The sequence below is a fragment of the Nakamurella flava genome (assembly GCF_005298075.1).
GTDB lineage: Bacteria > Actinomycetota > Actinomycetes > Mycobacteriales > Nakamurellaceae > Nakamurella > Nakamurella flava.
In genome coordinates this window covers 284,382-342,052 of record NZ_SZZH01000003.1, presented here as the reverse complement: position 1 = coordinate 342,052, position 57,671 = coordinate 284,382, and the positions used below count along the sequence as shown (strand labels likewise).

General features: G+C 71.8%; 47 protein-coding genes, 3 tRNA genes, 1 pseudogene and 1 riboswitch (2 of these 52 cut by a window edge). Of the genes and pseudogenes, 21 read left to right on the top strand and 30 right to left on the bottom strand.

What is annotated here, in order from left to right:
* Together FDO65_RS13305 and FDO65_RS13300 are read left to right on the top strand one after the other, a co-directional pair.
* On the top strand, positions 1–758 hold the 3' portion of the coding sequence (locus FDO65_RS13305; protein ID WP_137450186.1) for an LLM class flavin-dependent oxidoreductase. It extends 241 nt beyond the left edge of the window; 758 of the gene's 999 nt are visible here — the last part of the coding sequence; its start codon lies beyond the left edge, outside the window; it ends in the stop codon at positions 756–758.
* A gap of 174 nt (positions 759–932) precedes the next feature.
* Positions 933–2,018, top strand: a complete 1,086-nt coding sequence (locus FDO65_RS13300) for an alpha/beta fold hydrolase (protein WP_205850022.1) — start codon at positions 933–935, stop codon at positions 2,016–2,018.
* Here the strand turns inward: FDO65_RS13300 and FDO65_RS13295 are convergent.
* A complete protein-coding gene (locus FDO65_RS13295) occupies positions 1,946–3,076 on the bottom strand; it encodes an acyltransferase family protein (protein WP_166442186.1) in 1,131 nt (376 codons plus the stop codon). The two genes, FDO65_RS13300 and FDO65_RS13295, sit on opposite strands and share 73 nt — an antisense overlap.
* Positions 3,077–3,286: 210 nt before the next feature.
* On the opposite strand from FDO65_RS13295, the gene FDO65_RS13290 reads away from it, so the two are divergent.
* Entirely contained in the window at positions 3,287–4,360 is a 1,074-nt protein-coding gene (locus FDO65_RS13290; RefSeq protein WP_137450183.1) for an ATP-dependent DNA ligase, read from the top strand.
* 9 nt (positions 4,361–4,369) lie between these two features.
* A complete protein-coding gene (locus FDO65_RS13285; protein ID WP_137450182.1) occupies positions 4,370–5,071 on the top strand; it encodes a M23 family metallopeptidase in 702 nt (233 codons plus the stop codon).
* A gap of 184 nt (positions 5,072–5,255) precedes the next feature.
* Here the strand turns inward: FDO65_RS13285 and FDO65_RS13280 are convergent, their stop codons facing one another.
* Together FDO65_RS13280 and FDO65_RS13275 are read right to left on the bottom strand one after the other, a co-directional pair.
* Positions 5,256–5,879, bottom strand: coding sequence for a maleylpyruvate isomerase N-terminal domain-containing protein (locus tag FDO65_RS13280; protein WP_166442185.1), 624 nt, complete (start codon positions 5,877–5,879; stop codon positions 5,256–5,258).
* Between the two features lie 51 nt (positions 5,880–5,930).
* The gene (locus FDO65_RS13275) at positions 5,931–7,007 is read right to left on the bottom strand and encodes a DNA polymerase domain-containing protein (protein ID WP_137450180.1); all 1,077 of its coding nucleotides are present in this window, start codon (positions 7,005–7,007) and stop codon (positions 5,931–5,933) included.
* Positions 7,008–7,097: 90 nt separating this feature from the next.
* On the opposite strand from FDO65_RS13275, the gene msrB reads away from it, so the two are divergent.
* Positions 7,098–7,514: a peptide-methionine (R)-S-oxide reductase MsrB gene (msrB, locus tag FDO65_RS13270; protein WP_137450179.1), complete on the top strand. Its 417-nt coding sequence runs from the start codon at positions 7,098–7,100 to the stop codon at positions 7,512–7,514.
* Here msrB and FDO65_RS13265 read toward each other — a convergent pair.
* From FDO65_RS13265 to FDO65_RS13235, 7 genes are all read right to left on the bottom strand, one after another.
* Entirely contained in the window at positions 7,503–8,510 is a 1,008-nt protein-coding gene (locus tag FDO65_RS13265) for a glycoside hydrolase family protein (RefSeq protein ID WP_137450178.1), read from the bottom strand. The genes msrB and FDO65_RS13265 overlap by 12 nt on opposite strands.
* A gap of 33 nt (positions 8,511–8,543) precedes the next feature.
* Positions 8,544–9,176 (bottom strand): nucleoside/nucleotide kinase family protein, encoded by a 633-nt coding sequence (locus tag FDO65_RS13260; protein WP_137450177.1) that lies wholly within the window; start codon positions 9,174–9,176, stop codon positions 8,544–8,546.
* Positions 9,177–9,309: 133 nt separating this feature from the next.
* Positions 9,310–10,500 carry an OmpA family protein gene (locus FDO65_RS13255; protein ID WP_137450176.1) on the bottom strand — a complete coding sequence of 397 codons (1,191 nt, stop codon included), beginning with the start codon at positions 10,498–10,500 and terminating at the stop codon, positions 9,310–9,312.
* Positions 10,501–10,618: 118 nt separating this feature from the next.
* Positions 10,619–11,572 (bottom strand): DNA-formamidopyrimidine glycosylase family protein, encoded by a 954-nt coding sequence (locus tag FDO65_RS13250; protein WP_137450175.1) that lies wholly within the window; start codon positions 11,570–11,572, stop codon positions 10,619–10,621.
* 90 nt (positions 11,573–11,662) lie between these two features.
* Positions 11,663–17,032 carry an Lhr family ATP-dependent helicase gene (locus FDO65_RS13245; protein ID WP_137450174.1) on the bottom strand — a complete coding sequence of 1,790 codons (5,370 nt, stop codon included), beginning with the start codon at positions 17,030–17,032 and terminating at the stop codon, positions 11,663–11,665.
* Between the two features lie 76 nt (positions 17,033–17,108).
* Positions 17,109–18,239, bottom strand: coding sequence for a ScyD/ScyE family protein (locus FDO65_RS13240; protein ID WP_137450173.1), 1,131 nt, complete (start codon positions 18,237–18,239; stop codon positions 17,109–17,111).
* An 87-nt stretch (positions 18,240–18,326) separates the two neighbouring features.
* Entirely contained in the window at positions 18,327–19,937 is a 1,611-nt protein-coding gene (locus tag FDO65_RS13235) for a chloride channel protein (protein WP_420847543.1), read from the bottom strand.
* A 71-nt stretch (positions 19,938–20,008) separates the two neighbouring features.
* Between FDO65_RS13235 and FDO65_RS13230 the strand changes: the two genes are divergently transcribed.
* On the top strand, positions 20,009–20,473 hold the full coding sequence (locus FDO65_RS13230) for a MarR family winged helix-turn-helix transcriptional regulator (protein ID WP_137450171.1): 465 nt from the start codon (positions 20,009–20,011) through the stop codon (positions 20,471–20,473).
* Positions 20,474–20,528: 55 nt separating this feature from the next.
* Entirely contained in the window at positions 20,529–22,235 is a 1,707-nt protein-coding gene (locus tag FDO65_RS13225; protein ID WP_420847542.1) for an alpha-keto acid decarboxylase family protein, read from the top strand.
* A 63-nt stretch (positions 22,236–22,298) separates the two neighbouring features.
* On the opposite strand, the gene FDO65_RS13220 is transcribed toward FDO65_RS13225, so the two are convergent.
* The 8 genes from FDO65_RS13220 to FDO65_RS13185 all read right to left on the bottom strand — a co-directional run bounded on the left by FDO65_RS13220 (position 22,299) and on the right by FDO65_RS13185 (position 31,364).
* Positions 22,299–23,306 carry a hypothetical protein gene (locus FDO65_RS13220; RefSeq protein ID WP_137450169.1) on the bottom strand — a complete coding sequence of 336 codons (1,008 nt, stop codon included), beginning with the start codon at positions 23,304–23,306 and terminating at the stop codon, positions 22,299–22,301.
* Between the two features lie 203 nt (positions 23,307–23,509).
* A complete protein-coding gene (locus tag FDO65_RS13215) occupies positions 23,510–24,439 on the bottom strand; it encodes an amidohydrolase family protein (RefSeq protein WP_137450168.1) in 930 nt (309 codons plus the stop codon).
* Positions 24,439–25,335, bottom strand: coding sequence for an NAD(P)-dependent oxidoreductase (locus FDO65_RS13210; RefSeq protein WP_137450167.1), 897 nt, complete (start codon positions 25,333–25,335; stop codon positions 24,439–24,441). The genes FDO65_RS13215 and FDO65_RS13210 overlap by 1 nt, the downstream gene beginning before the upstream one ends.
* Complete coding sequence (locus tag FDO65_RS13205; protein ID WP_166442184.1) at positions 25,332–26,273, bottom strand: NAD-dependent epimerase/dehydratase family protein; 942 nt, start codon at positions 26,271–26,273, stop codon at positions 25,332–25,334. The genes FDO65_RS13210 and FDO65_RS13205 overlap by 4 nt, the downstream gene beginning before the upstream one ends.
* Entirely contained in the window at positions 26,270–27,343 is a 1,074-nt protein-coding gene (locus tag FDO65_RS13200; RefSeq protein WP_166442183.1) for an ABC transporter permease, read from the bottom strand. The genes FDO65_RS13205 and FDO65_RS13200 overlap by 4 nt, the downstream gene beginning before the upstream one ends.
* Positions 27,340–28,842: a sugar ABC transporter ATP-binding protein gene (locus tag FDO65_RS13195; protein WP_137450164.1), complete on the bottom strand. Its 1,503-nt coding sequence runs from the start codon at positions 28,840–28,842 to the stop codon at positions 27,340–27,342. The genes FDO65_RS13200 and FDO65_RS13195 overlap by 4 nt, the downstream gene beginning before the upstream one ends.
* Before the next feature lie 28 nt (positions 28,843–28,870).
* Positions 28,871–29,947 carry a sugar ABC transporter substrate-binding protein gene (locus tag FDO65_RS13190; protein ID WP_137450163.1) on the bottom strand — a complete coding sequence of 359 codons (1,077 nt, stop codon included), beginning with the start codon at positions 29,945–29,947 and terminating at the stop codon, positions 28,871–28,873.
* Between the two features lie 76 nt (positions 29,948–30,023).
* Positions 30,024–31,364, bottom strand: coding sequence for an NAD(P)H-dependent oxidoreductase (locus FDO65_RS13185; protein WP_137450162.1), 1,341 nt, complete (start codon positions 31,362–31,364; stop codon positions 30,024–30,026).
* A gap of 188 nt (positions 31,365–31,552) precedes the next feature.
* Between FDO65_RS13185 and FDO65_RS13180 the strand changes: the two genes are divergently transcribed.
* The 5 genes from FDO65_RS13180 (at position 31,553) to FDO65_RS13160 (ending at position 37,470) form a co-directional block, all read left to right on the top strand.
* Positions 31,553–32,575 carry a LacI family DNA-binding transcriptional regulator gene (locus FDO65_RS13180; protein ID WP_137450161.1) on the top strand — a complete coding sequence of 341 codons (1,023 nt, stop codon included), beginning with the start codon at positions 31,553–31,555 and terminating at the stop codon, positions 32,573–32,575.
* A gap of 32 nt (positions 32,576–32,607) precedes the next feature.
* Positions 32,608–32,919, top strand: a complete 312-nt coding sequence (locus FDO65_RS13175) for a putative quinol monooxygenase (RefSeq protein WP_137450160.1) — start codon at positions 32,608–32,610, stop codon at positions 32,917–32,919.
* Positions 32,920–33,027: 108 nt separating this feature from the next.
* On the top strand, positions 33,028–33,720 hold the full coding sequence (locus FDO65_RS13170; protein WP_137450159.1) for a TetR/AcrR family transcriptional regulator: 693 nt from the start codon (positions 33,028–33,030) through the stop codon (positions 33,718–33,720).
* A gap of 13 nt (positions 33,721–33,733) precedes the next feature.
* On the top strand, positions 33,734–35,467 hold the full coding sequence (locus tag FDO65_RS13165) for an ABC transporter ATP-binding protein (RefSeq protein WP_137450158.1): 1,734 nt from the start codon (positions 33,734–33,736) through the stop codon (positions 35,465–35,467).
* Between the two features lie 71 nt (positions 35,468–35,538).
* Complete coding sequence (locus tag FDO65_RS13160; protein WP_137450644.1) at positions 35,539–37,470, top strand: ABC transporter ATP-binding protein; 1,932 nt, start codon at positions 35,539–35,541, stop codon at positions 37,468–37,470.
* A gap of 150 nt (positions 37,471–37,620) precedes the next feature.
* On the opposite strand, the gene FDO65_RS13155 is transcribed toward FDO65_RS13160, so the two are convergent.
* The 4 genes from FDO65_RS13155 to FDO65_RS13140 form a co-directional block, all read right to left on the bottom strand.
* Positions 37,621–38,517 carry a metal ABC transporter permease gene (locus FDO65_RS13155; RefSeq protein ID WP_137450157.1) on the bottom strand — a complete coding sequence of 299 codons (897 nt, stop codon included), beginning with the start codon at positions 38,515–38,517 and terminating at the stop codon, positions 37,621–37,623.
* Positions 38,514–39,413, bottom strand: a complete 900-nt coding sequence (locus tag FDO65_RS13150) for a metal ABC transporter ATP-binding protein (protein WP_137450156.1) — start codon at positions 39,411–39,413, stop codon at positions 38,514–38,516. The genes FDO65_RS13155 and FDO65_RS13150 overlap by 4 nt, the downstream gene beginning before the upstream one ends.
* Positions 39,414–39,417: 4 nt before the next feature.
* Positions 39,418–40,371, bottom strand: coding sequence for a metal ABC transporter solute-binding protein, Zn/Mn family (locus FDO65_RS13145; RefSeq protein WP_137450155.1), 954 nt, complete (start codon positions 40,369–40,371; stop codon positions 39,418–39,420).
* Positions 40,372–40,451: 80 nt separating this feature from the next.
* Positions 40,452–41,534, bottom strand: coding sequence for an enoyl-CoA hydratase/isomerase family protein (locus tag FDO65_RS13140; protein WP_137450154.1), 1,083 nt, complete (start codon positions 41,532–41,534; stop codon positions 40,452–40,454).
* 206 nt (positions 41,535–41,740) lie between these two features.
* Between FDO65_RS13140 and FDO65_RS13135 the strand changes: the two genes are divergently transcribed.
* Entirely contained in the window at positions 41,741–43,189 is a 1,449-nt protein-coding gene (locus tag FDO65_RS13135) for a sugar porter family MFS transporter (protein ID WP_137450153.1), read from the top strand.
* Positions 43,190–43,246: 57 nt separating this feature from the next.
* Here the strand turns inward: FDO65_RS13135 and FDO65_RS13130 are convergent, their stop codons facing one another.
* A complete protein-coding gene (locus FDO65_RS13130; RefSeq protein WP_166442181.1) occupies positions 43,247–44,518 on the bottom strand; it encodes an alpha/beta hydrolase family protein in 1,272 nt (423 codons plus the stop codon).
* A gap of 230 nt (positions 44,519–44,748) precedes the next feature.
* Here FDO65_RS13130 and FDO65_RS13125 point away from each other — a divergent pair.
* The 6 genes from FDO65_RS13125 to FDO65_RS13100 all read left to right on the top strand — a co-directional run bounded on the left by FDO65_RS13125 (position 44,749) and on the right by FDO65_RS13100 (position 49,446).
* Positions 44,749–44,821 (top strand) — tRNA-Glu (locus FDO65_RS13125).
* Between the two features lie 50 nt (positions 44,822–44,871).
* Positions 44,872–44,948, top strand: a tRNA-Asp gene (locus tag FDO65_RS13120).
* A gap of 39 nt (positions 44,949–44,987) precedes the next feature.
* Positions 44,988–45,064 (top strand) — tRNA-Phe (locus tag FDO65_RS13115).
* Between the two features lie 98 nt (positions 45,065–45,162).
* Positions 45,163–46,848 carry an MFS transporter gene (locus FDO65_RS13110; RefSeq protein ID WP_137450151.1) on the top strand — a complete coding sequence of 562 codons (1,686 nt, stop codon included), beginning with the start codon at positions 45,163–45,165 and terminating at the stop codon, positions 46,846–46,848.
* A gap of 56 nt (positions 46,849–46,904) precedes the next feature.
* A riboswitch (SAM riboswitch) is annotated at positions 46,905–47,020 on the top strand.
* Positions 47,021–47,062: 42 nt separating this feature from the next.
* Positions 47,063–48,529: an aminotransferase class V-fold PLP-dependent enzyme gene (locus FDO65_RS13105; RefSeq protein WP_137450150.1), complete on the top strand. Its 1,467-nt coding sequence runs from the start codon at positions 47,063–47,065 to the stop codon at positions 48,527–48,529.
* Between the two features lie 125 nt (positions 48,530–48,654).
* Positions 48,655–49,446 carry a hypothetical protein gene (locus tag FDO65_RS13100; protein WP_137450149.1) on the top strand — a complete coding sequence of 264 codons (792 nt, stop codon included), beginning with the start codon at positions 48,655–48,657 and terminating at the stop codon, positions 49,444–49,446.
* 128 nt (positions 49,447–49,574) lie between these two features.
* Here the strand turns inward: FDO65_RS13100 and FDO65_RS13095 are convergent, their stop codons facing one another.
* From FDO65_RS13095 to crcB (FDO65_RS13070), 6 genes are all read right to left on the bottom strand, one after another.
* Positions 49,575–51,581 carry an MDR family MFS transporter gene (locus FDO65_RS13095; protein ID WP_137450148.1) on the bottom strand — a complete coding sequence of 669 codons (2,007 nt, stop codon included), beginning with the start codon at positions 51,579–51,581 and terminating at the stop codon, positions 49,575–49,577.
* Entirely contained in the window at positions 51,581–52,171 is a 591-nt protein-coding gene (locus FDO65_RS13090; RefSeq protein WP_137450147.1) for a MarR family winged helix-turn-helix transcriptional regulator, read from the bottom strand. Before FDO65_RS13090 ends, FDO65_RS13095 begins: the two co-directional genes overlap by 1 nt.
* Positions 52,172–52,355: 184 nt before the next feature.
* Complete coding sequence (locus tag FDO65_RS13085) at positions 52,356–53,552, bottom strand: zinc-dependent alcohol dehydrogenase (RefSeq protein WP_137450146.1); 1,197 nt, start codon at positions 53,550–53,552, stop codon at positions 52,356–52,358.
* The gene (locus tag FDO65_RS13080) at positions 53,549–54,673 is read right to left on the bottom strand and encodes a YihY/virulence factor BrkB family protein (RefSeq protein WP_240757596.1); all 1,125 of its coding nucleotides are present in this window, start codon (positions 54,671–54,673) and stop codon (positions 53,549–53,551) included. Before FDO65_RS13080 ends, FDO65_RS13085 begins: the two co-directional genes overlap by 4 nt.
* A 99-nt stretch (positions 54,674–54,772) precedes the next feature.
* Entirely contained in the window at positions 54,773–55,141 is a 369-nt protein-coding gene (gene crcB / locus FDO65_RS13075) for a fluoride efflux transporter CrcB (protein WP_137450145.1), read from the bottom strand.
* A complete protein-coding gene (gene crcB, locus FDO65_RS13070) occupies positions 55,138–55,572 on the bottom strand; it encodes a fluoride efflux transporter CrcB (protein WP_205850021.1) in 435 nt (144 codons plus the stop codon). Before crcB (FDO65_RS13070) ends, crcB (FDO65_RS13075) begins: the two co-directional genes overlap by 4 nt.
* Before the next feature lie 362 nt (positions 55,573–55,934).
* Here crcB (FDO65_RS13070) and FDO65_RS23330 point away from each other — a divergent pair.
* A pseudogene (locus FDO65_RS23330) lies at positions 55,935–56,339 on the top strand (ArnT family glycosyltransferase); the annotation flags it as partial.
* A gap of 239 nt (positions 56,340–56,578) precedes the next feature.
* On the opposite strand, the gene FDO65_RS22840 reads toward FDO65_RS23330, so the two are convergent.
* Positions 56,579–56,782, bottom strand: a complete 204-nt coding sequence (locus tag FDO65_RS22840; RefSeq protein ID WP_240757594.1) for a hypothetical protein — start codon at positions 56,780–56,782, stop codon at positions 56,579–56,581.
* 263 nt (positions 56,783–57,045) lie between these two features.
* Between FDO65_RS22840 and FDO65_RS22835 the strand changes: the two genes are divergently transcribed.
* Positions 57,046–57,671, top strand: partial view of a hypothetical protein gene (locus FDO65_RS22835; RefSeq protein WP_240757593.1) — the 5' portion only. The gene runs 205 nt beyond the window's last position; 626 of the gene's 831 nt are visible here — the first part of the coding sequence; its start codon is at positions 57,046–57,048; its stop codon lies off the right edge, out of view.

The following is a 57,671-nucleotide window of genomic DNA, read 5'->3' as shown; positions in this document are numbered from 1 at the left end:
AGCTCGACGCGGTGAGCGACGGGCGGGCGTACCTGGGGCTGGCCCGCGGGACCTGGCTGGACGCCATCGGTCTGGCCCCCACCCGGCCGGTCGCCCACCTGGCCGAGGCCGCCGGGCACATCCGGGCGCTGCTCGCCGGCGACGGGGCGGGCTACGAGGGCTCCATCTACCCGTTGCGGCCCGGTGTCCGACTGAGGTATCCCGTCCGGCGCACGCACGTGCCGCTGCTGCTGGGCACCTGGGGGCCCCGCGGCGCGGCGCTGGCCGGGCGGATCGCCGACGAGCTGAAGATCGGCGGCACCGCCAATCCGGCCATGGCGACGGTGATGCGCGAGCGGATCGCCGTCGGCGCCCGGGAGATCGGCCGTGATCCCGACGAGGTGCGCCTGGTGGTCGGCGCGGTCACCGTCGTCGACCAGGATGGGGCCGCCGCCCGCACGGCCGCCCGCCGCGAGGTGGCCATGTACCTGGACGCGGTGGCCGAGCTGGATCCGACCGTCACCCTGCCGGTCGGGCTGCTGGACGAGGTCCGGGCCGGGCTGGCCGCCGGTGACCACGCCGCCGCCGGGGCCGCGATTCCCGACGACATCCTCGATGTGTTCGCCTTCTCCGGCACCCCGGCGCAGGTCGCCGCCCAGGCCCAGGCGTTGATCGACGCCGGCGTGGGCCGGGTCGAGTTCGGCACCCCGCACGGCCTCACGGATGGCGGGGGCATCGACCTCATCGGTCGCGAGGTGCTCCCGCTGCTGCGGCGCTGACCGGCCTCCATCGAGTCGCCCGGCCGTGTCGGAGTCGGCCGGTGATCGGCCGCGGCCGGCCAGGGCTGCCGCTACCCCGTCGGGGGGTGGCGGCAGCCCTGACCGACCGATGAGCGAGCCGCACGCGGCACCGTGACGCGCGTCGTCTCCGCTTGCGACGGGTAGAACCGGATGGTGTCGTCCGCCGCTGCCCCCGCCGCCACCGACCCGACCGTCCTCGACGACCTCCGGTCCCGGTTGCGGCGCACCCGCCGGATCGCCGCCGTCGGCGACGGATGGGAGCTGGGCACCGACCCCGACCACCTGACCGGGCTGCTGGCCGACTGGGCCGAGTTCGACTGGCCGACCATCGAACGCGGACTGCTCGACCGCCCCTGGGTCCGCGGTGCCGGGGCGGGTGTGCGGGCGCTGCACCATCGGGCGGGCGGGGCCGGGGAACGTCCGGCGGTCGTGCTGCTGCACGGCTGGCCGGACTCCTTCCTGCGGTTCGATCGGGTCGTCCCCCTGCTCGTCGGGGACGGCGTCGACGTCGTCGTGCCCTGCCTGCCGGGTTACCCGTACTCGGAGTCGGCCGGGATGAGCGGCGCGGCGATGGCCGAGCCGATCGCGGCGGTGATGGCCGAGCTCGGGTACCGCCGGTACGTGGTGTCCGGCGGCGACATCGGCACCCAGGTCGCCGAGTCCCTGGCCCGCCGGTACCCGGACCGGGTGTCCGCCCTGCACCTGACCGACATCCCCTGGCGACCGTTGCTGGCCGTCGACCGGGACGACCGGACACCGGACGAGCAGCACTACCTGGACCGGGTCAGCCGGTTCAAGGACGCCGAGGGCGCGTACGCCGCCGAGCAGGCCACCAAGCCGGACACCCTGGCCGTCGGCCTGGGTGATTCACCGGCCGGGCTGGCCGCCTGGATCATCGAGAAGCTGCGGACCTGGAGCGACTGCGGCGGCGAGGTCGAGGCCGCGTTCCCCCGTCCCGACCTGTTGACCTGGCTGACGCTCTACTGGGTCACCGGGGCGATCGGCACCTCGTTCACCCCGTACGCGCGGCGGGGGACGCCGGCAGCGGGGCGGGTGACGGTGCCGCTGGTGGCCACCGTCTTCCCGGGTGACCTCTACCCGGCGACCCGCCGAGCGGCGGAGCGGTTCTTCGACGTCCGGGACTGGCAGGAGCCCGGTCGCGGCGGTCACTTCGGCGCGTGGGAGTGCCCGGAGGCGTTCGCGGCGGGCGTGCGGTCGGCGATCGAGGCGGGAGCCTGACCCGGGCGCTTCTGCCGACCGCGGAACAACCGCAGCAGCGGTCGCTCGATCAACCGGTAGGCGATCGACGATCCGACGATGACCACGGCGAAGGTGGAGACCAGGGCCAGCCCGTGCACCGCCGCGTTGTCGGGCAGCCGGGCCAGCAGGAACCGGCCCATCGCGGCCAGGATCAGCACGTGCCACAGGTACAGCGAGTACGACGCGTCGCCCAGGGTCTGCAGCCAGCGCGGCGCGACCAGCCGGTCGGTGGCCTCCAGACCGACGACGCCGTACACGAAGACCGCCAGCAGCCCGCCGACGACCACGGCCCGGTACCAACCACCGGTGACGGCCTCGCCACCCAGCCAGATCGCCGCCGTCGCGGCGATCCCGCCCACGACCGTCACCGCGACCGGGGACACGAAACGGCGCTGCAGGATCAGCCAGCCGACGACCGCGCCGAACAGGAACTCCAGGCTGAGCGGCGAGCTCACCAGGGCCAGCCACGGCTGGGTCGTCGTCGGGAAGGCGAAGGCCAGGGCGACGATCACCGCACCCCACGCCCCGAGCACGAGCGGGCGTCGACGTGGCGGCAGCAACAGGGCCAGGGCGAAGACGAGGTAGAAGTACAGCTCGAAGGTGAGCGTCCAGCCGACCAGCAGCAACGGCGCCCCGGGCTGCGGGAAAAGCAGCAGGGACTCGAGGATGCGCGGCGGCGCGCTCGCCGACGAGTTGACCATCTGCGGAGCGAGGAGGAACAGCGCGAGCACCGGCAGGGTCGCGACCCAGTACACCGGGTAGATGCGGGTGGCCCGCCGGTAGAGGAACGTCCCGGCGCTCGCGGTGCCAGCGGTCATCCGGCTGGCCGTCACCACCATGATCAGCCCGCTGATGACGAAGAACAGGTCGACCCCGGCGTTGCCCGGGAAGTGCAGCGGGCGCAGCCACCCGTAGTCGCCGGCCAGCCAGGTGTCCTCGATGCCGGTCGTCCCGCCGAGGTGAGCGAGGACGACGGCCACAGCGGCCACGGCGCGGAGCGCCTGGACGTTGCGCAGACGGGCACGGTCGGACACCACGGGCAGCTCCGTTCGGGGTGACCCCCACTCCGATCGGCACGACCGCGCGTGAGAGAGCTTGGTTGGCTGCGGGAACACAGCGTGACCGACGGTACCGAGAGCGCCTGATGGAGTGAAGGGCTGTCGCATTCAGATCACACCCGGTTCGCCAGGCGACAACCCGTTCGAGTGAGTCCCGCGCGGAATGCCGGGCTCCGGCAGACTGGCCGCGTGGACCTGCCCGTCATGCCGCCCGTCAAGCCGATGCTGGCCAAACCGATCGCCGAGATCCCGGCCGACCAACTCGTCGAACCCAAGTGGGACGGGTTCCGGTCGATCGTCTTCCGGGACGGCGACGAGGTGGAGATCGGCAGTCGCAACGAGAAGCCGATGACCCGTTACTTCCCCGAGGTCGTGGCGGCCGTGCTGGCCAACTTCCCGCCCCGGGCCGTCATCGACGGCGAGATCGTGGTGGCCGACATCGACGGCAACCGGCTCGATTTCGAGGCCCTGCAGCAGCGCATCCACCCGGCCGCGAGCCGGGTGAAACTGCTGTCGGAGCAGACCCCGGCATCCTTCATCGCCTTCGACCTGCTCGCACTGGGCGACGAGGACCTGACGGGTCGGCCGTTCGCCGAGCGGCGGGAACGTCTCGAGCAGGCCCTGGCCGACGCCGCCGCACCGGTGCACGTCACCCCGTTGACCCGGGACCTGAACGAGGCGCGGCGCTGGTTCACCGAATTCGAGGGGGCCGGGCTGGACGGGGTCATCGCCAAACGGGCGGACCTGACGTACCAGCCGGACAAGCGGGTGATGAGCAAGATCAAGCACGAACGCACCGCGGACTGCGTGGTCGCCGGGTACCGGGTGCACAAGTCCGGTCCGGACGCCATCGGTTCGCTGCTGCTCGGCCTGTACGACGACCGCGGGGTGCTCGCCTCGGTCGGCGTCATCGGCGCGTTCCCGATGGCCCGCCGGCGCGAGTTGTTCGCCGAGATGCAGGAACTGGTCACCACCTTCGAGGAGCACCCGTGGAACTGGGCGGCCACCGAGGACGGTGAGCGCACGCCGCGCAAGAACGAGTACAGCCGGTGGAACGTCGGCAAGGACCTGTCGTTCGTGCCGCTGCGCCCGGAGCGGGTCGTCGAGGTCCGGTACGACTACATGGAGGGCGAGCGGTTCCGGCACACGGCGCAGTTCGTCCGGTGGCGGCCGGACCGCGACCCGGAGTCGTGCACTTACGCGCAGCTGGACCGGCCGGTGCGGTTCCAGCTGGCCGACGTGCTGTCCACCGGCACGGCCTGAGCGAACGACGTGTCGTCCCACCGGGCCGGCCGGCGGCTGTTGCCGGCCGCCCTGGCCGCTTTCCTGCTGGCCGCCGGGCTGGCCGGTTGCTCGGCCCCGGCGCCGTCGGAGTACCGCCTGCCGTTCGCCGGCACCTTTCCGATCATGCAGGGCGTCTACCGGGTCGCGCCGAACGGCGACTGCGTCTCCGGGTGCGCCACGCACTCCGCCGGGGCCATGCAGTACGCGTTCGACTTCGCCCTGCCCGACGACACCGAGGTGCTGGCCGCCCGGGCCGGTCGGGTCGCGCTGGTGCAGGGCAGTTGGCCGGCCGATCACTGCGGCCGGCTGGCCGGGCAGGACCCGTCCTCCGGGGACGAGGTGGTGGGTATGACGCTCGGCAACGAGGCCAATTTCGTCGAGATCGACCACCTTGATGGAAGCGCGGCACTATATCTGCACCTGAGTTCCGTCGATCCCGCGATCGAGGCCAAGGCCAGGACCGGCGCGCCGGTGGCCCGGGGTGAGGTGCTCGGTCGCAGCGGCCGGACCGGTTGGACGCGCTGCGTGCCGCACCTGCACTTCCAGGTGCAGCCCATGGTCCGGGCCGACTGGTTCACCGATTCGCTACCGATGACGTTCGGCGATCCCGATGTCGTGGACCGGACGGCCGAGGGGGTCCCCGAGCAGGGCGAGTCGTACGTCTCGGGGAATGCCCGGGTCACCGGTTGACCCGACCGTCCCCAGGAACGACGAAAGCCCGCCGACGCTGTCGGCGGGCTTTCGCTTCCCACTGGTGGAGGACCCAGGGCTTGAACCTGGCGAGGCGTCCCAAGTACGCATCCCCCTCGCTCCCTTGCGGGCTCCTGAACCATATACCGACCCGTCCCTCCGTCGCCAGCTCGACGGCCAGCGTTCACCGATCCGAGTGGTGTTGGCCCGTCGGGGTTGCGCGCAGGAAGCTCTGCCAGTCGCTACGACGGGGGCGGCCCGGGAGGTCGAGGCGTCCGTTGGCCCACCGCAGGACGTCCCACGCTTCGGGGTCGGCCGGGCCCCGGCACCCCGGGGCGTCCGGGAACAACCGGTCGAGGACGGCGATGGCCACCGGCTCCGGTGCCCAGAACACGCGACCGAGCCCACGGGCGGCGTCGTCGGTGTGGATGAGCAGTTCATCGCAGGCGAGGGCCACGAAGCCGGTCGCGTCGAGCACACCCGTCGGGTGCCAGCCACGATCCCCCGGCTCGGTGTCGTCGACGACGTGGGCCAGGGTGGCCGCGGCCGCCCGCAGGACCGCCAGCAGCTCGGTCGGCGTTGCCGTGTCGTCGGGCACCGTGACGGTCAGGGCGCGGATCTCCTCCGGCCCGCCCGACAGGTCGGCCGCGTAGTAGAGCAGGGTCTCGGCGATGTGCCCGACGACCCGCCCGACCGACCATTCCATCCCGGGGATGCCGGCCCGCCAGTCGGTGTCGCCGTCGTCGATCGTCTGCTGCAGGAACCGCACGCACGAGCGCGCCGCCTGGCGCAGGGTCGTTCCGTCCATGACGGTCGATTCTGCCGATCCCGCGGCCATTCCGGACCGTTCGCCCGCGGTTCAGGCGATGCGATTGCCGTCGGCGTCCCAGTGCTCGGCGACCTTCTTGCTCGGCTGCACCCGCGGCGGCTCACCCGGCATCTTCGGGTAGTCGGGCGGGAAGTTGAGCTCCCCGCCGGGCAACGTCTCCCACAGCTGCAGCAGCGGCTCCAGCGAGAACGCCTCGTCGTCCATGCCGGCCCACGGGTCGCCGTCGGCGAGCCGCTCCGGCACGGTGACGATCGTGAAGTCGGCCGGGTCGCGGACCTCGGCCAGCTGCGCCCAGGTGAGCGGGGTGGAGACCGGCGCGCCTACCTTGGCCCGCAGGCTGTAGGCGCCGGCGATGGTGCGGTCGCGATTGTTCTGGTTGTAATCGATGAAGATCCGTTCGCCGCGCTGCTCCTTCCACCAGGCGGTGGTGACGCCGCCGTCCCGGCGTTCCAGTTCGCGACCGAAGCCGATGGCGGCGTGCCGGACGTCCTCGAACGTCCATTCCGGGCGGATCCGCAGGTAGATGTGGATGCCCCGGTTGCCGCTGGTCTTCGGATAGCCCCGCAGCCCCAGCTCCGCCAGCAACTCACGGGCCACGTCAGCGACCCGCTGGGCGTCGGCGAACGTGGTGCCGGGTTGCGGGTCGAGATCCAGGCGCAGCTCGTCGGGATGGTCCACGTCCGGCCGGCGCACCGGCCACGGATGGAACGTCAGGGTGCCCATCTGCGCGGCCCACACCAGCGAACCAGGCTCGCTCGGGCACAGCTCGGCGGCGGTCCGGCGGCTGGGGAACGCCACGGTCACCGTCTCGATCCAGTCGGGCGCGCCCTTGGGCAGCCGCTTCTGATAGAAGCCGTCGCCGTCATCGCCATACCCCGTGGACAACCGCATGCCCTCGCGGTAGCCGTCGGGCCAGCGTTCCATCGCCGTCGGCCGACCGCCCAGCGAGCGGAGCATCGGCTCGGCCACCGCCGCGAAGTACTCGCAGACCGCCAGCTTGGTGATGACCGGGGTCCGGTCGGTGGCTTCGTAGATCACCCGATCCGGGCTGGTGACCCGCACCTCCCGGCCGCCGACGGACACGGTCGCTGCGGGAACCTTCGCCATGCGGCCCACGCTATCGGCGACGTCCGCGACGCGCGCCGTGACCGGCCGGTCGGCGGGAACGCCCGACGGGTCCACGGTGTTGGATCAGGCATGAGCTATCCCGTGAACAAGTCCGACGACCAGTGGCGCAGTGAGCTGTCCGATCAGGAGTACCGGGTGCTGCGGCAGGCCGGGACCGAGCGCCCGTTCTCCAGCCCCTACGAGACCGACGAGACCGTCGGCGTCTACCGCTGTCGCGGTTGCGGCAGCGAGCTGTTCCGCAGCGAGCACAAGTTCGACGCCCACTGCGGCTGGCCCGCGTTCTACACGCCGCTCGCCGAGGACCGGGTCGAGTTGATCAAGGACCGGTCCCTGGGCATGGTGCGGATCGAGGTGCGGTGCGCGAACTGCGGCTCGCACCTCGGCCATGTCTTCGAGGGTGAGGGCTTCGGTACCCCCACCGATCAGCGCTACTGCATCAACGGGGTGTCGCTGAAGCTGGAACCGACGTCCGGATCAGCCGGCTGACAGATCCCAGTCGATCCCTGCGGGCGGATCGGCGACCAGGCGGTCACCCTCCCAGCGCAACGCCATCGGGTCGCTGATCACCCCACCGAACGAGCCGTCCGGCGCGGTGTTGTGGAACGCCATCAGCACCGGCCGGCCCGCCGGCCCGTCGACGATCTTGCCGACGTAGAGCTGCTCGTCGGTCAGGCGGCGGGCGGCAGCGGCGTCCCACGGCCGGTCCGGGTCCGGCACCGGGCCGTCGAGCGGCAGGTACCAGACGCCGCCGCGTCCCGGATGACTGCCCGTCAATTCGGTCCCCAGGCAGTCGAAGAGCAGTACGTGACGTCCGTCGACCTCGGCGACCTGCGCGACCTCCAGATGTAGGAAACCCGATTCCGGACGGGTCACCGGCGGATGGGCGGTCCAGGTTCGCAGGTCCGGTGACGTGGCGTGCGCGATGACGCCACGATCGTCGACCGGCCCGGAGCTCGACCGGGCGGTGACCAGCATGTGCCAGCCGGCGCCGCTGGGGTCGGCGTAGACGAACGGATCCCGCCACGCCTCCTCGCCGCTGACCTGCCCGTCGGTCTCGACGATCGTCTCGTACCAGCGGGGATCGGCCGTGATCACCGGGTTCTCGGGCACCTTGAACCACGTCAGCAGATCGTCGGACGTGGCCGCCCCTATCCGCTGCACCAGCTGGCCACCGGGGAGCTGGGTCATCCCGGTGTAGAACATCCGCCACCCCCCGGCCGGGTCGGCCACCACCGAACCGGTCCAGGTCGCGGTCTGGTCGAAGTCACCCGGCTGCCCGTGCACGAGGGCGTCGGCCACCCGCTCCCACTCGACGAGATCGGGCGACACCGCGTGCCCGACGGACGCCCGGACATGCCGACGGTCGGGGTCGTGCAGCGCCTTCGAGGCGTAGAGGAAGAACAGGTGGAACTCGGGACCGGCGTCGGTGGCCAGCTCGGCGGTCCAGAAGTCCCAGACCCAGGAATCAGGGAGTGACAACACGCTTCAGCCTTGCATGCCGATGCGCCGGCCGGCTCAACGAGGGGTGGGCCAGGCCACGGCCGGCGACGACGGGTGGTCGTAGGCGATGACGACGTCGGCGGACTCCACCGGACGGTCCTCGTCCAGATAGCGCCGATAGGCCTCGACCCACCACTGCCGCCCGTCGGGCAGCTTGCGGGCCACGGTGGACACAGCGACCTGCAGGTGGACGCGAGCGTCGCCCTGCACATCCCAGGTGGCGGCGAAAGGGCTGTCGACGATCAGGACCGTCCCGGCGAGCGCCCGGTGCCGGTCCTTCCGGATGGACCGGTCGCTGTCCGGGTCCCGCAGCCGATCCAGATAGACCCCGGTCCCGTCGTCGGCCAACGGGTCGAGCACCTCGCGGCGCAGCGCCGCGGTGTCCAGCCAGCCGCCCAGCAACATGTCGAGGTCTTCCCGGCCGTACTCCAACCGGAGCGACGCCGCCCGCCACCACCAGCGGGTCGACACCCGCACGACCGGCCGGCCGCGGGACCCGAGGACCTCGCTCAGCGCGTCGGCCAGCCAGGCCGCACCGGTCTCGTCGAAACCGTCGACCACGACGCGCGGGCGTCGCTGGGGCAGGCACTCGATCCAGTCGGCCAGGTCGGTCACCAGACGGTCCGGGGAGACGGGGGTGAAACGCACCCGCTCCACCCTGCCACGTCGCCCGGGCCCCGCCCGGTCGAGCCCCGGCCCCGGCCCCGGGTCGGTAAAGAATGCCGCCATCCTTGCCGGATTGCGGCGTTCTTCGCCGACCGTCGGGCGGGCGGGTGCGGGGTCAGCCGGTGGTCGTGAACGTGACGACGACGGCGCGGTTGCCGGGGTCGGAGGCGGGCTGCACGATCGGCTGCGAGCTGCCGACACCGGTGACGGACGTGATGTTCTCGGCCGGGACGCCCTGTTCGCGCAGGATGGCGGCGACCTCGGTGGCCCGCTGGGTCGAGAGGTCGACGGCGGCCTGTTCGTCACCGCCGTCGGTCGCCGCGGTGTGGCCGACGATGGCGATCTGGGTGGCGCTCTCCAGGCTGCCGATGCACTCCGACAGCGCGGCGGCGGTCGCCGACCGGTCGATGAGCTGCGGGGTGTTCGGTAGGAACAGCGCCGGCGCCGGGAGGGTGCAGGTGCGGGTCGGTCCGCTGCCCTCGGCGTTGATGGCCGCGTTCGGGTCGGGGACGGGGACGGCCGGGACGGTGCCGGTGCCGGGGGTGGTCCCGGCGCCGTCGAAGAAGACGACATCGGCGGCGCCGGCGGCCCGGGCGACGTCCTCCCAGATGGCCCGCTGGTAGCCGACCTGCAGATCGGACAGCTTCTGCTGCTCCCCGGCGACCGGGGTGACGACGTAGGTGACGGTGCGGCCGGTCAAGTCGGGCAGTTTGCCGGCGGCGGTGACGGCGGCGACGACGTCGGGCGGGGACTGGTCGAACGCGAGCTGCGTCATGTCCATCGGGCCCGCGGTGTCCAGCAGCGACGAGAACACCCAGACCGGGCTGCCCGCCGGTGAGGCGATGGCGTCCAGACCCGCCAGGGCCTGCCGTCCCCCGGGGGCGGTGGACTGGTCGGCGTTGATCTGCTCGGTGAGTGCGGTGACCTGGCCGGTGTCGCCGCCGAAGGCGAGCGGCGTGGTGCTGGTGGTGCCGTCGCCGGCGACGGCGACCCATTCGACGCCGGTGTCGGCGCCCAGACCCGTCCACTCGGCGGCCACGGGATCGGGGACGGCGACCGACATCTCGTTGCTGGAACCGGCGGTGCTGATCACCGATCCGGCGATGGTGGCCGGCGGCGCCAGGCTGGTCGACGTGGGGGCGGCCGAGGACGACGAGGACGACGCGGTGCTGCCGCCGCCGCCGGAGCATCCGGCCAGCGCGAGCAGTCCGGCGGCCGCGCCGACGATCCACCGGGCCCGACGGGAACCACCCCGTGCAGGGGCGTGCTGGTCGTGCTCGGGTCGGCTGTCTCGGCTCGGGCGCATGACTCAACCGTTCCACCCGTTCGGGGAAGGCCGCAATCCGGACAGCTGCTCCGGTGACAAGTCCGACACGGACTCAACCTGGGGCGTCGGACGCCCGTCGCGGCCCAGGCAGTTCCGATCAGCGGTCGCGGCGGTAGCCGGCGGGGCGGCGGAAGTAGGGAGTGGCCGGGTTCGAGCCGAGGGGGCTCTGCGGTCGACCGTCGTCGGTGGGGGTGGGGCCGGGTTGGCAGTGCGGGCAGTAGAAGGCCGGACGCTGGCGGGGCGGGACACCGATCTGGGCGACGCGGATGGTGCCGCCGCAGCGCAGACAGGGGTTGCCGGAGCGGGCGTGGGCGTAGGTCGTCATGCCGCGGCGGTTGTTGCCGGTGGTGGTGGGGACGGCCTGGGTGGCACCGTTGTGCAGCTGGCGTCGGGCGGTGTCCAGGACGGCGCCGAGGTCGACCTCGGCGACCGGCGTCCACGGTGAGATCCCCCGTGCGAACAGGGCTTCGGCCATGTACATGGTGCCGATACCGGCGACGGTGGTCTGGTCGAGGAGCGCCGCCCCGATCTCCCGTTCCGGGCGTGTACCGAGCCGGGCGATGGCTTCGGCCCGGCCGGTCTGCGGGAAGTCGGGGGCAAGGATGTCCGGTCCGAGGTGGCCGACCAGCGCGGGTTCCTGGTCGGTGGGGATGAGGTCGAGCAGTCCGAGCCAGGTGCCGACGGCCGTCCATTCGCTGCCTTCCAGGACGGCACGGACGGCGGCCTGGCGGGCGGACGGCCAGGGCCGGGCGCCGGTGGCGTGCACCGCCCAGCGGCCCTCCATCCGCAGATGGGAACGCAGGGTCAGCGGCTCCGGCGGGGCCTGCGGACGCCGTGGACCGCCGGGCCGGCCACCGCGGAGGCGATCGTCGGCGGCGGCCAGCCGGGTGAGCAGTTGCTTGCCGTACGAGACGGTCTGCAGGACGGTGCGTCCGGCGAGATCGGCGTCGCCCAGCTCGCCCCAGCGCAGCTCGGAACGCAGCAGTGGTCGGCCGGACAGGGCCGCGTCGAGCCGACGCGCGGTGCGCAGGACGGTGTCACCCTCGGGCACGGTGACGCCCTCCCCTGGTCCGCACCAGAATGGGGCGAGACATCCACCAGGGCAACGACTCCGGGTCCCGGCCGGCCGGGTTCGGGCACTTCATCGCGGACCGCGCCGCAGCCGCAGGCCGCGGGGAGTGATCGCGAACCCGGCCTCGACCAACGCCTCCACGACGGGGCCCGACCCGGCCACGGCGTCCACCCCGTCGATCTTGACCATCGTCAACCCGGGCAGCGTGCCGCCGGTCACGAGACCGGCGAGGCCCTGGGCGGCGGCCGTCAGGGCGTCCGGGTCGGTGGTGAACGACAGCAGCGACCGTCCGCCGCGTTCGGCGAACAGCACCAGCGCGCCGTCGACGAGGACGACCATCGCCCCGGCCCGGCGGGCCGGGCGGTGACGGTCGGTGGATCGTTCCGCCGCCGCACCGGACGGATCGTTCGAGGTGTCGTTGCCGGTGCGGCTGGGCCAGGGCAGCGCTGCGCCGTAGGGGTTGGCCGGGTCCGAGGCGGCCAGGACGAGCGCGGTCGGGCCCGTTGGCTGCTGACCGCCCGGTCCGCCCCGCCCGCCGGGTGGGTTGACCGAGCCGAAGACCCCGTGCCGGGTCGACGGACCGTACGGGGGTCGCCCGGACGATCCCGGGAACCCGTTGCGGCCACCCGGGCGCATCCCGCCACCGACGGGCGGATCGGGTGGCCAGCTGAGGTCGTCGTCCTCGTCGTCGTCGAATCCGTCGGCCGGTGCCGGGGCGCCGGTCGCCGCGACCGACGACTCGGCTCCCGCCGGATCGGCCGGCGACTCACCGGGGAGGGGGATGTCCACGTCGAAGCCGGCCGCGGCCACCGGGTCGAAATCGGCCGACCCGCCCTCGGGTGGGGTCGACCAGTCGTCGGGCTCGGCGCCCGGTTCGCGGCCGGGCAGCCCGGCGTACGTCCGGACCCGGTCGACGGCACCGGCCCCGGCGAACTGCGCGGCCCCCAGACCCTCGACGAAGTAGCCGCGGCGGATCCGACCGGTCTCCTCCAGGGCGGCCAGCACCCGGTAGACCCCGGCGAACCCACCGGGCACGCCTTCGGCGACGACGGCGCCGCGGGTCACGATGCCGTGCCGGTCGAGCAGCACCTCGGCGGCGGCCGCCGTGCGGATGGTGACGTCGGTCTCGGCGGGCGGCAGCATCGACCAGCGACCGGCCACCGACGGTGGGGTGACCGCCCGGCGGGGGGCCGCGGCGGCGCGACCACCCCGCCCGGCGGCCAGCAGCGAGAGGCCGGAGGCCCCCCGCTGCCGGGCCCGGGGGGCGGCCCGCTGGGTCTTGTGGGTGGTGCGTCCCCCGCTCAGCCGGGCCCGCAACGGGGCCAGGGTGTCACTGGTGATCAGCCCGGCGAACACCAGATCCCAGAGCGCGTCGGCGATCTCGGCGTCGGACACCAGCGGCGTCCCCCCGCCGCCGGCCCGGGTCGGGTAGGCGGCACTGCCCAGCAGCGGGCCGGGCCCACCGCCGTCGGCCGCCCCGTCGGCGCTGCCGCGGACGTCCCGGACGCCCCGACCCACGACCGCTTCGACGATCGGCCGGAAGAAGTGCGCTCCCCCGCCGCCCAGGAAATCCAGGATCGACCGGTGCACCCAGCCCCAGGCCGAGTCGTCGGCGGACTTCGGGGGCGCGCCCCGTTCCGCCTCGGCGGCCCCGGTGTCCGGCCCGCCGGGGACCTCCGCGGCCGCGGCGGCGGCCGCGTCCAGGGAGGCGATCAGATCCTCGGGGGGCAGCGGCAGGGTGAGGGCCACCGTCTCGGCCAGGTGCAGGGACACCCAGCCGTCCTCACCGGGCAGCGACCCGTGGCCGGTCCACAGCACCTCACCGGAGGCGGTGAGTTCGTCCAGCAGGGCGGGGGTGTACCCGCGCACCCGGGCGGGCAGGACGAGCGATTCCAGGGCCGACGCCGGCACCTGCGCCCCGGCCAACTGCTCGATGGCCCGCACCAGCCCGTCGACCCCGCGCAGCGCCTGCGACCCACGACGCACGCCGATACCGTTCCAGGCGGGTAGGAACCGGGCGAGAGCCTGCGGTTCGACCGGTTCGACCTCGGCCCGCAGCGCGGCCAGGGAGCGCCGACGGAGCAGCCGCAGCACCTCGGCGTCGAGGAACTCGGGCTCCCGGCCGAGGGGCCGGAACTCTCCCTCGGCCAGCCGCCCGGTGCCGACCATCCGGCGCAGCGCGTCGGTGACCACGGCGACGCCCAGCCCGAACCGGGTGGCCGCCTCGGTGGCCAGGAAGGGTCCGTGGGTGCGGGCGTACCGGCCGAGCAGCCGGCCCAGCGGGTCGGGCACCCGGTCCAGGAAGGATTCGGCGATCCCCGGCGGCAGGGCCGTGCCGAGGGCGTCGCGCAGCACTCCGGCGTCGGTCGGGTCGGCCCACCGCAACTCGCCACCGACCCGCACCTCGACGACCCGCCGGGCGGCCGCCAGCTCACCGAGGACCGCACCGACGTCGTCGACGGTGCTGCGCAGGTCCACCTCGAGGGTGCTGAGCGGTCCGAGAATGCGCAGCAGATCGGCGATCTCGTCGGCGTTGCGGGCCTGCCGGTTCTCGGCCAGCCGCTGCAGTTCGGCCTCGGTGTCGGCCAGGGCCTGCGGGTCGAGCAGGTCGCGCAGGGACAGCCCGTCCCCGCGGCCCAACAGTTCGGCCAGCAGCGTCGGGTCGACGGTGAGCGCGGCGGCCCGCCGTTCGGCCAGCGGTGAGTCGCCCTCGTACAGGAACTGGGCGACGTAGCCGAACAGCAGCGACGAGGCGAACGGGGACGGACTGCTGGTCGTCACCTCGACCACCCGCACGGTGCGGCTGCGCAGCTCGGTCAGCAGGTGTACGAGGGCGGGCACGTCGAAGACGTCGGACAGACATTCGCGGACCGCTTCGGCGACGATCGGGAACGACGGGTAGGCACTCGCCACCTCGAGCAGCTGCGAGGCCCGCTGCCGTTGCTGCCAGAGCGGCTGCCGCTTGCCGATCTGGCGACGCGGCAGCAGCAGAGCCCGGGCCGCGCACTCCCGGAACCGGGAGGCGAAGATCGCCGCGCCGCCGATCTCGGCGGTCACCTCGGCCTCCACCGTCTCCGGGTCCAGGGTGAGGAACTCGGCGAAGTCCGGCGGGGCGCCACTGCTCGACCCTTCGCCGTCGTCGCCGCCGTACTCGACGTCGGGCAGCCGCAGCACGATGCCGTCGTCGGCGTGCATGGCCGCGACGTCGACGCCGTAGCGCTCGCGCATCCGCGCGGCGATCACCAGCGACCAGGGAGCGTGCACGGCCGCGCCGTACGGCGAGTGGATCACCACCCGCCAGTCGCCCAGCTCGTCACGGAAACGTTCGATGACGATGGTCTTCTCGTCCGGCAGGACGCCGGTGGCGGACGACTGTTCGGTCAGGTAGTCGACCAGGTTGACGGCGGCGAACTCGTCCAGGCCGGCACCGCGCAGTTCGGCCAGGGCCTCCTCGCGCGGCGCCGTCCCGACGTCGCGGACGAATTCGCCGTGTGCACGGCCGAGTTCGGCCGGGCGGCCCAGGGTGTCGCCCTTCCAGAACGGCAGCTTGCCGGGCAGCCCGGGGGCCGGGACGACCAGGACCTGGTCGTGGGTGATGTCGACGATCCGCCAGGAACTGGAACCCAGGGCGAACACGTCGCCGACCCGGGACTCGTAGACCATTTCCTCGTCGAGTTCGCCGACCCGGCGGCCACCCCCGCCGGCGACCTCGGAACCAGCCAGGAACACCCCGTACAGACCGCGGTCGGGGATGGTCCCCCCGGAGGTGACCGCCAGCCGCTGCGCGCCCTGCCGGCCGGCCAGCTCGCCGGTCACCCGGTCCCAGGTGATGCGGGGCCGGAGCTCGGCGAACTGTTCGCTCGGATAGCGCCCGGACAGCATGTCGAGCACCGACTCCAGGGCGCCGCGGCCCAGGGCCGCGAACGGGGCGGACCGGCGGAGCAGCTCGTGCAGTTCGTCGACGGTGATGGGGTCCATCGCGCAGATGGCGACGATCTGCTGGGCGACGATGTCCAGCGGGTTGGTGATGACCGAGATCTCCTCGATCGCGCCGGACTGCATGCGCCGGGACACCACCGCCGCCGACACCAGGTCGCCGCGGAACTTGGGGAACATCACGCCGTGGCTGGCCGCGCCGACCTGGTGGCCGGCCCGGCCGATGCGTTGCAGCCCACTGGCCACCGACGGCGGCGCCTCGACCTGGATGACCAGGTCGACCGCACCCATGTCGATGCCCAGCTCGAGCGAGCTGGTGGCGACGACGGCGGGCAGCTTGCCGGTCTTGAGTTCCTCCTCGATGACCGACCGCTGTTCGCGCGACACCGACCCGTGGTGGGCCTTGGCCAGTACGGGGGCGGCCCCGACCGACACCCCGGCCTGGGCCATCAGCTGGGCGGGGGGCCCTCCGCGGTCGGAGCGGCCGCGGGCGTCGTCGGCCCATTCGCCGTCCGGGTCGTCGGCCTGCTCGGCCACCGCGAGCCGTTCGGCGTGGATCTCGTTGAGCCGGGCGGTCAGTCGTTCGGCCAACCGGCGGGAGTTGGCGAAGACGATCGTCGACCGGTGCTGCTCCACCAGGTCGACGACGCGCTCCTCGACATGCGGCCAGATCGAGGTGCGCGGCACCTCACCTGCGGCCCGCCCGGTCAGGTCGCCACTGGGCTGGCCGAGCTGGCTCATGTCCGGCACCGGGACGACCACGTCGACGTCGATCACCTTGGTCGACGGGGGCTGCACCACCGTCACCGGCCGGCCGCCGGTGAGGAACCGGCCGATCTCCTCGACCGGGCGGACGGTGGCCGACAGCCCGACCCGCTGCGCCGGTTCCTCCAGCAGGGCGTCCAGCCGGTCGAGCGAGACCGCCATGTGCGCACCACGTTTGGTACCGGCGACGGCGTGGATCTCGTCGATGATCACCGTCGTGATGCCGGTCAGCATCTCCCGCGCCCGCGAGGTCAGCAGCAGGAACAACGACTCCGGGGTGGTGATGAGGATGTCGGCGCCGTCGCGGGCGAAGACGCGGCGGTCCGCGGCCGAGGTGTCGCCGGACCGCACGGCGACGGTGATCTCCGGCAGCGAGGTGCCGCGGCGGGCGGCCGTCGCGCCGATCCCGATCAACGGCGACCGGAGATTGCGTTCGACGTCGACGGCCAGCGCCTTGAGCGGCGACAGGTACAGGACGCTGCACTTGCGCTGAGCCTCGGGCGGTCCGTCCGGCCGGCCGTTGCGGACCACCAGGTCGTTGATGGACGAGAGGAACGCCGCGAGCGTCTTGCCCGAACCGGTCGGGGCGACGACCAGCGTGTGGTCGCCCCGACCGATGGCGTCCCAGGCACCGGACTGGGCGGCGGTGGGCGCGGCGAAGGCGGCGGTGAACCACTCCGCCACGAGCGGGTCGAACCGACCCAGCGCCCCGTCCACTCCCGCACCTCCGACCGCCATGGGGCACCTGTACCCCGTGGCGGCCATTGTGCGTCGGAGCACCGACAGTCAGTTGTCCATCCGACCCGGTCGTGGACTAGAGCCGGATGCGGAGGACCTCACCGCCGCCGGCCAGCAGCGCACCGGTGGTGACGTACGCGCTGCCCTTGCGGATGGCGATGCCGTACGGGGCGAAGAGATCGCCGGCCACGACGGTCGGCGACGTGCTGCCCCGGTCCACCCGGACGACCGACCCGGCCGATTGGGTGAGCAGGCCGTCGTTCGTCAGCTGCACCGCGTAGAGCGTGCGGCCGTCGAAGGCCAGGTCGGTGACGTTGGTCAGACCCGACGCCCACACCGTCGGCGTTCCGTCCCGGCCGATGCGGTAGATGTTCGCCGCCCCCTTCGGGAACGGGAAGCCGGTGAGCTGGCTGACGTAGACGGCCCCGTCGTACCCACGGACCGCGACGGAGGTCGGCACCGCCTGCATCGGGATCTGCGTGCCCGGGGGCAGGCCGAGATCGGCCGGGGCGTCGACCGGCCGGTCCGGGAACGACGCCTGGAGTGCGATGTCGTCGCCGGAGACCCGCAGCACGGTGTTGCCACCGGCGTCGGCGACCAGGAAGTCGCCGCAGTCGACCGCCAGGCCCACCGGGTTGCTGTCCGGGTCGTCCACCGGGTTGTTCTCGCCCTCCCAGGCGGCCAGATCGGCGATGGTCCGGTACCGCCCGTCCTGCCGCGTGGTCTGGACGAGCGTGCCGAGCTGCCGGCCGGCGTCGCCCAGTTCGGCCCGCCGCGCCGGGTCCGCGCCCAGCCCGATGAGGATGGCCAGCCGTCGGCCGACCGCGGCGACATCGCTGGGCCCGGAGGCACTCCCGCCTCCCGCGCCGGCGAGCGAGGGCAGCCCCGTGATGATGCGCGACTGCTTGCCCTTCCGGTCGACCTGGGTGATGGCCCCGGTCGTCCCGAAGCAGACCTGGTCGTCCGGGCCCTCCGGACCGGCCACGCAGGGCCCGTCGCCGCCGGTGCCCGCCTCGGCGATCAGCAGGTCGCCGGACGGGCCGAAGGACAATTGGCGGGGGTTGTCCAGGCCCGTGGCGATCACCTCACGGTCGGGGGTGCGACCGCCGTCGGCCGCGGCGGGGAGAGTGCCGATCAGCGTCAGCCCGAGTGCGGCGGCCGAGACCAGGACGATCGGACGAGAACCTGCGCGGCGCCGTTGCCTCATAGCGGTTCCTTTCCTCACTCACAGGCGATTTGTCTGTTTCTCCCAGCTCCTCTCCTCCCGGGCAAGGCTCCGAACGGGGTCCACCGATCAGCCATTCGCCGCACAGGCGGGCGGGACCGCCCGCTCCGCGCCCGCCCGCGATGCCGTCGTCGACACGGCGTCCTCCCGACGCAGCGCCGCCTCCACCTCGTGCTCGCGGACCCACCCCACGGCCCGCCCCTCGGCGTCGACGACGAGCAGGTGCGCGCCGTCCACGCCGGCGAAACGGTCGGCGACCGACCGGAGGTCGCGGCGATCGGGCACCGACCCCGGGAGCGGGGCGATGGTCGCGGCGAGCCGGCCCGGGCGGTCGGGCCCGGCGCGGCCGTCGGCCTCGGCGTCGATGTCGATCCCGCGCCGCAGCAGCTTGCGGGTGTAGACGGTGTCCCGCGAGACCAGGTGGCTGACCCCGGTGGCCAACACGACGCCGAGCATCAGCGGCAGGATGATCGAGTACTCACCGGTCAGCTCGAACAGGATGACCACCGCGGTGATCGGCGCCCGGGCGGCCCCGGCGAACACCGCCCCCATCCCGATGAGGGCGTAGGCGCCGACCGAGCCGCCGGCCGACGGCGCGACCGTCTGCACGATCTCGCCGAACGCGGCACCCAGCATGGCTCCGCAGAAGAGACTGGGCGCGAACACCCCGCCCGAACCGCCGATCCCGATCGTCAGACTGCAGGCGACGATCTTGCCGACCAGCAGGGCGAGAAGGAACGCGATCGCGTAGCCGCCGGCCACCGCATGCCCCAGGACCGGGTAGCCGACCCCGTACATCTGCGGCATCACCAGCAGGACCAGGCCGAGCAGGACACCGCCGACCGCCGGGCGCAGCCACTCCGGTCCCCGCCAGGCCCAGTCGCACGCGTCCTCGACGGCGTACAGGATGCGGGAGAAGGCGACCCCCACCAGCCCGGCGACGACGCCGAGCAGCGCGAACAGCGGGTACTGCACCAGGTGGTCGACGTGGAAGGCGGGCAGCGTCAGGAAGGGGTTGTCACCCAGGATGCCCCGGCCGATCACGCTGGCGGTGACCGACGACAGCACGACCATCCCGAAAGACTCGGCCTCCCAACCCCGCAGGATGATCTCCATCGCGAAGAAGACCCCGGCCAGCGGGGCGTTGAAGGTGGCCGCAATGCCCCCGGCGGCGCCGCAGGCCACGAGCAGCTTGATACGCCGTTCGTCGAGCCGGCACAGCTGGGCCAGCGAGGATCCGAGCGCCGAGCCGATCTGCACGATCGGCCCTTCCCGGCCGACGGAGCCGCCGCCGCCGATGCACAGGGCGGACGCGAGCGCCTTGACCACGGCCACCTGCGGCCGGATCCGTCCACCGTTGCGAGCGACGGCGAGCATCACCTCGGGGACGCCGTGGCCGCGGGCCTCGCGGGCGAACCGGTGGACCAGAGGTCCGTAGAGCAACCCGGCGACCACCGGGGTCAGGACGACGAACCACCGCCCCAGCCACGGCACCTCGGGGTTCGGGACGGAGCCCTGCCCGGCGTAGTCGGCGAACCCGGTGAACAGGTGGGTCAGGCCCTCGATCATCCAGCGGAACACGACGGCGCCGAGGCCCGCGCCGGCCCCGATCACCAGCGACAGCGCGACCAGCATCGACCGGGGGGAGCGGAAGAACGGATGGCGGGTGACGGCCGTCATCGATGATGGGATCAACACGTTTGCATTATGCAATCGTTGCATCAGTGCAATCAAGATGGTCCGATGACCCCATGCCTCCCCCCGCCCGGCCCGATCCGCTGGACCCTGTCGTCGACGCCGTGCTGGCCAGTTCCCGGGCCCTGGTGGCCGTGTCGGCCCGATCGATCGCCGACACCACCGGCGTCACCCTCCCCCAGTACCGGCTGCTCGTCGTCCTGGCCGACCGTCCTCGCACCCTCACCGAGCTGGCCGCCCAGCTCGACGTCGCCCCGTCCACCGCGCTGCGGATGGTCGACCGCCTCGAGTCGGCCGGCCTGGTCGACCGGACCGTGCGACCGGAGAACCGGCGGGAGACCCGCCTCAGCCTCACCGACGAGGGCCGCCGGACCGTCGACACGGTCACCGAGCGGCGACGACGGGACCTGCGCACCGTGGTCGCGCTGATCCCGGACGAGGAGCGCGCCGGGGTGGCGCGAGCCATGGCCGCCTTCGCCGCGGCCGCCGACCGTGCGTGGACGGCGAGCGAGGAAGGGTGACGTCCCGGGAAAGATGGGCCGCAGCGGACGGCCCGGCGGTTACCTTCGGCCGGTGATCGCACCCGCCCCGTTCACCGTGGCCGACCACCTGCTGCAGCGCCTCGCCGAGCTGGGGGCCGACACCGTCTTCGGTGTCCCCGGCGACTACAGCCTGGGCCTGCTCGACCACATCGTCGCCCACCCGAGCGTCGACTGGGTCGGCACCACGAACGAACTCAACGCCGGCTACGCGGCCGACGCCTACGCCCGGCTTCGGGGCATCGGCGCGCTCTGCACCACCTTCGGCGTCGGCGAGCTGTCCGCCGTCAACGCGATCACCGGCAGCTACGCCGAGTTCGTCCCCGTGGTGCACATCGTGGGCGCCCCCCGGTCGACCGTGCAGGCGGCCCACCGGATCGTGCACCACACCCTGGGCGACGGGCAGTTCGACCACTTCCTGGGAATGCACGCCGACATCACCTGCGCGCGAGCAGCTCTCACGGCCGACAACGCGGCCGGCGAGATCGACCGGGTGCTGACCGCGGTCCGCGACCACCGGCTGCCCGGGTACCTGCTGCTGCCGGCCGACGTGGCCGAGGCGCCCGTCCCCCGGCCGGCCACGGCCCTGCCGCCCCGATCGTCGGTCACCGACCCCGAGGCGCTGGCCGCGTTCGCGTCCGCGGCGGCCCGACTGATCCAGCGGGGGGCCGCCACCGGGCGGGGACCGGACGCCAGCGTGCTGGTGGGCCTGCTCTGCCACCGTCTCGGCGCCGCCGGGCGGCTCACCGACCTGCTCGCCGCCGCGCCCCTGCCACACGCCACGACCCTGTGGGCCAAGAGCCTGGTCGACGAGTCCGACCCGCTGTTCGTCGGGACCTATTCGGGTGCGGCGAGCGACCCGGCCACCCGCGCGGTCGTCGAGGACGCCGGCACCGTCATCCTGGCCGGGGTGCAGTTCACCGACCTCACCAGCGGGCTCTTCACGCAGCACATCACCCGGTCCCGCACCATCGAGATCGGCGCCCGGGAGGCGAGTGTCGGCGAGGCCCGCTTCGGGCCCATCGAACTCCCGGACGCGCTCGCCGCCCTGGGGCCGGTGGTCGCCGAACTGGACGACCGACCCCGCGACCCGCGGTCCCGCCGCGACCGGAAGCCCGCGCCCCCGGCACCGGCGGACCCGCCGGTGACCCCCGCCGACCACACCGACCACACCGCACTGAGCCAGGTCGCCCTGTGGGACACGGTCACCGCGTTCCTGCGGCCCGGCGACATCGTGCTGGCCGACCAGGGCACGTCGTTCTACGGCATGGGCCTGCACCGGCTGCCGACCGGCGTGACGTTCATCGGCCAGCCCTTGTGGGCCTCCATCGGCTACACGCTGCCCGGCCTGCTCGGGGTCGGCATCGCCGAACCGGACCGCCGCGGGGTGCTGCTCGTCGGCGACGGCGCCGCCCAGATGACGGCCACCGAGATCGGGACCGTCCTCCGGCACTGCCCCCGCGCGGTCATCGTCGTCGTCGACAACGACGGCTACACCGTGGAACGGGCCATCCACGGGCCGGAACAGCCCTACAACGACATCGCCGCCTGGGACTGGACCTGCGCCCCCGCGTTCTTCGGCGCCCCGGCCACCGCCACCCGGGTCACCACGGTCGGCGAGCTGCGGACCGCCCTCCAGCAGGCGCAGCAGGCCGACCGTCCGACCATCGTGCAAGCCGTCGTCCCGGCCCTGGACGTGCCGCCGCTGCTGGACACCCTGGCCCGGTCCCTGGGGAAGAAGTAGACCGCAGCGACAACGGCCGGCGCCCTGTACGGGTCGCCGGCCGTCACCTGGTCGGCCGCCCGGCTACTGCACCGGTGCCTGATCCGAGCCGCAGCTGGGGCAGCTGTGCCCGTCCGCGGCCGAGGGGGACGCCGTCGCCGGCTGGGCGGATCCGACCCCGGCGCGGACGCCGGCCACTCCCGCGTCCGTCGCCTCGCCCACCGCGGCGCCCACGCCCGCGGCGCCGGCCGCCGCGCCTTCGACGGCGGACTTGAAGGACTCCCGCGCCGCTCCCCCGGCGGCGCCGACCCCGTCGGTGGACGTCGACGCCGACGCGTGCGCCCCACCGGCAAGATCCGCCGCGCCGTCCTGTACCGCAGCCCAGGCATCACCGGCCGCCGCCTGCGCTGACTCCGCCGCGTCCCGCGCCCCACCGGCAAGATCCGCCGCGCCGTTCTTTGCCGCCGCCAGGGCATCCCCCGCGACATCACCGACCGAATTCGCCGCGTCCCGCGCCCCGTCGGCCAGGTCGGCGACACCGTTCCCGGCGGCGGCCATCGCACCGCCGGCGGTCCCGGCGGCCTTCATCGCGTGCTCGGCGGCCTCGGCCTGGTCCGCCGCCTCGACCTCCGCCTGATAGGTCGCCTCGGCGGCCGCGGTGCTGTCGTCCAGGGTGGTTCTGGCGGGGGCGACGACGCCTTCATAGGTCTCCTTGGCCTGGTCGACGACCTGGCGGTAGGAGCTGCGGGCGTCGCCGACGGCCTTGTCGTAGGCGGCCTTGGCCTGCGCCACGACCCCGTCGTAGGTCTTCTCCGCGTCACCGGTGGTCGCGCGGTAGGTGGCCTCCGCCTGGTTCTCGACCTTGTCGAACGCTTCCCGCGCCTGGCCGGTGGCCCGCTTGTACTTGGCCTTCGCGGCGTCCCGGGCCTCGTCGAAGGCGTCGTCCTTGCCGTCGAACACGTCGACGACGCGGTCCTTGGCGTCCCCCAGCATGTCCTTGGCCCGGTCGAGCAGATTGTCCAGTCCCATGGCATCCCCCTTGATGACGCTCAGGTGCGCGAAGTCGGCGGCGCGAACGCTAGACCCGATCACCTGTTTGCAGTAGTGCCCGTTCGAGCTGGTGATGGGCGGGCGTTCAGCGCGCGGTATATCGCTGGGCGACTTCTCCCCGGGGTGTCGTCACCCGAGCCAGGCCTGGGACTCTGCGGCACCCACCGATCACCACCGTGGGTCGCCATCCCACGGCCCTCGCGTCGACGCGTGGGCCGCGAGGATCACCCGGTCGAACCACCCGCTCAGGGGGCGTGAACCGGCCCCATGCGATACACGCGGGCCGCCGTTTCGGCGAACAGGGCCGCCCGTTCGATCGCGGTGAACCCCGCAGTGATCTCGTCGAACGCCGTGTAGAGCGCGCCGAACGTCGAGTACAGGCCGTCCACCGGGAAGTTGCTGCCGAACATGCAGCGCTGCGGTGTGAACACATCGATGGTGTCCAGGACGATCCGCCGAATGCTGTCCGGGGTCCAGGTGTGGTCGTTGGTCCCCAGGGCGGAGATCTTCACCGTGGTGTTCGGTTCCGCCGCGACCCGGGCCATCTGCCGCTTCCAGCGGTCCAGCGCGGACGCGTCCCGCTCGATCGGCATCCCGGCGTGGTCCAGCACGATGGTGGTGTCGCCGTGCTCGGCGGCCAGGGCGGCGGCTTCGTCGAGTTGGTCGGGGAAGACCTGCAGGTCGAAGGACAGGCCGGCCGCGGCCAGCGCCCGGAAGCCACGCCGCCAGGCCGGGTCTCGCATCAGGTCAGCGCGGTCGCGGTGGCTGTAGAACGGGTCGGGATGCCAGTTCAGGATGTCCCGAACTCCGCGGACCGACGGCAGCGCCGCCAGCGCACCGATGCGGTCGACGGCGTCCGCGGCGTGCAGGTCGACCTTGACGACCTGCACGCTCGGCGCACCCGCTCCGGACTGCGAGACGACCTCGTCGATCCACCGGCTCTCCCACGCCGGGTCGGCGGCCCCGTTCTCCACGTGCACCGATCCGATCAGCCGACCCCCCAACGGAGCCAGCTCGGCCGCGTCGGCCAGGTAGTCGTCGAGCAGGTAACGACGCCGCAGCGGAAAATCGTCGCCGTGGTACCGCCGCTGCGCCGGGCCCTCCAGCCACGGGTAGGACGCCGGGCCAAGATCGCAGAGGTGGTGATGGGCGTCGATGACGTCCAGGTCGAGCATCAGTCCTCCTGTCGGGCGTGCCGGGTCAACGACCGCACCACACCGGAATGGTCCAGGTCGCCGTCACCGTCGTCCACCGACTGCCGGTAGACGCCCAGCACGGTCGTCGCGACCGGCAGGTCCAGCCCGGCCCCCGCAGCGGCCTCCGTCACGAACCGGAGATCTTTGAGCTGGTTGACACTGCTGCCGCCGCCGGAGAAGTCGCCGGTGAGCCAGCGGTCCCGTTTCTGCCGCAGCACTTCCGAGCCGGCGAGACCGCCGGAGAGCAGATCGAGCAGCGCGTCGGCGGGTACCCCGTAGGCATCGGAGAGCACCAACGCCTCGGACAGGGCCGACAACGTGGCCGCCACGACGACCTGGTTGCAGGCCTTGGCCACCTCACCGGAGCCGACCGGACCCAGGTGCCGCACGGTGCGCCCGACCCGCTCCAGGACCGGCCAGACCCGCTGCACCGCCTCGTCCGTCCCGCCGACCATGACGCTGAGTGCACCGGATTCGGCGCCGGCGACCCCACCGCTGAGCGGGGCGTCGACCACGTCCACCCCCAGCGGCCCGAGCCGGTCGGCCAGGGCGGCGACGCGCACCGACGAGACCGTCCCGTGGACGACGAGGACCGGTCGATCCCCGTCGGCGGCCCGGGCCCAGCCCGCCAGCAGTCCGTCCGGTCCGTCGAGCACGGCCTCGACGTCGACGAGGTCGGTCAGCACGGTGAGGGTGATCGGCGCCGCGGCCGCCGCCGGAGTGGCGGCGACCGACGCCCCGGCCGCCGCCAGCCCCGACGTCCTGGTCGCCGTGCGGTTCCACACCGTCAGGGCTCCGAGGTCGGCCAGCAGCCGGCGCGCGATGGGCTCGCCCATCCGGCCCAGCCCCAGCAGCGAAACCCGCGGCGCATTCATCGATCCGCCCCGGACGCCTCGTCCAGATCGGCCAGCAGATCGGGGTCGACGTCCTCCAGGAAGACCGCGGCCTCGAACTCCAGCAGTTCGCGCGCCCGGTCCAGCCGGACCGGGACGTCGCGGCCGGGGATGTCGCCGGACGGGACGGTGGGCGCGTGCCGGGCCAGCGCCTGCGCCGTGGACTGCCGCAGGTAGGTCCGCGGGGCGGCCACCAGAATGCCGGGAGCGGCGGGTGTCTCGTGGGTCAGCGCGGCGGCGGTGGCGGCCGCGGCGTCGCGCACGTCGAGGTAGGTCCACCCCTCACAGGCCTGCCGCCGGGGGTCTTCGCGCAGGGCGGCCCGGATGTGCCGACCGAAGACCGCACCGCCGTCCTCGCGGATGTCGCGAACCAGCGGGTAGCGCAGGCCGGTCATTGAGAGTCCTTCACGGCGGGCGAACATCAGGGCGGCCGCCTCGTTGGCCTGCTTGGACAGCGAGTACGCGTCGCCGATGTCGGCCGGTTCGTCCTCGTCCCACGGGTAGCGCGACGGCAGCACGGGTCGGGCGTTCAGCGGCAACCCGAAGGCGTTGATGCTGGAGGCGTAGACCACCTTGCGGACCGCGGCGTCCGCGCTGGCCTGCAGGACCAGGAAGGTACCCAGCGCGTTGTCGGTGTAGATGTCCGCCGGACCACCACGGTCGAGCCCGGCCCGACCGGCCAGGTGCACGACGGCGTCCTGGCCGGCGACGGCGTCCGCGACGACCGCCCGGTCGGTGACCGATCCGGTCAGGCGCCGGACCCCGGTGACCGGGGCGGCGGCGACCTCCCGGTCCAGCACCGTCACCTCGGCCCCGTCGGCGACCAGGTGGGTGACCACCGCGGCGCCGATGAGGCCGTCGCCGCCGGTGACCAGGACCCGGGCCCCGCTCAGCTGCGGCAGCGCACCGGACGAGGTCACCGGCCCGCCTCGGCCGGGGCGCCGGAGCCGGGCGTCGGCGCGGTATCGGAAGCGGCATCGGGGGCGGCGGGTGTGCCCCGCCCCTTGGACTTGCCGCGGCCGAGCATCGGCCAGCCCTTGCTGCCCTGGTCGATGGCCACGGCGATGAGCACGACCAGGCCGGTGACGATCTGCTCGTAGAAGCTCGGCACGTTCAGGAGCACCAGGCCGTTGGTGAGCGCGCCCAGGATGAGGGCGCCGATCAGGGTGCCGGCGATGCGGCCCTCACCGCCCATCAGATTGGCGCCACCGATGACCGCGGCGGCGATGGCCGTCAGCAGGTACGGGCTGCCCGCCTCGGACTGGGCGGCACTGATCCGGGCGACGACGACCATGCCGCCGAGCGCGGCCAGCAGACCCGAGATGCCGTAGACGAGGACCTTGACCCGGGTGACCCGGACCCCGGAGAGCCAGGCCGTCTCCTCGCTGCCGCCGACGGCGATGACGTTCTGACCGAACACCGTGCGGCGCAACAGCAACCACGCGAGGACGGCCACGACGATGACGACCACCACGACGATGGGCACGCCGCCGATGTAGCTGTTCAGCAGCAGGACGAACGCATCGGGCACGTTGTAGACCGGCTTGCCGTCGGTCACCACGTACGCCAGCCCCTGGTAGACGCTCATGGTGCCCAGGGTCGCGATGAACGGCGGCAGCTTGCCGATCGTGATGAGCAACCCGTTGACCGCGCCGGCGGCGAACCCGACCACGAGGCCGAGCAGCAGGCCGGGGATGGGGGCGACCCCGCTGTTGACCATCGCGTTCGCCGAGACGATGCCGACGAAGCTGGCGATGGACCCGACCGACAGGTCGATGCCGCCGGTGATGATGACGAACGTCAGCCCGATGCCGATCAGGGCGTTGACGCAGGCCGAGACGGCGACGTCGCGCAGGTTGTCCAGGGTCAGAAAGTTGGAGTTCAGGACGCCGAAGACCGCGAAGATGGCCGCGGCGGCGATGAAGATGCCCAGAGCCTGGAAGTTGATGGTGACCTTCCGCGGCGGTGGGCTGTTGACCTCGGTGCTCACGACGTTCCCTTCGCGATGCCCATGGCACTGGCCACCAGGCTGTGTTCGTTGATGTCGTCCCCGGTGTGTTCGGAGATGAACTGACCGTTGCGCATGACCAGGGCCCGGTCGCTCAGCGAGACGATCTCGGGCAGATCGGAGGAGACGACCACCACGGCGTTCCCGGCGGCCGCGAGACCATCGATGAGACCGTAGATCTCGGCCTTGCCGCCGACGTCGACGCCCTTGGTGGGCTCGTCGAACAAAAAGACCTTCGAGTCCCGGCGCAGCCACTTGGCGATGACGATCTTCTGCTGGTTGCCCCCGGAGTACTGCCGGGCCTGTAGTTTCACCGTCGCCGGTTTGAGCGCCAGCGAGGTGGCGATCTCGTCGGCCACCGCGGCCTGCCGCCGCACATTCATCAGCGGCCCGCGCCCGACCAGGTCGGGCGCGGCGGTGAGGGCGATGTTGGCGTAGGCCGGCATCTGCAGCGCCAGCCCCTGGTGCTTGCGGTCCTCGGGGATGAACGCGATGCCGGCGTCGCGGCTGTCGTGCGGGTTGCGGATCGTGCGGGGCTTCCCGTCGATGGTGATGTCACCGCCGCAGCCGGGGTCGGCGCGCACCAGCGCCCGGAGGAACTCGGTGCGGCCGGAGCCGACGAGGCCGGCGATGCCGACGACCTCGCCGGCCCGGACCTGGAGGTCGACCCGTTCGTCCGTGCCCGGGCGGGTGATGCCGGACGCGGTGAACAGGACTGGGGCGTCAGGAGCCACCGGGTGCTGCCGCTGGAAGCCCAGCAGCTCGCGGCCGACCATGCGGCGCACGATCTCGTCGGTACTGGTCTGCGCGATGGGCGAGCTGTAGGCCACCTTGCCGTCCCGGAGCACGACGATTTCGTCGGAGACGGTCATGACCTCGGGCATGCGGTGCGAGACGTAGATGATGCCCACGCCCCGCTCCGCGGCCATCTCGCGGACCCGCCGCAGGACCGCGGCCACGTTGTGCTCGAGCATCGAGGTGGTCGGCTCGTCCAGGGCGACGATCGACGCCCCGTCGGCGAAGGCCCGGGCGATGGTCAGCGCGTGCCGCTGTGCCGGGCTGAGCCGGGACAGCGGCGTGCGCCGGTCGAGCGGGAACCCCATGGCGGCGACGTCGTCGAGGGCCCCGGCCACCGCCGGCGCCGCCGCCCGCCGTTGCGCCGCTGTTTTGCCCAGGAGCAGGTTCTGCTCCACGGTCAACTGCGGCACGACGGCCGGTTCCTGGCGGGCGATCATGATGCCCTCGGCCAGCGCCTGCCGCGGCGTGAACTCGGTCCGCACCACCCCGTTGACCGTGATGCTGCCTTTCGTCGGGGCCAGCGAGCCCCCGAGGATTCCGAGCAGAGTGCTCTTGCCGGCACCGTTCTCGCCGGCCAGGGTGAGCACCTTCCCCCGGTGGAGCTGGAAGCTGACGTCCTCCAACGCCCGCACCCCGGGGAAGAACTTCGCGATGTTGCTGAACTCGAGGATGATGTCGCTCATGATCGCCGCCCGTCTCTGACCGGTCCGATTACGGCATGCCGGTGGGGTACTGGTCCACGTTCTGCTTATCGACGACGAACGCCGGCACGTCCACCCAACCGGGGACCTGCTTGCCGGCCAGCAACCACAGGGCCACCTTCACGCCGGCCGCGCCCTCGGTGGTCGGCCGCTCGGAGACCGTGGCGGTGATGTTCCCGTCGACGATCTCCTTCTTGGCCTGCGGGATGCCGTCCGTGCCGACGAGCAGGACCTGACCGGTCAGACCCTTGGCCGCGATGGCGGCCTCCACACCCAGGGCCATGCCGTCGTTCTGGGAGTAGAAGGCCTTGATGTCGGGGTTCGCGGTGAGCATCGCGGTGGCGATGGTCTGGGCCTGGTTGGTGTCCCACTTGGCTGACTGCGAGGCGACCAGGTTCAGGTTCGGGTGCTTCTCGAGACCGGCCTTGAAGCCCAGGCCGCGGTTGATGGCGTTCGAGGAACCGGGGTCACCCTCGATCATCGCGACCTTGCCGCCGTCCGGCAGCTGTTGGGCGATGTAGTCGGCCGCGGTCTGGCCGATGGTGGAGGCGTCCGGCCCGACGTAGACGACACCGGGGACGGTGCCCTTGGCGTCGTTCAGGACGATGGCCGGAATGCCCTTGGACAGGGCGGACTCGAACACGGTGTCCAGTGCGGTGGCGGAGATCGGCGAGGCGAGCAGGGCGCTGCAGCCCTGGTTGAGTGCGCTCTGCGCCTTGTCGAGCTGCTCGCTGATCGAGGACTCGTCGTTGACGGCCAACGTGGAGAATTCCACGCCGAGCTTCTTGGCCTCGCCCTCGAAGCCGTCGCGTTCGTAGCCCCAGAACTCGTTGGCCAGAGTGCGGGTCACGTAGCAGAGCTTCTTGCCCTGGACCGCTGTCGGCTCGCCCAGAGTCTTGGTCAGCGCGTCGATGTCGGTCTTCTGGTCCTGCTGCACCAGGGCGGTGATGGCGGAACCACCGGCGGCGTCACCGGAGGAGGTGGCGGACGAACTGCCGGACGGGGTGGCACTACAGGCACCCAGCAGCATCGCGGCGGCCGCGGTGGCCGCGGCCAGTGCCGCCAGAGGTCGCGTTCGGGAGGACATCGGGGTGGATCCTTTCGTCGTTGGAAGGCTGGTCGAGCGGTGGTGCGGGAGGGCCGACACGGCCCACCCGAGGTGGTCAGAGCTGGACGAGGGCCTCGGTCTCGCGCCGGAGCTCGATGGCGGTGGCCAGTTCGTCGGTGATGACGATGTCGTCCCAGCTGACGCTCTGGCCCTCGGGGACGTCGGCCGTCAGTTCGACGTGGTGGGCCAGGGCCACCGGCAGCAGCCGGCGACGCACCGACGTGGTCGCCGAGACGAGCTTGCCCCAGACAGTGAAACCACCCTCACCGTCGAGGATCTCGCCGGCCTTGAGATCCCGCTTGGCGGTGGCCACGACGTCACCGTAGAAGCCGGTCGGCGTACCGGTGGCGATACCCCGAAGAGCGGCGTTGGCGATCGAGATGTTCAGTTCGAGACCGACGTAGTGGTACGGGCGATACAGCGCGGCGTACCGGCCCGTGGGGTCCGGGTGCCACGGGTACTCGGTGAAGCAGCCCGAGACGTAGTCGTTGGTCGCCTTGACGACGACGAACACGCCCTCCTGGGTGTTGAACGGGATCCAGTCGCCGGCGCGGGTGACGCTCGACATGACCTCCACCGACGCCTCATTGGCCAGCACCCCGCCAACTGCGGACGGGCGGCAGATGGTGGCGATCTCCTCCACGTTCCCCGGGGTGAAGGTGAGTCCGTCGTCGGACGGCACCAGACCGGCCGCATTGGCGACCGCGGCCATCTCGATGGCCGCCTTGGTGCCGTCGCGGAACGAGGTGTGCATGTAGGGGTTGAGCTGACCGGAGTCGGTCAGCTCCTTGCTGAACTCCCAGTTCTCCCAGACGTTGTCGGGGTTCATGGCGTGGTAGTGCTCCAGGTACTTCGCGCCCTTCCCGGCACAGACGACGTCGAAGCCCGAGGTGCGGGCCCAGTCGACCAGTTCCATGATCAGGGCGGGCTGGTCGCCGTAGGCCATCGAGTAGACGACGCCGGCCTTCTCGGCCCGACGGGCCAGGGCCGGGCCGGCCAGAGCGTCGGCCTCGACCGTGACCATGATGATGTGTTTGCCGGTCTCGATGGCGCGCAGCGCATGGTGGACGCCGACGACGGGGTTGCCGGTGGCCTCCACGACGACATCGATTTCGGGCGTCTCGAACAGGGCGGACGCGTCGGCGACGATGGCGGTTCCCCGGGTGGCCAGCGCATCGGCGACGGTCTCCGCTGTCGCCTCGGCCGGCCACTCGACCAACCGGAACGCGCCGGCCGCCCGGGCGGTGTTGATGTCGGCGATGGCGACCACGTGGATGCCCGGGATGTTGCGGGCCTGCGCGAGATACATGGTGCCGAAGCGACCGGCGCCGATCAGGCCGACCCGGATGGGCCGGCCGTCCCGTTCCCGTTGTGCCAACAGCGCGTGCAGATTCATGCGAACCCCTCGGAGTCTCGAAAGCTCGGTCAAGACAACGGGACTCGCACGGCCAACCGGGGCCGGGACTTCGTTGTCGCCGTCTACGGGAGCATTGTGTAAACGGTTCCATTTTTGTACCATCGAGCCACTGGGACGTCAATACCTGCGATGCCGCATGCTGGTGACCCACGGACAGGGAGGCCAGGATGCGCAAAGCTGCGACCATCCGTGACGTCGCACGGGAGGCCGGGGTCTCGGTGGCAGTCGTCTCGCGTGTGCTGAACGACGGCACCGGACCGGTTGCTCCGCACACCCGCGAACGCGTCGTGGCGGTCATGGAACGGCTGGCCTACCGGCCCCGAGCCGCAGCTCGGGAGCTACAGCAGCAGTCGACGACCACGATCGGACTGGTCCTGGCCGACCTCACCAACCCGTTCTTCGCCCGCCTGGCCGATCGCGTCGTGTGGGAGGCGCGGGCCCGGGGGATCCATGTCGTCCTGCTGACCACCCAGGAGGATCCGCACCTGGAGTCGGACTCGATCGACACGCTCATCGAGCGGTCGGTCGGCTCGGTCATCGCCACCCCGACCGGAGGCAACGTCGAGAAGTGGGCCCGGCTCGCCCAACTGGGTGTCAACGTGGTGTTCGTCGACCGCGAGATCGAGGAGTTGCCCGACATCGACGTGGTGACCATCAGCAACGAGTTGTCGGCCGAGGTCGCCACCGATCATCTGCTGCGCCTCGGGCACACCCGCATCGCGTTCATCTCGGGGCCGGAGACGACATCCACCGGGCGGGCCCGGGTGACCGGCTTCCGTTCGGCCATGCACCGGGCCGGGGTCGCCGTGGACGAACGGTTCATCCAGTCCGTGCCGTTCCGGGGTACCTCCGGATCCGATGCGGTCAGCTCACTGCTGTCCGGGCCGATCCGGCCGACCGCGCTGATCGTCGGGAACACCGCACAGGTCCGCAATGCCCTCAGTCGCGTCCAACAGTCCAGCCTGTCCTTGCCGCAGGACCTGAGTCTGGTCGTCTTCGACGACAACCCGTGGACCGAACTGGTCTCGCCGCCGCTCTCGGTCGTCCGTCAGCCCATCGACATGCTCGCCCTGCACTCGGTCGACCTGGCCTACAGCCGCCTCAAGGGGTCGATCAGCGACGGTGCCCGGCGCATCCGGGTCGACGCCGACTTCATCCAGCGCTCCAGCAGCGCCGCCCCCACCACCTGACCGTCCCGAAAACCCCACGCAGGAGCCCACCCATGTCCGTCGTCGTCACCGCCGTCTTCCACCCCGCCACCGATCGCCGCGACGATCTCGTCAGCGCCCTGCAGGCGGCGATCCCCGCTGTGCATGCGGAGGATGGATGCCTGCTCTACGCCATCCACGACGCCGCCGACGGCACCATCACCATGATCGAGAAGTGGTCCGACGCCGACTCGCTCGCCGCCCACGCGGCCGGCCCCGCCGTCGTCGCGCTGAACGCCGCCATCGACGGGATGCTCGCCCGGCCCGTCGTCGTGACCACCATGACGGCGATCCCGGCCGGAACCCCGGAGCAGGGGACCCTGTGATGTCTCGGCGGTGAGGCCCGCGATCGAGAAGACGATCCAGCAACCGAGCCGCACCCGTCAGCAAAAATCGCTTGTGAGTGAGTACTCACTCATCTATCGTCGGCGGCCGTGACTCCCCCCAGCTCCGCCACCGGTCGGGCCGCGCCGCTCCCTCCGGAGGAACGCCGCGCGGCCATCGTCGCCGCGGCCACCCCGCTGGTGCTGCAGCACGGCATGGCCGTCACCACCCGGCAGATCGCCCAGGCCGCCGGGATCGCCGAGGGCACGATCTTCCGGGCCTTCTCGGACAAGGAGTCGGTGCTGGCCGCGGTCGTCGCCGACGTCCTGGACCCGACCCCCCTGGTGGCCGGACTGCGCGGCATCGACCCAGACGCCACACTCGACGAGATCCTCACCGCCGCCGTCGATCTGCTCCGGGCCCGACTGGGACGGATGCGACAGATCCTGCTGATGACCCACGCCCTGCCGGGCCAGCCGCCGGACCCGCGCACGGCCGGTTCGGCGAAACACTGCCGGCCGGATCCGCGACCGGTCAACGAGGCCATGGCCTTCGCGCTGTCGGGCCACGCCGACCGGCTGCGCTGGGACGCCGGTCAGGTCTCCCGCATGGTCCGGCTGGTCACCATGGCCACCACCGCCGGCCTGGACGGCTTCGATCCGCTGCCCACCGCCACCGTCGTCGACCTGCTGCTGCACGGGATCACCACCGCTCCCGCCGACCCGCAAGACCCCACCGCCCAGCGAGATCCAGCCGCCCGCCCCGAGACGGACGACTTCGCCACCGCCGCACCCCGTTCCTGATCGGAGACGCCTCGTGCTGATCCCCCTGCTCCGCCGCCACCTGCGGCCCTACCTGGGCGCTCTGAGCGTCGTCGTCCTGTTCCAGCTCATCGGCACGATCGCTTCGCTGTACCTGCCGAGCCTGAACGCCGACATCATCGACGTGGGCGTGGCCAACGGCGACACCGGCTTCATCGTGCGGACGGGCGGCATCATGCTGGCCATCACGGTGGTGCAGATCGTCGCCACCATCGTCGCCGTCTACTTCGGCGCCCGGACCGCGATGAGTGTCGGCCGGGACCTGCGCGCCGCCTTGTTCCACCGGGTCGGCACGTTCTCCGACCGGGAGGTCCAGAAGTTCGGCGCCCCGTCGCTGATCACCCGCAACACCAACGACGTGCAGCAGGTCCAGATGCTGGTGCTGATGGCCTGCACGTTGCTGGTCTCCGCGCCGATCATGTGCGTCGGCGGCATCATCATGGCGCTGCGCGAGGACTTCGGCCTGTCCTGGCTTCTGGTGATCAGCATTCCCGCCCTGGCCATCTCGATCGGCCTGATCGTCTCCCGGATGGTGCCGCAGTTCCAGAAGATGCAGAAGCGGATCGATGTGGTCAACCGGGTGCTGCGCGAGCAGATCGCCGGTGTCCGGGTGGTCCGGGCCTTCGTCCGGGAGCCACTGGAGACCCAGCGGTTCGCCGACGCCAACAGCGCGCTGACCGACACCGCCCTGAGGGCCGGGCGCCTGCAGGCGCTGATGTTCCCCACCGTCATGCTGATCCTCAACGTCTCCAGCGTGGCCGTGCTGTGGTTCGGCGCGCACCGCATCGACGACGGCAGCATCCAGATCGGTTCGCTGATGGCGTTTCTCAACTACCTGATGCAGATCCTGTTCTCGGTCATGATGGCCACGTTCATGGCCGTGATGATTCCGCGGGCCTCGGTCAGCGCAGACCGGATCGGCGAGGTGCTCGGCACCGACACCTCGGTCACTCCGCCGACCGCGGCCCGCACCCCCGGCCGCGACGTCACGGCCGGCACCGTGCAGTTCCGCGATGCCGGTTTCCAATACCCGGGTGCCGCCGCCCCGGTGCTGTGCAACCTGAACTTCACCGCCACCCCGGGCACGACCACCGCGATCATCGGCTCGACCGGCGCCGGAAAGACCACCCTGCTCTCCCTGATCCCCCGGCTGTTCGACGTCACCGCCGGCGCGGTCACCGTCGACGGGCAGGACGTCCGCGACTTCGATCCCGAAGATCTCTGGCGGCGCATCGGTCTCGTCCCGCAGAAGCCGTTCCTGTTCACCGGGACGGTCGCGTCCAACCTGAGGTTCGGCAACGCCGACGCCACCGACGCCGACCTGTGGCGGGCGCTGGAGATCGCCCAGGCCTCCGACTTCGTCGCCGCCATGCCGGACGGTCTGGAGTCCACGATCACCCAGGGCGGCAGCAACGTCTCCGGTGGTCAGCGGCAACGACTGGCCATCGCCCGGGCGCTGGTCGCCCGTCCGTCCATCTACCTGTTCGACGACTCGTTCTCCGCCCTCGACCTGACCACCGACGCTCGCCTGCGCGCCGCGCTGCGGCCCGAGACCACCGACGCCACCGTCATCGTCGTCGCTCAGCGGGTATCCACCATCGTCGAGGCCGACCAGATCGTCGTGTTGGAGGGCGGCCGCATCGTCGGCCTCGGCCGGCACGACGAGCTGCTCGACGGCTGCCCGACGTACGCCGAGATCGTGGCCTCCCAGCAGGGGGTGCCGGCATGACGTCGACCCAGAAGTCCGAGAACGACACCGTTCTCGCCAAGTCCCGGCCGCGCGACCCCAACCTGCCGCCGATGCCCCGCCGCGGTCCGGGCGGCGGCGGACCGATGGCCGGTATGGGCATGCCGGCGGAGAAGTCGCTGAACTTCGGCCCGTCGGCCAAGCGGCTGCTGGGCCGGATGCGATCCGAGCGCATGGGGCTGGCCGTGGTGGTCACCCTGGGGATCATCAGCGTCCTGTTGACCGTCCTCGGCCCGCGCATCCTCGGCTGGGCGACCAACATCATCTTCGAGGGCATCCTCGGCCGGCAGCTGCCGGCCGGCATCACCCAGCAGCAGGCGATCGACGGGCTGCGCGCCCAGGGCAACGACTCGTTCGCCAACCTGCTGTCCGGGATGACCGTGATCCCCGGCGCCGGCGTCGATTTCACCCGGCTCGGCCAGGTGCTGCTGCTCGCGCTCGGGCTGTACCTGCTGTCGTCGGTGTTCGGCTGGCTGCAGGGTCGGCTGCTCAACACGATCGTCCAGCGGACCATCTACCGGTTGCGCGAGGAGGTCGAGCACAAGCTGCACCGGCTGCCGCTGTCCTACCTGGACCGGCACCAGCGCGGTGAGGTGCTCAGCCGGGTCACCAACGACATCGACAACATCTCGCAGACCCTGCAGCAGACGCTGTCCCAGTCGCTGGTCTCGCTGCTGACCGTCGTCGGCGTGCTGACCATGATGCTGCTGACGTCGCCGCTGCTGGCCCTGGTCGCACTGGTGGCGGTGCCACTGTCCCTGGTCGTCACGACGATGATCGCGAAGCGGTCGCAGCCGCGGTTCGTCGCCCAGTGGCGGGCCACCGGCGAACTCAACGGCCAGATCGAGGAGACGTTCACCGGGCACAGCCTGGTCAAGGTGTTCGGTCAGCAGCCGGCGGTCGAGCGGCGGTTCGTCGACAAGAACGACGAGCTGTTCCGGGCCTCGTTCGGCGCCCAGTTCGTCTCCGGAATCATCATGCCGTCGATGATGTTCATCGGGAACCTGACCTACGTCGCGATCGCCGTGGTCGGTGGTCTGCGGGTGTCGACCGGTTCGATGAGCCTGGGCGACGTGCAGGCCTTCATCCAGTACTCCCGGATGTTCACCCAGCCGCTGACCCAGCTGGCGTCGATGGCCAACGTGCTGCAGTCCGGGGTGGCCTCGGCCGAGCGGGTCTTCGAGCTGCTGGATGCCGAGGAACAGTCCCCCGACCCGGAACCGGCGCAGACCGTGCGGGATCCGCACGGGCGGGTCGAGTTCGACCACGTCTCGTTCAGCTACACCCGCGACAAGCCGCTCATCACCGACCTGTCGCTGGTCGCCTCGCCCGGCCAGACGGTAGCGATCGTCGGCCCGACCGGGGCCGGCAAGACGACCCTGGTCAACCTGATCATGCGGTTCTACGAGCTGGACGGGGGCCGCATCCTGCTCGACGGGGTCGACACCGCGCAGATGACCCGGGAGGACCTGCGGTCCCGGATCGGGATGGTGCTGCAGGACACCTGGCTGTTCGGCGGCACCATCCGCGACAACATCGCCTACGGCCGGCCGGACGCGACCGAGGCGGAGATCCACCGGGCCGCCGAGGTCAGCTACGTCGACCGGTTTGTGCAGGCCTTGCCGGACGGCTACGACACCCTCATCGACGACGAGGGCAGCAACGTCAGCGCCGGGGAGAAGCAGCTCATCACCATCGCCCGCGCGTTCCTGGCCCAGCCGTCGCTGCTGATCCTGGACGAGGCGACCAGCTCGGTGGACACCCGCACGGAGGTCCTGGTGCAGCAGGCGATGGCCGCGCTGCGCGCCGAGCGGACGAGTTTCGTCATCGCCCACCGGCTCTCGACCATCCGGGACGCCGACCTGATCCTGGTGATGGAGGACGGCTCGATCGTCGAGCAGGGCACCCACGACGAGCTGCTGGCCGCCGGCGGCGCCTACGCGGCGCTCTACCAGTCGCAGTTCGCCGGGGCGACGACCGACTGATCGCGCCGACTTGTCATACGCGCACCTTCGCGGGCCCGACGACCGTGCGGGTATGACAAGTCGATGCGGACCCGACGACGAGCGGCCCGGCGAACGACGAAGCCGCCCGGCCCCGAAAGGGGCGGGCGGCTTCGTCGTGGAACCGGACGGTCAGGCGGCCACGGCCTCCGCGGAGCGCGGGCCGTGTTCGACGACGGCGCGCTTGGACCAGCCCCGGCGCACCCGGACACCACCGATGATCCGGCAGATCACATAGATCGCGAACGAGATCGTGGTGACGTACGGGCTGATCGGCAGGCTGCCCCCCAGGGCCAGCAGCATCCCGCCGACGGTGGCGGTCAGCGCGAACAGCGTGGACAGCACCGGCACCCACAGCGCCGACGCGGTCACCCGCATGGCCGCGGCGGCCGGGGTGACCAGCAGCGACAGCACCAGCAGGGCCCCGACGATCTGCACCGACATGGCGACGGCCAACCCGAGGACGATCATGAAGATCGGCGACAACGCCCGCACCGGCACCCCTCGGGCCGCTGCGATGTCGGGGTCGACACTGGCGAAGGTCAACGGCCGCCACAGCACCATGAGGCTGACGACGACGAACGCGGCGATCCCCACCAGCCAGTACAGCTGGGGGTCGTCGACGGCGACGATCTGGCCGAGCAGCAGACCGAACTTGTTGGCCGCCCGCCCCGGGTAGAGGGCGAGGAACAGCACACCGAGGCCCAACCCGAACGGCATGAGCACGCCGATGATCGACGAACGGTCGCGGGCCCGGACCCCGAGCAGCCCGAACAGCACCGCTGCGGTGAGCGAGCCGACCACGGAGCCGACCACCACGTTCAGGCCGAGCAGCAGGAACAGCGCGGCCCCGGCGAAGGAGAGCTCACTGATCCCGTGCACTGCGAACGGCAGGTCGCGCATCAGCACGAAGACCCCGACCAGGCCGCCCATCACGCCGAGCAGGGCGCCGGCGATGATCGAGTTGTGCAGCAGGCCGAGCAGCTCGCCGTAGTTGTCGAAGTTGAAGACCTTGTCCCAGAAGCTCACGACGACCGTCCCGGCGGGTGCTGATTGGGCTCGTGATGGTGGTGGCCGGAGGCGTTGAGGTCGGAGGAGGAGACCACGATGACGCGCCCCTTGGCCCGCAGCACCTCCACCGGCACCCCGTACAGGTCGGTGAGCACCTCACTGGTCAGGACCTCGTCCGGCGGCCCCAGCCGGAATCGTCCCCCGGCCAGGTACAGGACCTGGTCGACGTACTCCAGGACGGGGTTGACGTCGTGGGTGACGAACAGGACGGCGGTCCCGCTGAGCTGGCGTCGCTCGTCGATGAGGGCGGCGACCTCCTGCTGGTGGCGCAGGTCGAGCGCGGCCAGCGGTTCGTCGCAGAGCAGCAGGGCCGGGTCGCTGGCCAGTGCGCCGGCGATCCGGACGCGCTGCAGCTCCCCACCGGACAGCATCGACACCGGGGCGTCGGCGAACGCGTCGGCCCCGACCGCGCCGAGCAGCTCGTCGATCCGGTCCCGCTGACGGCGCCAGCGCGGCCCGAAGGACAGCGGCAGCCCCCACCGGTGCCCGTCGATGCCCATGCGGACGACGTCCCGCGCCCGGACCATGGTGGTCGACTCGACCGACACCTTCTGCGGGATGTACCCGACCCGGGTACTGCCCCGGCGCACCGGTGCGCCCCCGATCTTCGCCGAGCCGGCGGTCAACGGCTGCAGGCCGAGCAGTACGCGCATCAGGCTGGTCTTGCCCGACCCGTTCGGCCCGAGCACGGCGACCAGTTGGCCCGCGGAGATAGTCAGGTCGAGGTCGCTCCAGAGCACCCGCGATCCGTAGGCGAGCGTCGCCCCGGAGAGTTCGAGCGCCGGAACGCCCGGAACCGGGCGGCCGTCGGCCGCCCGGTCCGGGGTGCGTTCGTCAGGTCGGATGAGGGACATCGTGTCAGGACACGGCCTGCGCGATGGCGGTGACGTTGTCGGTCATCCATCCGAGGTAGTCCTTGCCCTCGGGCAGGGTCTCGGTGACCGGGACGACGGGGATGCCGTTGGCCTGCGCGGCGTTCTTGACCTGATCGGTCTGCGGGCCGGTGGTCTGCTCGTTGTAGACCAGGGCCTTGACCTGCTTGTCGTTGAACTGGGCCAGGGTCTGCTGCATCACGTCGGCGGGGACGTCGGTCTCGTTCTCGATGGCCTCGCTGAACTCCTCCGGTGTCTTGATGTCCAGACCGGAGGCCTCGAGCACGTAGTTGGGGACCGGCTCGGTGATGGCGACGCCGACCCCGGAGTGCGCGGCCTTGATCGCCGCCTCCTGCTCCTCCAGGGTCTTCAGCTTGCCCTGGAAAGTGGCCAGGTTGGCCTGGTAGGTGGCGGCATCGGCCGGGTCGATCGAGCTCAGCTGATCGGTGATCTGCTGGGCGACCTTGTCCACGGTCGGGAAGTCGTACCAGACGTGCTCGTTGAGCTCCTCGCCGCCGGTGGCGGTGTAGCCGGAGACGTCGACGGCGTTGATGACCGGGGCGGTCGACTTCGCGGCGGACAGCATGTCGCCGGCCCAGTCGTCGTACCCGCCGCCGTTGACGACGACCAACGACGCCTTCGACAGGGCGAGCTGGTTCTGGGCGTTGGCCTCGAACGAGTGCGGGTCGGCCGACGGGTCGGAGATGATCGAGGAGACCTGGACGTCGGTGCCGGCGATCTGCTGGACGACGTCACCCCAGACGTTGGTACTGGCCACGACGCTGACGTCGGAGGCGCCGCCCGCGGACGACGACGCGGCGGAGCTGCCCGCGGACGAGGCTCCCGCGCCCGTTCCGGCAGAGGACCCGCACGCGGTCAGCAGGACGGCGGCGGTGGCGAGGCTGAGGGCCCCCAGGCCCTGACGAAGACGACTGTTCATGAAACCGGCTCTCTGGTCACGCTGGTGCGAATTGAGAATCAGTTTCATTCTAAGCCGTCGCGGCGGGCCGGCTGACCCCTTCAGCCGAAGAACCGTGTGACCTCCGCCGGATCGACGTCCTCGAGCCGGGCGGGGGTCCAGTGCGGGTCGTTGTCCCGATCGACCAGCCGGGCACGGATGCCCTCGGGCAGGTCCGGATGCCGCAGGCACGCGGTCGCCAGGGTCAGATCCTGGTCCAGGACCTCCCGCAGCGACAGGTCGGCGGCCCGCCGGAGCGCGACCAGACTGACAGCCAGAGAGGTCGGCGACATGCCGCGGAGCGTCTGCGCCGCCGCCTGCGCCGCCGGCTCCGGCCGCGCCTGCAGTCGCTGCACGATGGCCAGGACATCCTGCGGGGCGTCCCCGGTGTAGCAGGCGTCGATCCACTCCCGGTCGGGTCCGGTCAGCGCGGCCGCCGGCCGTTCGTCGGAGGAGAGGGCGAACTCGGCCCACAGATCCGGATCCTCGGGCGACCGCCCGGCGAACAGCGCGGCCCGCAGGTCGTCCAGGGCGGTGGAGGCGACGATCTGGTCGACCAGGCCGGCGGCCAGCGCATCGGTGGCGGTGAAGCGCGCCCCGGAGAGCGTCGCGTGAGTCCCGACCTCGCCCGGCGCCCGCGCCAGCAGGTACATGATCCCGACGTCCGGGAAGAGACCGATCGCCGTCTCCGGCATGCCCAGCGACGACCGCTCGGTGGCCACCCGGATCCGCGAGTGGGCGGAGATGCCCATCCCGCCGCCCAGGACGATGCCGTCCATCAGGGCCACCACGGGCTTCGGATATTCGGCGAGCTCGGCGTTCATGCCGTACTCCTCGACGAAGAAGCGGGTGCCCTGTTCCACCCCGGCGGAGCCCGCATCCAGCAGGGCGGAGCGCAGCTCGCGGATGTCGGCCCCCGCGCACAGGCCCCGTTCGCCCGCGCCGTCGATCAGCACCATTCGGACCGCGTCGTCGTCCCGCCACCGTCGCAGCGCCTGCCGCACCGTGGCGATCATGTCCTGGGTCAGCGCGTTAATCCGGCGCGGGCGGTTGAGCCGCAGATGCCCGACCGAGCCCGTGACGGACACCTCGATCTCGGGCTCGGAAGGGGCGGCGGCGGCCGGGACGGCGGCGGTGTCGTTCACCCGACCACCGTAATGGGGCCACCGTGGAGGTGCGGCCGTTCCCCTTCCCGGTAGCCCGTGTCACCTGCGGTGATGCCGCCGCCCACCGCTACCCGGGAAAAGAGTTTCCGCACCACTCGTTTCCGAGATGCGCTATCCCCAGCAAGTGCCATGCTGTGCCGGGGCAGCCCGGAAATCCGCCCGGGAGACCCGGAAAGGGGTGGGACATGGGTGAACACGGAGCATCCTTCGACGGTCCGTCCATCTACGACGGCGAGTCGGAGAACGGCGGATCGGGGGTCATCAAGATCGCCGTGGTGGCCGCCCTCGGCGGTTTCCTGTTCGGCTACGACAGCTCGGTGATCAACGGCGCCAACGCCGCCATCACCGACAAGTTCCAGGCCGGCCCGCTCGAGCTCGGGTTCACGGTCGCGGCCGCCCTGCTCGGCGCGGCAGCCGGTGCCCTGCTGGCCGGCCGACTGGCCGACAAGATGGGCCGCGTCGCGGTCATGAAGATCGCCGCCGTGCTCTTCTTCCTGGGCGCCCTCGGTACCGGCTTCGCCCTGAACCTCGAGATGCTCATCCTCTTCCGGCTCGTCGGCGGCTTCGGCGTGGGCATCGCCTCGGTGATCGCCCCGGCCTACATCGCCGAGATCGCCCCGGCATCGATTCGCGGGCGACTCGGATCCCTCCAGCAGCTGGCCATCGTCACCGGTATCGCCATCTCCCTGATGATCGATTACGGGCTGGCCCACCTGGCCGGCGACTCCCGGAACGAGCTGTGGCTGGGCATGGAGGCCTGGCGCTGGATGTTCCTGGCCATGGCCATTCCCGCCGTCGTCTACGGCGCCCTGGCCCTGACGATCCCGGAGTCACCGCGCTATCTGATCGCCAAGCACCGCATTCCGGAGGCCAAGGAGGTGCTGACCCGCCTGCTCGGACCGAAGAACATCGACGAGAAGATCGAGAAGATCCGCAAGACGATGGAGCGGGAGACCGAGCCGTCTTGGAAGGATCTCCGAGGACCTTCAGGTCGCATCGCCGGCATCGTCTGGGTCGGCCTGCTGCTGTCGGTGTTCCAGCAGTTCGTCGGCATCAACGTGATCTTCTACTACTCGAACGTGCTGTGGGAGGCCGTCGGCTTCTCCGAATCGCAGTCGTTCATCATCACGGTGATCACGTCGATCATCAACATCGCCACCACCCTCATCGCCATCGCCTCGATCGACAAGGTCGGCCGCAAGCCGCTGCTCATCATCGGTTCGCTGGGGATGACGGTCACCCTCGGCATCATGGCCCTGATCTTCGGCACGGCCACCGTGGTCAACGGCACCCCCGACCTGAACACCGCGGTCTTCGGCAGCGCGTCCGGGATCATCGCCCTGTTCGCCGCGAACCTGTTCGTCGTCGCGTTCGGCATGTCCTGGGGCCCGGTGGTCTGGGTGCTGCTCGGCGAGATGTTCCCGAACCGGATGCGCGCGGCGGCGCTGTCCCTGGCCGCCGGCGGCCAGTGGGTCGCCAACTGGCTCATCACCGTCAGCTTCCCGTACCTCAAGGACCTCAGCCTCGGGGTCGCGTACGGCCTGTACGCGCTGTTCGCCCTGCTGTCGTTCTTCTTCGTCAGCAAGTGGGTGCAGGAGACCAAGGGCCGTCAGCTGGAGGACATGCAGGGCTGAGCACGGCGAAGGGGCGGTCGACCGTGTCGACCGCCCCTTCCGTGATCCGTCCTCGTCTCAGCTGCCGCAGGTGGACGAGGGCGTCGACCCCGCGAAGAGGGCCGCGACGTACTGCTGGGCGTCGTCCTTGGAGGCGGTGACGGCACCGCGGTGATCCTGGCCGTCGTACTGCCGAAGGTCCACGTCCAGACCCGCGGCGCAGTACTTCTGCACCAGCTCCTGGGTTCCCGCCGGGGGAACCACCGTGTCGGCGGTGCCCTGGGCGACCATCACCGGCACCCGAGGGGTCACGTTGCGTGGATCCTGCTGGTCCAGGTAGTCGACCACCCCGGTCAGGTCGGCACCGGGTCGCAGGTACGCATCGAGGGGGACGGCGGCGATGTCCCGGCCCTGCCCGAGGCACTGGGCGCGGCCGACGGCGAGCCCGGGCAACGCCTGATCGGCGAGGACCTGATCGGGGACGACGTCCACCCCCGCCGACTGCGCACCCAGCAGGATCACCGGCAGGAACGCCTCGAGCGCCTCGGATCCCTGACCCGACGCCAGGCCGGCGACGGCGTCGCCGACGTGGACGCCGCCCGGCGCGATGGCCACCGCACCCAGCAGCGGCAGATCAGGGGCCTGCGCAGCGGCTTCGGCCGCGGTGAACAGGGTGGCCTGCCCGCCCTGACTGTGTCCGGCCACCACCCACCGGGCACCGATGGACGGATCGAGCTGACGGGCCGCGCGCAGGATGTCGATCACGGCGTCGGCCTCCGAGCCCCCGTCGAGGTAGGGATGACCGCCGGGCGTCCCCAGACCGACATAGTCGGTGCGGACGACGGCGTAGCCCTTGGACACCCAGGTGTCGATGACGTCGGAGACACCGCCCAGATAGTCGTGCTCCGGGCCGTCGGCGGTATCCAGAGAGGGCGCGCAGGTGTCGGCCCACCCGGTCGTGCCGTGGGCCCAGTTCAGCACCGGCCAGCCGCCCTCGGGCGGGTTGCCCGCGGGCGTGGAGACGGTGCCGGACACGACGACGGGGCGCCCGTCCGGTCCCTGGGACACGTAGGTGATGAGCGCATTGCGGGCCGCGCTGGGCAGCGCCGCCGCTCCGGTCAGGGGCGCGTCGGTCAACAGCTGCCCACGGGCGAGGCTGGTGGCCGGCCCCCCGGGGGTCGACGGCGAGGTCGCGGTGGACCCGGCGGCGGAGGCCGTCGTGCCGGTGGGGGACGCCGAGGTGCCGTCGGCCCGCGACGCACCGCCGACACACCCCGCGGTCAGCGACAACACCACCGCACAGGCGGCGGCCGCCAGGGGTCGGGTGACGGGCGGTCGGACCATGGCCATGCTGTACTCCTCGCTCTGATGGATCTCGGAATACTGCGGGTCCGACCGCGCGACACCGCAGGTCAACGGGGCGGTGCCACCTGATCGTGCGGCGGGGACCGGGCGGCAGCCGGGCGCGCACGACGCCCGCGGGCGGACCCCGCGGCCGCCGTTTTGGAAGTGGCCGACCCCGTGTCGTATGCTCTCTGAGCTCCCAACGGACAGCCGTTGGAGCTGGGTGTCAGATCCCAGCCCCCATCGTCTAGCGGCCTAGGACGCTGCCCTTTCAAGGCGGTAGCACGGGTTCGAATCCCGTTGGGGGTACGCAGTACCGCGGTTGTGAGACTGGTAAGGTCTCGGAGCCGCACAGCCAAGGCCCCGTGGCGCAGTTGGTTAGCGCGCCGCCCTGTCACGGCGGAGGTCGCGGGTTCAAGTCCCGTCGGGGTCGCCAGAGGGGCCGGTTTCACTTCGGTGAAGCCGGCCCTTTCTCGGCCAGGTAGCTCAGTTGGTACGAGCGTCCGCCTGAAAAGCGGAAGGTCGCCGGTTCGATCCCGGCCCTGGCCACCAGCATCATCTCTCTGCCGGCGTCACCCGCTCGGGTGCCCGGCGTCCTCCCTTCCGGCTTTCCACTGTCGGGCCGGGCCCACTCCCCTTACCGTTCAGCAGTGGCAGCCTCCTCTGCGGACCCCGGGTCCGGCTCCGGTCGTTCGGCCTCCCCCACGCTGGTCCTCGTCGCCATGACCCTGGCGAACGCGATGATCCTGGTCGACCAGACCGCGGTCCCGCTGGCGCTGCCCGACATCATGGACTCGTTCGGTATCGGGTCCGCCCTCGTCCAGTGGGTGCTCAACGGCAGCCTGCTGCCACTGGCCGGCCTCCTGGTCCTCGGCGGGCGGTTGGGCGACCTGCTCGGCCTGCGGCGCATCTTCCTCATCGGCAGCGTGCTGTTCGGCGGCGCCTCCACACTGGCCGGGTTCGCGCCGACGTTCGGCATCCTGCTGCTCGCCCGGGTCGTCCAGGGCGTCGGCGGCGCGCTGATGCTGCCCGCCTCGGTCGCCATCGTCAGCGCCGCCTACCCCAAGAGCGCGCGGGGACGGGCGCTGGGCACCATGGGCGGAGTCGCCGCCGTCGCCGGGGCGCTCGGCCCGACCATCGGCGGCGTCCTGACCTCCACGCTGAGCTGGCGGGCCGTGCTGCTGGTCAACGTCCCGCTACTGATCCTGACCGTGCTGGCCACGCTGCGATCGGTCCCGGCCGATCAGCCCCGCACGGGCAAGGCGCACATCGACTTCACCGGCGCCGGGCTGCTCAGCCTCATCCTGGTCGGCCTGGTGTTCGGGCTGGCCCAGACCACGGTCTGGGGCTGGACGTCCCCCGGGGTCGTCGTTCCGCTGGTCGTCTGCGTCGTCTCCGCGGTGCTGTTCGTCCGCCGGGAACGGGCCGCGAAGAACCCGCTGATGAGTTTCACGCTGCTCCGCCGGCACCGGAACTACCTGGGCGCCACCCTGTCCCAGGGCCTGGCCGGAGTCTGCGAGATGGGCCTGGGCGTCATCCTGCCGCTCATCCTGATCCTCAACCTGGGCATGGACCCGGCGCTGGCGGGGCTCGCGCTGATCCCCACCACCCTGCCGATGATCGCGCTCGCCCCCTTGGCCGGACGCTGGTACGACAAGGCCGGCGGCCGGCCGCCCCTGATGGCCGGCTTCGCCTGCATCGCGCTGTCCGGGGTGGCCCTGGCGATCGGCGTCGGCCACGACACCTACCTCGCGCTGCTGCCCGGCCTCCTGCTCTACGGCATCGGGTTGGCCATCACCCTGACCGTGAACGACCCGGTCAGCCTCGACTCGATCCCGGACAGCGACGACGGTCAGGCCTCCGGCGTCTCCGCCACCGCCGAACAGGGCGGCGGGGCCGTCGGCATCGCGCTGCTGTACGCGCTGTTCCACACCGTCTACGTCTCCAACCTGCTCGACAACGTCGAACGGGCCGGGCAGGACCTGCCGGGTGACACCGCCGATCGGTTCCGGGACAGCATGCAGGCCGCCGAGCAGACCGGCCTGAACTACAACAGCTTCGACCCCGACCTGCAGCGCTATCTCATCCCGGCGCTGCACGCCTCCGACACCGCAGCCGCCGTCACCTTCCTGGCGATGAGCGGGATCGCCGTCCTCGGGCTCGTCGTCATGGCCGCTCTGGTCCGCCGACCGCCGGCCGAGGACGCCCCGGACGCCCGCACCACGCCGATCACCGGCGGGTCGGTACCGCCCAACACCATCGTCGGAACGGTCATCTCCGGGCCGGGAGCATCCACCGTCCACGGTCCGGCCCGGGACCCCGGCACCACCATGTGACCCGGGCCACACCCTGTCCCGGCCGCCACGGACCCGGTGCTATCGTCCCCGGCGTAGGTCATGAGTGTCAGCAGATAGCCCCGGCTTGCTGACCGGCAACCCTCCTTCCGCGGTGGGGTGCCCCGGGTGAAGACCTGGCCGGGCGCGAAGGGCGCCCCGGCAAGCGCGGGCCTTTCCCCGACGGGTGGCCCCCGAGTACCTGCGGAGCACCCCGATGACTCTCGTCGACTCCTCCTTCGACCTGGCCGGACGTCCTGACCTGCTGGCCGCCCTCACCCACCGGCCCCTCCCCCGGTTCGCCGACGCCGCCACCGCGTGCGCCGACCGCCCCACCGTCACCCACCCCCATGCCCCCGGGCTCGACATCGTCGGCCAGGACGCCCTCGTGCCGCTGGTCGGCGGGGGCGAGATCGCCTACGCCAACCTCGATCACGCCGCGTCGGCCCCGGCGCTGCGCGTCGTGCACGAAGCGGTCGAGCGCAGCATCGCCGGGTACGCCAGCGTCCACCGCGGCGCCGGCTGGCACTCCAAGCTGTCCACGGCGCTCTACGAAGGCGCCCGTGAGCCGGTCCGCGCGTTCGTCGGCGGTCGCGCCGACGACACCGTGATCTTCACGCGCAACACCACCGATTCGCTGAACCTGTTGGCGCACAGCATTCCTCGCCGCACCACCGTGGTCGTGTTCGAGTCCGAGCACCATGCGGCGCTCCTGCCCTGGGAGCGTCAGGACGGCATCGATGGGCGCACCGTCGTCCGCCTGCCCGTCCCGGCGCTGCCCGAACTCGCGGTCGGCGCGGTCGACGACGCCCTGCGGCGTCGGGCACCCGGCCCGGCCCTCGTCGTCATCACCGGCGCCTCCAACGTGACGGGCGAGCTGTGGCCGGTGGCCGAGCTGGCCCGGGTCGCCAAGGCCCGGGGCGCCCGGATCGCCCTGGACGCCGCCCAACTCGCCCCGCACCGCCGGTTCTCCATCGCCGAGCTGGGCGTCGACTACGTCGCGGTCTCCGGCCACAAGCTCTACGCGCCGTACGGGGCGGGCGTGCTCGTCGGGCGCTCGGACTGGCTCGACGCCGCCCCGCCGTACCTGATCGGCGGCGGCGCCACCGCGACGGTCTCCGAGACCGGCACCGTCTACAAGACCGGCCCGGAACGGCACGAGGCCGGCTCGCCCAACGTCGCCGGCGCCGTCGCCCTGGCCACTGCCTGCCACGCCCTCGCCACCTCCGACGCGACGGCCCGCGAGCAGGCCGAGGCGGCGCTGACCGACACCATCCGGGCCGGGCTGGCGGCCATCGACGGGGTGTCGGTGCACACCCTGTTCAGCGGCGCCGCCGACTCCATCGGTGTCGTCACCTTCACCGTCGCCGGGGTGCCCGCCTCCATCGTCGCCGCGGCGCTGTCGGCCGAACACGGCATCGGCGTCCGGGACGGCGCCTTCTGCGCACACCCGCTGGTCCGCCGGCTGCTCGGGGCGGCCGGCTGCTCCGACGGCACCGGACCGGGACAGGCCGTCCGGGTCTCCGTCGGCCTCGGTTCCACCACCGAACACGCCGAGCGACTGATCGCGGCCGTCGCCGAGATCGCCGCCCACGGACCGCGCGTCGAGTACGTCGTCGTCGACGGACGGCCGGTGCCGGCCGACGACGACCGGCCGCTGCCGGCACTCGCGCCCTGGCTTTGAGGCTGCCGCCCGTCGGGCGCGGCGTTCCCGTTCGACCATCGGGCGGGGCCCGCCGCGACCGGCGGGCGATCTCGATCCGGTGATCGGCCGCGTCGGTGCACCGGGCCGGTGATCTACTCCGGCTCATGAATCGGTCGACGGCGTCCTCCACCACAGGGGCGGCGTCTTGGATTGCGCTGACAGCGCTCGTTCTCGCCGTGCTGCCGGCCTGTGGCGCGGGCAGGGCCACCAGCTCGACCGGGACCCCGAGTGCCGAGCCGGCCGCGTCGTCGGTCGCCGAGCCCACCCCGTCGACGTCGAGTACCACCGCATCGCCGGCCACGGCGGGAACGGCGGCCCTGCTGGCCTCCGCCCAGACCCAGCTCAGCGGGATGCGGCAGAGCGACTACCAGCACGAGACGGCGGTGGACGCCGCCGCCGGCCGGTATGACTACGACTGCTCCGGTTTCATCGACTACACGCTCACGCAGGTCTCGCCGGCGGCGCTGGCCGAGATCCCGACCACGGCCTCCGCGGGCCGAGCCCTGGCCCAGGACTTCGAGGGCTTCTTCTCGCGCCTCGGCGCCGGTGACGCGCACTGGACCCGGGTGCCGACGGTCCCGGAGATCCGCCCCGGCGACATCGTGGCCTGGCTCGTCAGCCCGGACACGCAGTCCCGCGACACCGGGCACGTCATGATCGCCGCGACCGTCCCGGAACCCGACCCCACGATCAGCGGTGCCTACCGGCTGCAGATCATCGACTCGACGACCTCACCGCACGCCGACGACAGCCGGACCAACGGCGCCACCGGGCTCGGGACCGGCTCGATCGGGCTCGCCGTCGACGCACAGGGCCAACCGACCGGCTTCTACTGGCAGGGGGGCCGCAAGCCCGACGAGGCCACCTCGATCGCCGTCGGGCGGTTGACCGGCTGAGCCGCGCGCCGGGCGATGGAGCACCGGGCCCGGTGTGGACGGGAAGAACGCTGCCGGACGCCGATCGCGCTGGGACGACGAACGGCCCCGACCCTCGCGCGGAGGATCGGGGCCGTTCGGGTGGTGCGTCAGGCGCCGTGGCGACCGGCGGAGCCGGCGGTGGCGACGTCGTCTTCATCGTCCGGCGCCGCGTGGCGGCCGCGCCGCACGGGGACCGGGGCCTCGGTGGCGGCCGAGCCGGCGTGCCGACCATGGTGGCCATTCGCGGAGCCGTTGACCGGGGTCCCGTTCAGGACCGTGCCGTTCGAGACGCCGGCCGGGACGGCACCGTCGGTGTGACCGTTCGAGCCGGCCAGGCTCTTGGTCGGGGCAGCCTGATCGGCCTCCATCGGCTCGGCGACCGTGAGGGTCTCCGCGGCGATCGAGGCGTCCTCGGTCATCCGTTCCTGGATGGCCGACATGGTGCGCAGCGGCATCTCCTTCATCAGCAGCACGACGACGAAGGCCAGCGCGGCCAGGATCGCGGCGCACAGGTAGACGATCTGTGCGGAGGTGACGAACGCCTCCTGGAACGGCCGGGCGATGGCCGGGTCCAGCGTCGACAGGAACGAGGAGTTGTTGGTCAGGCTGGAACCGATCGACTCCATCCCGCTCAGGTCACCCTGGCCGGCCGCGGCCAGCGCGGTGGCCACCCCGTGGCTGCCGCTATTCGGATCGGCGACGGCCGCCCCGATGGCCTGCTGGAACGAGGGGTTGCTGCCGGCCGTGGCGACCGAGCTGACGATGTTCGTCGGCCAGGCGTTGAACAGCAGCGAGATGAACACGGCCACCCCCAGCGTGCCGCCGAGCTGACGGAAGAACGTGGCCGACGAGGTCGAGACGCCCATGTCCTTGGCCGGGGCCGCGTTTTGGACGGCGATCATCAGGGTCTGCATGTTCAGCCCCAGGCCGAGGCCCAGCAGGAAGAAGTTGCCGAACAGCAGCCAGATGTTGGTGTCGATCGTGACGGTCAGCAGCAGCAGGAACGCGGCGGTCAGCAGTGCGGTGCCGATGACCGGGAAGATCTTGTAGCGGCCGGTCTTGCTGGTCAGCTGACCGGACACGATCGAGCCGCCCATGATGCCGATCATCATCGGGATCATCAGCAGACCGGACTCGGTCGGCGAGGCGCCCTTGACCAGCTGCAGGTACAGCGGGATGACGGAGATCGCACCGAACATGCCGATGCCGATGAGGACGTTCGCGCCCAGACCCATGGAGAAGACGCGGCTGCGGAACAGGCGCATCGGGATGAGGGCCTCGTCCTTCATGCGGATCTCGACGAGGACGAACGCGACCAGACCGACGACGCCCAGCGCGATCAGGCTGATGACGCCGAGGGATCCCCAACCCCACTCGCGGCCCTGCTCGGCGACGAGCAGCAGCGGTACCAGGCCGATGATCAGCGCGGCGGCGCCCCACCAGTCGATGCGGTGGTCGTGGCGGATGTGCGGCAGGTGCAGGACCTTGGCCACGACGATCAGGGCGATGATGCCGATCGGAACGTTGATCAGGAAGACCCAGCGCCAGCCGGTGACGCCCAGGATCGACTCGGCGCCGGCGAAGAAACCGCCGACCAGCGGGCCGATGACCGACGAGGTGCCGAAGACGGCCAGGAAGTAGCCCTGGTACTTGGCCCGCTCTCGCGGCGGCACGATGTCGGCCAGGATCGCGAAGGCCATCGACATGAGGCCACCGGCACCGAGACCCTGCAGGGCCCGGAACGCGGCGAGCTCGTACATCGAGGTCGAGAACGTACAGGCGACCGATCCGACCACGAAGATGCTGATGGCGATGAGGAACATCGGCCGGCGGCCGTAGATGTCCGACAACTTGCCGTACAGCGGCGTGGTGATCGTCGAGGTGATCAGGTAGGCGGTGGTGACCCAGGCCTGGGCCGACAGACCCTGCAGGTCATCGGCGATGGTCCGGATCGAGGTGGACACGATCGTCATGTCCAGCGCGGCCAGGAACATGCCGGCCATCAGGCCGAAGATGATCGTCCGGATCTGGGCGTGGGTGAAGCCGGCCGGGGAGGCGGCGGCCGCCGCTCCCTGGGCGGGGGCGGTGGCTGTGGTCACGGGCGGCGCTTCCATCAGGCACCTGCTTTCTGTGCGGAGGTGGATGCCGGGACGGCGTCGGCCGGGCGGGGGGACGGGGAGTCGGTGGCGTGCGGCCCGGAATCCGGGTCGAGCATCCGGCGGATGATCTCGTCGCGGTGGGTCTCCACCCCGACGGTGTAGCGGCGGAGCAGGCCGAGGAACGTGGCGCGGTCCTCGGTGGTCCAGTCCTCGAGGACCGGGGCGGCGGCATGACCGCGGCGCGCGGCGTTCTCCTGCGCCCGGGTACGGCCCACGTCGGTGAGGACGAGGATCGAGGCGCGGCCGTCGTCGGGATCGGCCCGGCGTTCCACCAGCCCGGACCTGACGAGGGTGGCGACCTGCCGGGAGACCGTGGACGGGTCGGCGCACAGGTGCTCGGCCAGGTCACTGGCCCGGCTGGGGCCGAAGTGGGCCAGCTTGCCGAGCAGCACGGACGGGAAGTGGTCCGACTCGGGGCCGGTGGCCACCCGGGCCTTGATGCCGCCGAAGATGCGGACCAGGGCGAGGACCTCGGTGGCGACCGCCGCCGAGACCTGACCCGGGGAGGTGGGATCGACGTCCACCCCGTCGGCGATGAGACTCATCGCCCTCCTTTACTCACTCATTACTTGCTTGCGTCACGCAATTGGTTGCTGGTGGCAAGCATGTACCTGACAGAACGTTTCGTCAAGCGAAATATCTGCCGGGGAGGTTGAGAGACGAGTCACCCCGTCCACCGACCCGGAACGGGCCGACGAACGGGGTGATCGAAGTGACGGAAGCCGAGGATCAGGGTTCGAGGACCACCTTGATGCAGCCGTCCTCCTTGGCCTGGAACGTCTTGTACAGCTCCGGCGCCTGGTCCAGCGGCACCCGGTGGGTGACCAGGTCCAGCGTGCCCAGCGGGTCGGACGGGTCGTTCACCAACGGCGACAGGTCGTCGATCCAGCGGCGGACGTTGCACTGCCCCATCCGCATCGTCACCTGCTTGTCGAACATGTCCATCATCGGCAGCGGGTCGGCGGACCCCCCGTAGACGCCGGACAGCGAGACCGTGCCACCGCGCCGGACGCCGTCGAGCGCCCCGTACAGCGCGGTCAGCGAATCGACGCCGATGGTCTCCATGGCCTTCCGGGCCACCGCGTCCGGCAGGAACCCGGTCACCGAGGCGGCGATCTTGGCCGAGCGGTTGCCGTGGGCCTCCATGCCGACCGCATCGACGACGCCGTCGGCCCCCCGCCCGTCGGTCACCTGCCGGAGCAGATCACCGATGGCCGCGCCGCTGGTGATGTCCTTCGGGCCGGCGTCCAGCACCTCGACGCCGTGGCGGGCGGCCATCGCCCGCCGCTCGGGCACCGGGTCGATACCGATGGTCCGGTACCCCAGGTGCCGGCCGATGCGGGCGGCGAACTGGCCGACCGGGCCGAGACCCAGGACGGCGAGAGTCCCACCCTCCGGCACGTCGGCGTACTGCACGCCCTGCCAGGCGGTGGGCAGGATGTCCGACAGGAACAGGAAGCGATCGTCCGGACCCTCGGCACTGACCTTGACCGGTCCGTACTGGGCCTGCGGGACCCTTAGGTACTCGGCCTGCCCACCGGGCACCGAGCCGTACAGCTTGGAGTACCCGAACAGGGCGGCGCCCTTGGCGTACTCGTGCACCTGCGTCGTCTCGCACTGCGACTGCAGACCCCGGGTACACATCCAGCAGCGGCCGCAGGAGATGTTGAACGGGATCACCACCCGGTCGCCGGGTTGCAGGTTGTCGACGGCGCTGCCGACCTGCTCGACGACGCCCATCGGCTCGTGCCCCACGATGTCGCCGGCCGTCATGTACGGCCCGAGCAGCTCGTACAGGTGCAGGTCGGAACCGCAGATCGCGGTCGAGGTGATCTTCACGATCGCATCGGTGGGCTCGACGATCTGCGGGTCCGGGACCTCCTTGACCTGCATGTCCCGCTTGCCCTGCCAGGTCACTGCCTTCATCGTGCGTTCCCTTCGTCGGTGTTCGGGCCTGGTGTGCCGGTGGTCGCCGGGACCTCGGACGGGTCGTCGGACCGGCCGGCGGTGTGGCGCAGGGCGCGGGCCCGGGCGGCGTCCTGCTCGTCCTTGGCGTCGTTCTTCTCGATCACCCGGGTGTCCCGGGCGGGCAGCTGGATCTCGTCCTCGGCGGCGATCCCGGCCTGCAGCTGGCGGCCCCGCTCCATCTCGGCGTCCAGTTCCGCGCCGAACAGCAGGGCGAGATTGGTCAGCCACAACCAGAGCAGGAAGATGATGACGCCGGCCAGCGAGCCGTACGTCTTGTTGTAATCGGCGAAGTTGGCGACGTAGAGACCGAACAGCGCGGAGGCGACGACCCAGGTCACGATGGCTACCGCGGCGCCGACAGAGAGCCAGCGGAACTTCGGCTGCCGCACGTTCGGTGTCGCGTAGTACAGGATCGCCACGGCCAGGGCGGCGAGCACCAGCAGCACCGGCCACTTGGCGATGCTCCAGACGGTGACCGCGGTGGATCCGAGACCGATGAGGTCACCGACGCTCTGCGCCACCGGCCCGGACACCACCAGACCGACCGCGACCAGCGCGGCCAGGATGACCGCGGCCAGCGTGATGACCAGCATCAGCGGGCGCAGCTTCCAGAACGGCCGGCCCTCGTCGATCTCGTAGATCCGGTTCATGGCCCGGCCGAAGGCGCCGACGTATCCGGACGCCGACCACAGCGCCCCGCCGAGGCCGATGACCAGGGCGAAGCCGGTAGCGGCCGAGGAGGTCAGTTGCTCCAGCGGGCCGCGGACGGTGTCGACGATCGACCCGGCCCCGACGTCGGACAGCGCGCTCAACAGCTCGTCGGTGTTGCCCTGCCGGCCGAACAGTCCGAGCAGTGACACCAGCGCGAGCAGCGCTGGGAAGAGGGCGAGGACGGCGTAGTAGGTGAGAGCGGCGGCCAGGTCGGTGCACTGGTCGTCGCTGAACTCCCGCAGCGTCTTGCGCAGGATGAAGGTCCAGGACCGTCTGGTCAGCTGGGTGGGAGCGTCGGGCTTGGCCGGGTGCTCCGGATCGGGGGACGACGAAGCGGGAATGGTGGTGCTCCTCGGGACTACCGTCACCGCACGGTCCCGCTGTTGGGTGACCAGGCGACGTCGTGGTGGTGCCCGCAGGCGTCGGGGCTCAACCGAGCGTTCTGCCCCGCTTCGAGCCGGATCGGGTCAGGCGAACAGGCCGCCCACGGCCAGCCCCCCGGCGACGGCGGCCAGGCCGAGCACCGTGCTGACGACGAGGTTGGCGACCGCCGCGCGCCAGGCGCGCTCCTCCGCCAACCGCTGGGTGTCGAGCACCCAGGTCGAGAACGTGGTGTAGGCGCCGACGGTGGCCGTCCCGGCCAGCAGGGCCACGTCCGGCGCCAACGCCAACCCGGTCACCACCCCGAGTGCGAACGCCCCGCTGACATTGATGACGAGGATCCCCCAGGGGAAGGTGCGGCCGAACCGGTGGCTGACCTGCGCATCCACCCAGTAGCGCAGGAACGACCCGAACCCGCCGAGGACGACGACGCCCGCCCACAGCAGCGCCGTCATCGGGCGCCCCGCCGGGCCAGGGTGGTACCGAGCTGGGCAGCGGCCACGCCGGTGGCGATGCTCACCAGGGTGTACCCGACGGCGAGCAGCACGGCGTGGGCCTGCAGCATCCGCACGATCTCCAGCTGCATGGTCGAGAAGGTGGACAGCCCGCCGCACAGTCCGGTCCCGATCAGCGGCCGCCGGTACTTCGACCGGGGCCGGTGCACCGCCAGCCAGGTGACCGTCCAGCCGAGCACGGCGGCGGCCACCAGGTTCACGACGAACGTCGCCCAGGGCCAGGTGGTCGGGTCGTGCGTCCACGCCTGACCGAGCGCGGCCCGGGCGAGCGTGCCCAGGGCGCCGCCGACGACGATCGCCGCCACGGCCCGGGGGTCGTGACGGACCCCGGCGGACGGACCGGGCAGTTCCTCCCGATGCGGCATGGCCATGGTCGCTGCTGACTCCCTGTCGTCCCGTCGGGCCTCGTGATCGCACCCCGAGGGTCCGGGCCGACGAAGCCGGCCGCCTGACAGTGTCCCCGGCCCGACCCGGCGGTTCGCACCGCCCCGGCCGGGAAATCCCGCTGAGGGGCCGGACGACAGACGTCTCCGTTCCCGCGCACATCGATCCCGCACGTCGATGACCGACGGTGACCGTCGTGTCGAACAGCGCCGCACTCCCCCGTTGGCGGAACGAGACCCGGGGGGCCCGTCTCGCGCTGGTCGCGATCCTGGCTACCGCCGCCGTCCTGACCACCTGGAACCTGGCCCGCGGCGGCGACTTCGCCTTCTACGAGGCGTCGGCCCGGTCGATGTCGCAGTCGTGGAAGGCCCTGCTCTTCGGCGCCTTCGACCCGGGCGCCACCGTCACCCTGGACAAGCTCAGCGGCTTCGCGATCCCGCAGGCCGCCAGCATCCATCTGTTCGGTCTCTCCACCTCGGCAGTCGCCCTCCCCCAGGTGATCGAGGGGCTGATCACCGTCTGGGCCTGTGCGCTGATCGGTCTGCGGTGGGGCGGCCGGGCGGTCGGTCTGTTCGCTGCCGCAGCCGCGGCGACGACGCCGATCTTCGTGTCGATGTTCGCGCACCCGATGGAGGACGGCCTGCTCACGATGGCGTTGGCCGTGGCATTCCTGTGGTGGCAGCGCGCCGTCCTGACCGCTCGATGGTGGCCGCTGCTGCTGGCCGGTCTCTTTGTCGGGGTCGGGTTCCAGGCCAAGATGCTGCAGGCCTGGTTCGTCCTACCGGCCCTCGTCGTGGCCACGCTGGTCGCCGGCTCCGGCGCGGCAAGCCACGGAGGAGCGCGGGGGCGGACCCTGGTCCGGGCCGGCGCGTTGGCCGGTTCGGCGGTCGCGACCTCGCTCGCCTGGATCACCGTGGTCCAGCTGGTCCCGGCCGCCGACCGCCCGTACGTCGACGGCTCGACCGACAACAACGTGTTCGCCATGGTGTTCGGCTACAACGGTCTCGACCGCTTCCTGCCCGGCGCCTGGCCCGGTGCAGTGTCGACGGCCCACGGCGGCGGGTCCACGGACGTGCACCACACTGCGGCCACCACCTCGGCGATGGCGAACACCGGGCACGACATCGTCGCCGCCGCCACCTCCGCTCCCGGCGGTGGGTTCGGCGGGGCGGCGGCGTCGTCGGCGACCAAGCTCATCGACCCGACCTACCTGACCCAGGTGGGCTGGCTGTACCCGGTCGCGATCGTCGGCATCACCCTCGGCGCGTGGCGGTGGTGGCCGACCGCGACCCGCCGGCGGAATGCAACCCGGGAGGATCGCGCGGGGCGCGCGACTTTCGTGGCCGTGGTGGTGTGGCTGGTCACCGCCGTGGTGGTGCTGTCGGCGGCGCACCTCCCGCACACCGCCTACGTCGCCGCCCTCGGCGTCCCTGCTGGCGGCGGTCGGGGCCGTCGGAGCCGTGCGGCTGGCCCGTTCCTCACGGCTGTCGCGGCGGATGGTGCTGCCGGGACTGCTGCTGGTCCAGGCGGCGTGGGCCGGATGGCTCGCGGTGGCCGGCGGGTTGCCCACAGTGCTGCTGATCCCGTTCGCCCTGGTCGTGGTGATCGGGACCGTGGTCGTCCTGATCGGCGCCGTCCGGGACCGGGCCGTCCGGACGTCGGCCGATCGATCGGCGCGCGGTCGGCGGTTCGTCGCGGTGGTCGCCGCCGCGACCCTGTTGGCCGGTCCGGCCTGCTTCAGTGCGCAGATCGTCGATCCCACCCGGGACGGCAGCGGCGGGGACGCCTCGGTCGGCACCCGTCAGGACGCGTCCGTGACCGCGCCCTTCACGGTGGCACCGCCGGCGCTGTGGGGTGGTCACGGGTCGCTGTCGACCGAGCAGGCCGCGCTGGTCGCTCGCGCCCGCGCGGCCGGTGGGGGGCAGAACGGTGGGCCTCTGTTCCTGACGGACTCCTGGGCCATCTCGGCCGCTGTCATCGACGCGACGGGGGACAGCGTGCTGACCGACGGCGGCTACTCGGGTCAGGTGCCGGTGTTCACCGAGGCGGATCTGGCCTCGATGATCGCCTCCGGCCGGAACCGGTT

Excerpts from the sequence above, each read along its gene's own strand:
- FDO65_RS13280 (WP_166442185.1), bottom strand. The coding sequence starts at position 5,879 with ATGGACGGAACGACCCTGCGCCAGGCGGCGCGCTCGTGCGTGCGGTTC.
- FDO65_RS13275 (WP_137450180.1), bottom strand. The coding sequence starts at position 7,007 with ATGGCGAAGGTTCCCGCAGCGACCGTGTCCGTCGGCGGCCGGGAGGTG.
- msrB (WP_137450179.1), top strand. The coding sequence starts at position 7,098 with ATGAGCTATCCCGTGAACAAGTCCGACGACCAGTGGCGCAGTGAGCTG.
- FDO65_RS13255 (WP_137450176.1), bottom strand. The coding sequence starts at position 10,500 with ATGCGCCCGAGCCGAGACAGCCGACCCGAGCACGACCAGCACGCCCCT.
- FDO65_RS13245 (WP_137450174.1), bottom strand. The coding sequence starts at position 17,032 with ATGGCGGTCGGAGGTGCGGGAGTGGACGGGGCGCTGGGTCGGTTCGAC.
- FDO65_RS13240 (WP_137450173.1), bottom strand. The coding sequence starts at position 18,239 with ATGAGGCAACGGCGCCGCGCAGGTTCTCGTCCGATCGTCCTGGTCTCG.
- FDO65_RS13235 (WP_420847543.1), bottom strand. The coding sequence starts at position 19,937 with ATGACGGCCGTCACCCGCCATCCGTTCTTCCGCTCCCCCCGGTCGATG.
- FDO65_RS13230 (WP_137450171.1), top strand. The coding sequence starts at position 20,009 with ATGCCTCCCCCCGCCCGGCCCGATCCGCTGGACCCTGTCGTCGACGCC.
- FDO65_RS13215 (WP_137450168.1), bottom strand. The coding sequence starts at position 24,439 with ATGCTCGACCTGGACGTCATCGACGCCCATCACCACCTCTGCGATCTT.
- FDO65_RS13210 (WP_137450167.1), bottom strand. The coding sequence starts at position 25,335 with ATGAATGCGCCGCGGGTTTCGCTGCTGGGGCTGGGCCGGATGGGCGAG.
- FDO65_RS13195 (WP_137450164.1), bottom strand. The coding sequence starts at position 28,842 with ATGAGCGACATCATCCTCGAGTTCAGCAACATCGCGAAGTTCTTCCCC.
- FDO65_RS13190 (WP_137450163.1), bottom strand. The coding sequence starts at position 29,947 with ATGTCCTCCCGAACGCGACCTCTGGCGGCACTGGCCGCGGCCACCGCG.
- FDO65_RS13185 (WP_137450162.1), bottom strand. The coding sequence starts at position 31,364 with ATGAATCTGCACGCGCTGTTGGCACAACGGGAACGGGACGGCCGGCCC.
- FDO65_RS13180 (WP_137450161.1), top strand. The coding sequence starts at position 31,553 with ATGCGCAAAGCTGCGACCATCCGTGACGTCGCACGGGAGGCCGGGGTC.
- FDO65_RS13175 (WP_137450160.1), top strand. The coding sequence starts at position 32,608 with ATGTCCGTCGTCGTCACCGCCGTCTTCCACCCCGCCACCGATCGCCGC.
- FDO65_RS13160 (WP_137450644.1), top strand. The coding sequence starts at position 35,539 with ATGCCCCGCCGCGGTCCGGGCGGCGGCGGACCGATGGCCGGTATGGGC.
- FDO65_RS13150 (WP_137450156.1), bottom strand. The coding sequence starts at position 39,413 with ATGTCCCTCATCCGACCTGACGAACGCACCCCGGACCGGGCGGCCGAC.
- FDO65_RS13145 (WP_137450155.1), bottom strand. The coding sequence starts at position 40,371 with ATGAACAGTCGTCTTCGTCAGGGCCTGGGGGCCCTCAGCCTCGCCACC.
- FDO65_RS13135 (WP_137450153.1), top strand. The coding sequence starts at position 41,741 with ATGGGTGAACACGGAGCATCCTTCGACGGTCCGTCCATCTACGACGGC.
- FDO65_RS13130 (WP_166442181.1), bottom strand. The coding sequence starts at position 44,518 with ATGGCCATGGTCCGACCGCCCGTCACCCGACCCCTGGCGGCCGCCGCC.
- FDO65_RS13105 (WP_137450150.1), top strand. The coding sequence starts at position 47,063 with ATGACTCTCGTCGACTCCTCCTTCGACCTGGCCGGACGTCCTGACCTG.
- FDO65_RS13100 (WP_137450149.1), top strand. The coding sequence starts at position 48,655 with ATGAATCGGTCGACGGCGTCCTCCACCACAGGGGCGGCGTCTTGGATT.
- FDO65_RS13095 (WP_137450148.1), bottom strand. The coding sequence starts at position 51,581 with ATGGAAGCGCCGCCCGTGACCACAGCCACCGCCCCCGCCCAGGGAGCG.
- FDO65_RS13090 (WP_137450147.1), bottom strand. The coding sequence starts at position 52,171 with ATGAGTCTCATCGCCGACGGGGTGGACGTCGATCCCACCTCCCCGGGT.
- FDO65_RS13085 (WP_137450146.1), bottom strand. The coding sequence starts at position 53,552 with ATGAAGGCAGTGACCTGGCAGGGCAAGCGGGACATGCAGGTCAAGGAG.
- crcB (WP_137450145.1), bottom strand. The coding sequence starts at position 55,141 with ATGACGGCGCTGCTGTGGGCGGGCGTCGTCGTCCTCGGCGGGTTCGGG.
- crcB (WP_205850021.1), bottom strand. The coding sequence starts at position 55,572 with ATGGCCATGCCGCATCGGGAGGAACTGCCCGGTCCGTCCGCCGGGGTC.
- FDO65_RS22840 (WP_240757594.1), bottom strand. The coding sequence starts at position 56,782 with ATGAGCTTGGTCGCCGACGACGCCGCCGCCCCGCCGAACCCACCGCCG.